Annotated in this window: 36 protein-coding genes and 6 pseudogenes (2 of these 42 cut by a window edge); 31 read left to right on the plus strand and 11 right to left on the minus strand. The window is 60.1% G+C overall.

The window, feature by feature from the left end:
* On the plus strand, nucleotides 1–169 hold the 3' end of the coding sequence (locus tag SJY08_RS21380) for an alpha/beta fold hydrolase (protein WP_377278174.1). The gene continues 761 nt to the left of window position 1, outside the view; the window shows 169 of its 930 coding nt (coding positions 762–930); its start codon lies off the left edge, out of view; it ends in the stop codon at nucleotides 167–169.
* 173 nt (nucleotides 170–342) lie between these two features.
* On the opposite strand, the pseudogene SJY08_RS21385 reads toward SJY08_RS21380, so the two are convergent.
* Nucleotides 343–621: pseudogene (locus SJY08_RS21385) on the minus strand (recombinase family protein); the annotation flags it as partial.
* A 304-nt stretch (nucleotides 622–925) separates the two neighbouring features.
* On the opposite strand from SJY08_RS21385, the pseudogene SJY08_RS21390 reads away from it, so the two are divergent.
* The 3 pseudogenes from SJY08_RS21390 to SJY08_RS21400 all read left to right on the plus strand — a co-directional run.
* Nucleotides 926–1,645: pseudogene (locus SJY08_RS21390) on the plus strand (BID domain-containing protein); the annotation flags it as partial.
* Nucleotides 1,645–2,370 (plus strand): annotated as a pseudogene (locus SJY08_RS21395) (ATP-binding cassette domain-containing protein). The pseudogenes SJY08_RS21390 and SJY08_RS21395, both read left to right, overlap by 1 nt.
* Nucleotides 2,367–3,126, plus strand: a pseudogene (locus SJY08_RS21400) (ABC transporter ATP-binding protein). The pseudogenes SJY08_RS21395 and SJY08_RS21400 overlap by 4 nt, the downstream one beginning before the upstream one ends.
* Nucleotides 3,127–3,251: 125 nt before the next feature.
* On the opposite strand, the gene SJY08_RS21405 reads toward SJY08_RS21400, so the two are convergent.
* On the minus strand, nucleotides 3,252–3,686 hold the full coding sequence (locus SJY08_RS21405) for an Lrp/AsnC family transcriptional regulator (protein ID WP_069042963.1): 435 nt from the start codon (nucleotides 3,684–3,686) through the stop codon (nucleotides 3,252–3,254).
* Between the two features lie 126 nt (nucleotides 3,687–3,812).
* On the opposite strand from SJY08_RS21405, the gene SJY08_RS21410 reads away from it, so the two are divergent.
* The 16 genes from SJY08_RS21410 to SJY08_RS21485 all read left to right on the plus strand — a co-directional run bounded on the left by SJY08_RS21410 (nucleotide 3,813) and on the right by SJY08_RS21485 (nucleotide 24,954).
* The gene (locus SJY08_RS21410) at nucleotides 3,813–6,863 is read left to right on the plus strand and encodes an aminotransferase class III-fold pyridoxal phosphate-dependent enzyme (RefSeq protein WP_377278177.1); all 3,051 of its coding nucleotides are present in this window, start codon (nucleotides 3,813–3,815) and stop codon (nucleotides 6,861–6,863) included.
* Between the two features lie 96 nt (nucleotides 6,864–6,959).
* Nucleotides 6,960–7,967: an amino acid ABC transporter substrate-binding protein gene (locus tag SJY08_RS21415; protein WP_377278182.1), complete on the plus strand. Its 1,008-nt coding sequence runs from the start codon at nucleotides 6,960–6,962 to the stop codon at nucleotides 7,965–7,967.
* A 360-nt stretch (nucleotides 7,968–8,327) separates the two neighbouring features.
* The gene (locus tag SJY08_RS21420; protein WP_300890455.1) at nucleotides 8,328–8,765 is read left to right on the plus strand and encodes an IclR family transcriptional regulator C-terminal domain-containing protein; all 438 of its coding nucleotides are present in this window, start codon (nucleotides 8,328–8,330) and stop codon (nucleotides 8,763–8,765) included.
* Between the two features lie 1,086 nt (nucleotides 8,766–9,851).
* Nucleotides 9,852–11,024 (plus strand): ROK family protein, encoded by a 1,173-nt coding sequence (locus SJY08_RS21425; RefSeq protein WP_377278185.1) that lies wholly within the window; start codon nucleotides 9,852–9,854, stop codon nucleotides 11,022–11,024.
* Nucleotides 11,021–12,277 carry a M20 family metallopeptidase gene (locus SJY08_RS21430; protein WP_377278187.1) on the plus strand — a complete coding sequence of 419 codons (1,257 nt, stop codon included), beginning with the start codon at nucleotides 11,021–11,023 and terminating at the stop codon, nucleotides 12,275–12,277. Before SJY08_RS21425 ends, SJY08_RS21430 begins: the two co-directional genes overlap by 4 nt.
* A gap of 26 nt (nucleotides 12,278–12,303) precedes the next feature.
* Nucleotides 12,304–13,365 (plus strand): substrate-binding domain-containing protein, encoded by a 1,062-nt coding sequence (locus SJY08_RS21435; RefSeq protein ID WP_377278189.1) that lies wholly within the window; start codon nucleotides 12,304–12,306, stop codon nucleotides 13,363–13,365.
* Nucleotides 13,366–13,438: 73 nt separating this feature from the next.
* Entirely contained in the window at nucleotides 13,439–14,386 is a 948-nt protein-coding gene (locus SJY08_RS21440) for an ABC transporter permease (RefSeq protein ID WP_054149573.1), read from the plus strand.
* 13 nt (nucleotides 14,387–14,399) lie between these two features.
* Nucleotides 14,400–15,623, plus strand: a complete 1,224-nt coding sequence (locus SJY08_RS21445) for an alanine racemase (RefSeq protein WP_377278191.1) — start codon at nucleotides 14,400–14,402, stop codon at nucleotides 15,621–15,623.
* On the plus strand, nucleotides 15,620–16,354 hold the full coding sequence (locus tag SJY08_RS21450; protein WP_300890451.1) for an ATP-binding cassette domain-containing protein: 735 nt from the start codon (nucleotides 15,620–15,622) through the stop codon (nucleotides 16,352–16,354). Before SJY08_RS21445 ends, SJY08_RS21450 begins: the two co-directional genes overlap by 4 nt.
* 738 nt (nucleotides 16,355–17,092) lie before the next feature.
* Complete coding sequence (locus SJY08_RS21455; protein ID WP_377278194.1) at nucleotides 17,093–18,169, plus strand: transporter substrate-binding protein; 1,077 nt, start codon at nucleotides 17,093–17,095, stop codon at nucleotides 18,167–18,169.
* Nucleotides 18,166–18,777 carry an ANTAR domain-containing response regulator gene (locus SJY08_RS21460; RefSeq protein ID WP_069042979.1) on the plus strand — a complete coding sequence of 204 codons (612 nt, stop codon included), beginning with the start codon at nucleotides 18,166–18,168 and terminating at the stop codon, nucleotides 18,775–18,777. The genes SJY08_RS21455 and SJY08_RS21460 overlap by 4 nt, the downstream gene beginning before the upstream one ends.
* Nucleotides 18,752–19,651: an ABC transporter permease gene (locus SJY08_RS21465; protein WP_377278196.1), complete on the plus strand. Its 900-nt coding sequence runs from the start codon at nucleotides 18,752–18,754 to the stop codon at nucleotides 19,649–19,651. Before SJY08_RS21460 ends, SJY08_RS21465 begins: the two co-directional genes overlap by 26 nt.
* A complete protein-coding gene (locus tag SJY08_RS21470; RefSeq protein ID WP_054149568.1) occupies nucleotides 19,651–20,571 on the plus strand; it encodes an ABC transporter permease in 921 nt (306 codons plus the stop codon). The genes SJY08_RS21465 and SJY08_RS21470 overlap by 1 nt, the downstream gene beginning before the upstream one ends.
* 27 nt (nucleotides 20,572–20,598) lie before the next feature.
* On the plus strand, nucleotides 20,599–22,215 hold the full coding sequence (locus SJY08_RS21475; RefSeq protein ID WP_377278199.1) for an ABC transporter substrate-binding protein: 1,617 nt from the start codon (nucleotides 20,599–20,601) through the stop codon (nucleotides 22,213–22,215).
* Nucleotides 22,216–22,222: 7 nt separating this feature from the next.
* On the plus strand, nucleotides 22,223–23,182 hold the full coding sequence (locus tag SJY08_RS21480) for an acetamidase/formamidase family protein (protein ID WP_377278201.1): 960 nt from the start codon (nucleotides 22,223–22,225) through the stop codon (nucleotides 23,180–23,182).
* The gene (locus SJY08_RS21485; RefSeq protein ID WP_377278203.1) at nucleotides 23,179–24,954 is read left to right on the plus strand and encodes an ABC transporter ATP-binding protein; all 1,776 of its coding nucleotides are present in this window, start codon (nucleotides 23,179–23,181) and stop codon (nucleotides 24,952–24,954) included. The genes SJY08_RS21480 and SJY08_RS21485 overlap by 4 nt, the downstream gene beginning before the upstream one ends.
* 441 nt (nucleotides 24,955–25,395) lie before the next feature.
* Here the strand turns inward: SJY08_RS21485 and SJY08_RS21490 are convergent, their stop codons facing one another.
* Nucleotides 25,396–28,626: a PAS domain S-box protein gene (locus tag SJY08_RS21490; RefSeq protein WP_377278205.1), complete on the minus strand. Its 3,231-nt coding sequence runs from the start codon at nucleotides 28,624–28,626 to the stop codon at nucleotides 25,396–25,398.
* Nucleotides 28,627–29,230: 604 nt separating this feature from the next.
* On the opposite strand from SJY08_RS21490, the gene SJY08_RS21495 reads away from it, so the two are divergent.
* Nucleotides 29,231–29,734, plus strand: a complete 504-nt coding sequence (locus SJY08_RS21495) for a ferritin-like domain-containing protein (protein WP_054149565.1) — start codon at nucleotides 29,231–29,233, stop codon at nucleotides 29,732–29,734.
* A 100-nt stretch (nucleotides 29,735–29,834) separates the two neighbouring features.
* A complete protein-coding gene (gene catE / locus SJY08_RS21500) occupies nucleotides 29,835–31,979 on the plus strand; it encodes a catalase C (RefSeq protein ID WP_377278207.1) in 2,145 nt (714 codons plus the stop codon).
* 44 nt (nucleotides 31,980–32,023) lie between these two features.
* Here the strand turns inward: catE and SJY08_RS21505 are convergent, their stop codons facing one another.
* The 3 genes and pseudogenes from SJY08_RS21505 to SJY08_RS21515 form a co-directional block, all read right to left on the minus strand.
* Nucleotides 32,024–32,416 carry a response regulator gene (locus tag SJY08_RS21505; RefSeq protein WP_377278209.1) on the minus strand — a complete coding sequence of 131 codons (393 nt, stop codon included), beginning with the start codon at nucleotides 32,414–32,416 and terminating at the stop codon, nucleotides 32,024–32,026.
* A gap of 67 nt (nucleotides 32,417–32,483) precedes the next feature.
* Nucleotides 32,484–33,537: pseudogene (locus tag SJY08_RS21510) on the minus strand (sensor histidine kinase).
* Between the two features lie 335 nt (nucleotides 33,538–33,872).
* Nucleotides 33,873–34,874 carry a sensor histidine kinase gene (locus tag SJY08_RS21515; protein ID WP_377278211.1) on the minus strand — a complete coding sequence of 334 codons (1,002 nt, stop codon included), beginning with the start codon at nucleotides 34,872–34,874 and terminating at the stop codon, nucleotides 33,873–33,875.
* A gap of 249 nt (nucleotides 34,875–35,123) precedes the next feature.
* Between SJY08_RS21515 and SJY08_RS21520 the strand changes: the two genes are divergently transcribed.
* The 3 genes from SJY08_RS21520 to SJY08_RS21530 all read left to right on the plus strand — a co-directional run bounded on the left by SJY08_RS21520 (nucleotide 35,124) and on the right by SJY08_RS21530 (nucleotide 37,276).
* The gene (locus SJY08_RS21520; RefSeq protein WP_069042987.1) at nucleotides 35,124–35,441 is read left to right on the plus strand and encodes a PepSY domain-containing protein; all 318 of its coding nucleotides are present in this window, start codon (nucleotides 35,124–35,126) and stop codon (nucleotides 35,439–35,441) included.
* Between the two features lie 31 nt (nucleotides 35,442–35,472).
* A complete protein-coding gene (locus SJY08_RS21525) occupies nucleotides 35,473–36,084 on the plus strand; it encodes a general stress protein (RefSeq protein ID WP_377278213.1) in 612 nt (203 codons plus the stop codon).
* A gap of 106 nt (nucleotides 36,085–36,190) precedes the next feature.
* The gene (locus SJY08_RS21530) at nucleotides 36,191–37,276 is read left to right on the plus strand and encodes an alpha/beta hydrolase family esterase (protein WP_377278215.1); all 1,086 of its coding nucleotides are present in this window, start codon (nucleotides 36,191–36,193) and stop codon (nucleotides 37,274–37,276) included.
* A 1,100-nt stretch (nucleotides 37,277–38,376) separates the two neighbouring features.
* Here SJY08_RS21530 and SJY08_RS21535 read toward each other — a convergent pair.
* Nucleotides 38,377–40,293, minus strand: coding sequence for a putative bifunctional diguanylate cyclase/phosphodiesterase (locus SJY08_RS21535; protein ID WP_377278217.1), 1,917 nt, complete (start codon nucleotides 40,291–40,293; stop codon nucleotides 38,377–38,379).
* 219 nt (nucleotides 40,294–40,512) lie between these two features.
* Here SJY08_RS21535 and SJY08_RS21540 point away from each other — a divergent pair, with 219 nt between their 5' ends.
* The 6 genes and pseudogenes from SJY08_RS21540 to SJY08_RS21565 all read left to right on the plus strand — a co-directional run bounded on the left by SJY08_RS21540 (nucleotide 40,513) and on the right by SJY08_RS21565 (nucleotide 48,009).
* Nucleotides 40,513–41,145 carry an ATP-binding cassette domain-containing protein gene (locus SJY08_RS21540; protein WP_377278705.1) on the plus strand — a complete coding sequence of 211 codons (633 nt, stop codon included), beginning with the start codon at nucleotides 40,513–40,515 and terminating at the stop codon, nucleotides 41,143–41,145.
* A 243-nt stretch (nucleotides 41,146–41,388) separates the two neighbouring features.
* Nucleotides 41,389–42,089: pseudogene (locus tag SJY08_RS21545) on the plus strand (IS3 family transposase); the annotation flags it as partial.
* 362 nt (nucleotides 42,090–42,451) lie between these two features.
* Complete coding sequence (locus SJY08_RS21550) at nucleotides 42,452–44,650, plus strand: TonB-dependent hemoglobin/transferrin/lactoferrin family receptor (protein WP_377278219.1); 2,199 nt, start codon at nucleotides 42,452–42,454, stop codon at nucleotides 44,648–44,650.
* A gap of 53 nt (nucleotides 44,651–44,703) precedes the next feature.
* Nucleotides 44,704–46,410, plus strand: a complete 1,707-nt coding sequence (locus SJY08_RS21555; protein WP_377278221.1) for an ABC transporter ATP-binding protein/permease — start codon at nucleotides 44,704–44,706, stop codon at nucleotides 46,408–46,410.
* A gap of 34 nt (nucleotides 46,411–46,444) precedes the next feature.
* Entirely contained in the window at nucleotides 46,445–47,167 is a 723-nt protein-coding gene (locus tag SJY08_RS21560) for a hypothetical protein (RefSeq protein WP_377278223.1), read from the plus strand.
* Nucleotides 47,168–47,181: 14 nt separating this feature from the next.
* Nucleotides 47,182–48,009, plus strand: a complete 828-nt coding sequence (locus tag SJY08_RS21565) for a ChaN family lipoprotein (RefSeq protein ID WP_377278225.1) — start codon at nucleotides 47,182–47,184, stop codon at nucleotides 48,007–48,009.
* 430 nt (nucleotides 48,010–48,439) lie between these two features.
* Here SJY08_RS21565 and SJY08_RS21570 read toward each other — a convergent pair whose 3' ends face one another.
* The 4 genes from SJY08_RS21570 to SJY08_RS21585 all read right to left on the minus strand — a co-directional run.
* Complete coding sequence (locus SJY08_RS21570; RefSeq protein WP_054149550.1) at nucleotides 48,440–49,744, minus strand: HlyD family type I secretion periplasmic adaptor subunit; 1,305 nt, start codon at nucleotides 49,742–49,744, stop codon at nucleotides 48,440–48,442.
* Between the two features lie 62 nt (nucleotides 49,745–49,806).
* Nucleotides 49,807–51,900, minus strand: coding sequence for a calcium-binding protein (locus tag SJY08_RS21575; protein ID WP_377278227.1), 2,094 nt, complete (start codon nucleotides 51,898–51,900; stop codon nucleotides 49,807–49,809).
* Nucleotides 51,901–51,906: 6 nt separating this feature from the next.
* Entirely contained in the window at nucleotides 51,907–53,625 is a 1,719-nt protein-coding gene (locus tag SJY08_RS21580; RefSeq protein ID WP_054149548.1) for a type I secretion system permease/ATPase, read from the minus strand.
* A gap of 63 nt (nucleotides 53,626–53,688) precedes the next feature.
* Nucleotides 53,689–57,671, minus strand: partial view of a peroxidase family protein gene (locus tag SJY08_RS21585; protein ID WP_377278230.1) — the final stretch only. 4,813 nt of this gene lie beyond the right edge of the window; the window shows 3,983 of its 8,796 coding nt (coding positions 4,814–8,796); its start codon lies off the right edge, out of view; its stop codon occupies nucleotides 53,689–53,691.

Raw genomic sequence — 57,671 nt, forward strand, 5'->3', positions numbered from 1 at the left:
GGGTGAGAAAGACGGCATGATCCCGATCAGCAATGCGGATGATTATCTGCAAGACCTGCCAAATGCCACGCTGGTGCGCCTACCGGGACTCGGTCATTTGCCCTTTGCGGAAGATCCGGTTCAGTCGCTTCTCCCGTTGGAGCAATTCTTGTCAGGCAAGGCGCCATAGGGCCTCCATTAAGGCAGGGGTACAAACTCTGGATGACGTAGGGACACAACCCCACAATTTGGCCGTTTCAAGGACGCTTCACATCTGTGGTCGGCGGGTGGTTTCAGTGATCGAGCAGAGAAGCTGGGGTATTTGAACCGTTTGCAGGCCGCCGAGCTGGTGTCGATCGGCTATTCCGTCGCCTTCAGCGTTACCCCTTTTTGCTTGAGCAGCCGTACGATTTCCTGCAGATCCCCAACTGACCGCGCAAGCCGATCGACCCGCGTCACGACCAGGTTGTCGCCGTCGCGCATGAATTCCAGAAGCGTGTTAAGCTCCTTCCTATCCTGCTTGGTCGATCCGGATTTCTTTTCCTCCCGGATGACCGTGCACCCCGCCGCTTTCAGAGCCGCCTCTTGAATCGCCAGATACTGATCGATGGTGCTGACCCGCGCATACCCGTAAATCGCCATGAAGCGTCTCATTAGCTTCTAGACCTTCTTTGGGTAGCGTCTCATAACTGCAGAATCAAACCAAACGATACACTGATTTACGTCTCACGGAGATTGTCTCAGCAGGTATACCCCAAACGAAGCTGTGGCTTCATTTTGCGGAGGGTTCGGTCGTTGACCACCGATGCGCGTAGAATAGAGGGGACAGAGACGTGCCCAATCGAAAAGCTGCGTGATACGTGCACGGTGCGAGAGAGAATGTGTTGCGAAGCTTATAAACTTAGCGTCATCTCTTCATGAGATGAAGCGGGTTGATTGGTGGGGGGATTACCACCTGACCTATGTCGCGATGACGCGCCAAAGGGAGGATCTGTATCTCTATTTCGGGTGCCGCTCCTTCGAGATGAGTGGTGGGCTGACGAAGATCCTGTCGCGGCAAAACGCGAAGGAGACAACCCTCGACTACGAGCGCGGCACGCTCTACCGCGACGCGCTTCACTTTGCCGAAAACCGAGGCCTACACATCGTTCACGTGGAGCGAACGCTGCTGCGAGACCGCCTCGACTGGACGCTGCGCCAGAAGAAAAAGCTCACGGATCTCGCCAACCGCCTTCGCGCGCTCGGCGAATGGCTCGGCTTGCGGCAATCCCCGCTAGCCCAATCAGCCAAGGAGTCGGAACCCATGGTCGCCGGCGTAACCCGGTTCGAGAATTCCGTCGCAGATACGGTCAGCGAGAGGCTCGACGCTGATCCGGCCTTGAAGAAGCAATGGGAGGAGGTTTCGATCCGGTTCCGCTATGTGTTCGCCGATCCCGAAACCGCCTTCCGGGCGATGAACTTTGACGCCGTGCTGGCGGATAAGGACATGGCGCGGCAGTTACTTCTGAAGCCTAAGACCGAACCGGCATCGATCGGGCCGCTCAAGGGTAAGACCGGCATTCTTGCCAGCGAAACGGAGCGCGACGCGCGACGCGTCGCCGAGGTCAGTGTGCCCGCCCTGAAGCGTGACCTCGAACGCTATCTGCAGATGCGAGAGAGCGTTACCTGCGCATCGGCTTTACCGGCGAGGGCGGCCGCGTGCTGGAGGCGGTCAAGGGCGTCGCCTTCCGCGTCGGCCGGGAAAAACTCGGCATCGTCGGGGAGAGCGGTTCGGGCAAGAGCCTGTCCAGCCGGGCGCTGATGGGCGTTCTGCCCCCTCACGCGCGGGTTTCGGCCGATGCCATGTCCTTTGCCGGCATCGATCTTCTCTCGGCTTCGCCGGCAATTGCGCGGCGGCCGCATGGGCATGATCCTACAGGACCCGAAATTCTCGCTGAACCCGGTCTTGCGTGTCGGCCAGCAGATCGCCGAGGCGATCCGGCTCGGCGACTGCACGATGCCCCGCGCCGCCGTGCGTCGGAATGTTTTGGAGGTGCTGGAGGCGGTGCATATCCGTTCTCCCGAGCGCGTCTTCGATCTCTATCCGCACGAACTTTCCGGCGACATGGGCCAGCGCGTGATGATCGCCATGATGGTGATGCGCGAGCCGGAGCTGCTGATCGCCGACGAGCCGACCTCCGCCCTCGACGTCGCCCTGCAGGCGCAGGTTCTGGAGATCATGGACGAACTGGTGCGCAGGCGTGGCATGGGGCTCATCCTCATTAGCCACGATCTCAACCTCGCCTCGCGCTTACGCGCGGGTTGCTGGCCTGCCTTCCCGCCATTGACGGGCCGCTGACGCCGCAGCCGACCTTTGTGCGCGAAGCGAGCTGGAGCGAGGCCGGCATATGATCCGCATCGAAAACCTCACCGTGTGCTTCGGCAGCGCCATCGCCGTCCGCTACCTTAGTCTCTCGGTGGCGCCGGGCGAGAGTTTTGGCCTCGTCGGCGAAAGCGGCTCGGGACAATCCACCGTGCTGCGCACCCTCATGGGCCTTAACCGCGGCTGGACGGGCACAGTCAGCCTCGGCGGCATCGGCCTGCGAAAGGGGCGGCGAGCGGAGCTGGTCCGCCTTGCGCAGATGGTGTTCCAAAACCCTTATGCCTCGCTCCACCCGCGCTATACGATCGGCTAGGCTCATCGCTGAGCCGATGCGCATCAACCGCCTGCCGGATCCCGACGGCCGCACGGTCGAACTGCTAGAGATGATCGGTCTGACGGCGGCGCACCGCTTCCGCTTGACGCACGAGATTTCCGGCGGCCAGAGCCAGCGTGTGGCGATTGCCCGCGCGCCTTCGCTGTCGCCGCGCCTTCTCCTGCTCGATGGGACGACTTCGGCGCTCGATGTTTCCGTACAGGCGAAAATCCTCAACCTGCTCAATCGGTTGCGACGGGAACTAGACCTTACCTTCGTTATCGTCAGCCACGATCTCGCGGTAATTTCCTATATGTGCGACCGGCTGATGGTGATGCAGAACGCCTCGTCCGTGGAAACACTGACCGGCGAACAGTTGCGCGCCGGGGACATGCAAGCCGACTATACCCGTACGCTCTTCCTGGCGAGCCATCGTCGATTGAAGGTCGCTCAACTGGGCGATGAGTTCTGAACCCCAAGCTCAAGCGCCGGACGCTGGAGTTTCTGAGCCGTGATCACGATGACTTGCTGGTTCCGCGCCTCGATCGTCTCACGGCCATCAGCACTAGCGGATGGCACTCAAACGTATAGCCTATTTTAGCTCCGTTCTATCTCTCGCCGTAGTACAATCAAGCTCGTCAAGTCATCTACACTATCCATCGCTGAGACTTCGTTCCGCAGTTCGTTCAGTGCGTTGATGGATCCGACCTCAACCTCCACGACGAGGTCGAGCTGGCCGCTGACCGAAGACACCTTGCGCACGGCCGCGTAGCCGGCTAGCCGGTCCAGCACGCCGAGCGAGGGCGTGCGCTTCAGCGTCACCAGCAGGAAGGCCTGGATCTGGCCGTCGTCGAGCTGGCCGATATCGGCGCGGTAGCCCCGAATTATACCCGCCTTTTCCAGTCGCGTGACGCGCTCCGTCGTCGCACTGCGGGACAGCCCTATGCGACCGGCAAGCGACTTCATGGGGATGCGCGCTTCCTTGGTGAGGATGCTGAGGATCATCCGGTCGATGCTGTCCGTGCCCTGCATAATGCTCCTCTCCGCCACGCCGACAAGATGACGGTTATTGCATACACAGTGCTGGCGCAACCGGCATAATGCCGGGTGCGCCAAAGGGCCGTCCATGCAAATCTTCGTATCGAGAAGAGGATTGCCATGAACGACATACTGAAGACGACCCCGGATTTTTCCCTCGACGCCGCAGCCGGCCTGCTCAAGGAACATTATGGTCTTGCCGGCAAGCTCTCGCCGCTCGCCAGCGAGCGCGACCAGAATTTCAAGGTGGAATCGGCCGAGGGGACCTTCATCCTGAAGATCGTCAATGCCGCCGAGCCGGCGGTGGAGAGCGATTTCCAGACAGCACTCCTCGCCCATATCGGCACCCACGCCGGCGATCTGCCGGTGCCGCATATCCGCCCGACGCTGTCAGGCGAAAGCTTGGCCTTCATCACCAACACTCACGGCGCCGCGCACCGCCTCCGCCTCGTCAGCTGGGTCGAGGGCGTGCCGCTCGCCGAGACGGGCCGCAGCGAAGCCGCGCTCGAATCCCTCGGCCGCATGCTCGGTCGCTTAGACGCCGCCCTGAAGGGCTTCATGCATCCCGGCGCGTTGCGCGATCTCGACTGGGACATCCGCACTGCCGCCCGCTCGGCGGGCCGCCTTTCGCATGTAGCAAATGCCGAAGACCGCGCCCTTGTCGAACGCTTCCTCAAGCGCTTCGCCACCGTCGCGCCGCGCCTTTCGACGTTGCGGGCCGCCGTCATCCACAATGACGCCAACGATTGGAACGTGCTGGTCGATGCCGCCAACCACGACCGCATCTCCGGCCTGATCGATTTCGGCGATGCGCTGCACACGCCCGTTATCGTGGAAATGGCGATCGCCGCCGCCTATGCCGGTCTCGATCATGCCGACCCGATCGGCGCCACCGCCGCCATCATCAGGGGCTTCCACGCCGAGTATCCGCTGCTTGAAGAGGAAGTCGATCTCCTCTTCGACCTCATCTCGATGCGCCTCGTCACATCGGTGGCCATCTCCGCCTCGCGCCGTGTCCACGCCGAGGACAATCCGTATCTCACGATCAGCGAGCGCCCGGCGTGGACGCTGCTGCGCAAGCTCGACCGCATGAACCCGCGCTTCGCCACCGCCATCCTGCGCAAGGCCTGCGGCTTCGAGGCCGTGCCCGGCGCCCGCGCGGTCATCGACTGGATCGAGACGAACCGCAAGTCGCTCGCGCCCCTCCTCGAAAAGCCCGCGGCGACCTATCCCGCCGCGCTCGTGCCCTATGCGGACCCCGCCCATCCGATGACGATCGCCTCCGCCGCCGAGCGGCCGGACGAGGCGCAAGCGATCTGGGAAGCCTATTGCCGCGAGACCGGCGTCGAGCTCGGCATTGGCCCCTTCGCCGAGGAACGTACCGTCTATGCCGGCGAGATGTTCGTCTCCCGCTTCATCGAAGGCGCGCGCCGCACGCACCATCTCGGCTTCGATCTCTTCCAGGCCGCCGGCACTAGGGTCTTCACGCCGCTTGCCGCGACCGTCGTCAGCGTCGAGGTCGAGAGGGATCCACTCGGTTATGGCTGCCTGATCGCACTGCGCCACGAGCCCGAGGGCTGCCCGCCCTTCCTCTCGCTGTGGGGCCATCTCGCCCATGAAGCCGTCAACCGCCTGAAGGCCGGCGACCGGTTGGAAGCTGGCGCGCTGGTCGGCGAAATGGGCGCGCCGAAGGAAAACGGCGGTTGGGCGCCTCATCTCCACCTGCAGATCTCCACCGACACTACGCTCTCGGCCACCGAAATCCTTGGCGTCGGCGAGCCGCGCTATCTCGACGTCTGGACGGAACTCTTCCCCGATGCCCGCACCTTCGCCGGCATCGCGAAGGAATTGTTCAAACGCCAGGGCCGCTCGCATGAGGAGATCGTCAAGATGCGGCGCGATCTGCTCCTGCCGAACCTCTCGATCTCCTACGACAAGCCAATCAAGTTCGTGCGCGGCGAAGGCGTCTGGCTGATCGATGACAGCGGCCGGGCCTATCTCGACTGCTTCAACAATGTCTGCCACATCGGCCATGCCCATCCGGCCGTAGTGGAGGCGATGGCCAGGCAGGCGGCGACGCTCAACACCAACACGCGCTACCTGCACGATAACATTGTCGCCTATGCCGAGCGACTCACGGCGACGCTGCCGAAGGAGCTGACGGTCGCCGGCTTCGTCAACAGCGGCTCGGAAGCCAACAGCCTGGCGTTGCGCATGATGCGCGCCCATACCGGCCGCGAAAACGCCATCACGCTCGACTGGTCCTATCACGGCACGACGCAGGAGCTGATCGACATCAGCCCCTACAAGTTCCGCCGCAAGGGCGGCAAGGGCCCCAAGCCGCATGTCCATATCGCTGCCGTGCCGGACAGTTATCGTGCTCCGTCGGACTGGCCGATCGAGGAGCACGGCAAGCGCTTTGCCGAAAGCGTCGCCGAACAAATCGCCGTCATGAAGGCCAAGGGCGAGGGGCCGGGCTTCTTTCTCGCCGAATCCATCCCGAGCGTCGCGGGCCAGGTCTTCCTGCCGGAGGGTTATCTCAAAGAGGTTTACCGGCTGGTGCGCGAGGCGGGCGGCGTCTGCATCGCCGATGAAGTTCAGGTCGGCTTCGGCCGCGTCGGGAGCCATTGGTGGGCTTTCGAAACGCAGGGCGTCGTGCCCGACATCGTCACCATGGGCAAGCCGATCGGCGACGGCCATCCGCTCGCCGCCGTCGTCACGACCCGCGAAGTCACCGACAGCTTCAACAACGGCATGGAATATTTCAATACCTTCGGCGGCAACCCGGTCTCCTGCGCCGTCGGCCTTGCCGTGCTCGATGTCATCGAGGGCCAGGACCTGCGCGGCAATGCGCTTGCCGTCGGCAATTACCTGATGGACGCCTTCCGCGACATGCAGAAGCGCTACCAGGCAATCGGTGACGTGCGCGGCCTCGGCCTCTTCATCGGCATCGAGCTTGTCACGGACCGCAAGACCAAGGCGCCCGCCACCGTATTCGCCCGCGCCGTATCCAACGGTGCGCGCTGCCGCGGCGTCTTGATGGGCACCGAAGGGCCGCATGACAACGTGCTGAAGATGCGCCCGCCGATGATCTTCTCCAGGCGCGACGCCGATCATCTGATAGCCGTGCTTGAGGAAACCTTCGCCGGCGTAGAGAAGACGCTCGGCTAACGCCCAGACATCATTCTTTCAAAACCTGTCAGCTGGGGCGCTTTCCCCGGGCCGGGAAGACGCATGCCAAAAGGATCAATCAAGGAGGAGAACACCATGAAGACTACAATACTGGCCCTCGCGGCCGCAGCCTTTGCCGCCGGCACGGCCTATGCCGGCACGGTCGATGTCATCAAGGAGCGCGGCGAGGTGCGCTGCGGCGTCAGCCAGGGCGTGCTCGGCTTTTCCGGGCCGGACAAGAAGGGCGTCTGGGGCGGTTTCGACGTCGATTTCTGCCGGGCGGTCGCTGCGGTCACACTCGGTAACCCGGACAAGGTGGCCTATGTGCCGCTTTCCACAAAGGACCGCTTCACGGCGCTGCAATCGGGCGAAGTTGACCTTCTCTCGCGCCAGACGACCTGGACGCTCTCGCGCGACACCGATCTCGGCATGAGCTTCGTCGGCGTCAACTACTATGACGGCCAGGCCTTCATGGTGAACAAGGAGGTCGGCGTGAAGAGCGTCAAGGAGCTCTCCGGCGCCTCCGTCTGCACGGAAACCGGCACGACGACCGAGCAGAACATGGCCGACTATTTCAGCGCCAACAAGATGGAGTACGAGGTCATCGCCTTCGAAAAGCCGGACCAGACGATCCAGGCCTTCAACACCGGCCGATGCGACGTCTATTCGACGGATGCTTCCGCGCTCTACGCCCAGCGCCTGACGCTCAACGATCCCGACCGTTTCGTGGTGCTGCCCGAGGTCATCTCCAAGGAGCCGCTCGGCCCGGCCGTGCGCCAGGGCGACGACCAGTGGTTCAAGATCGTACGCTGGACGCTGTTTGCGCTGATCGAAGCCGAGGAAATGGGCATCACCAAGGAGAATGCGGCTTCCCTCGCCGAGAGCGGCACCATCGCGCAGAAGCGTTTCCTCAGCATCGAGAGCGAGGCCGGCAAGACGTTGGGGCTTGGTTCGAAATGGGCCTATCAGGCGATTTCTGCCGTCGGCAATTACGGCGAAATCTTCGAACGCCACCTCGGCAAGGACAGCCTGCTCAAGATTGATCGCGGCCTCAATCGCCTGTGGAATGACGGAGGCCTGATGTACGCCCCGCCCGCTCGCTGACGTAGACTGGCCAGCTACCGCGGGATGTTTACCGCGGTAGCTGGCTATGTCTCGCAGGCAACCTTGCAGGTTCAAAATTACCTTTTGGATATTCCGACCCGACACCCGTCGAAGACACGAGTGGGCTAGGGAATGATTGTGAGGGAGTGGCCCCGCTGAGGCAGCGCATCGACTACGCCATGCGCGCCACCGGTCTGAGTCATCGCAATGAGCCTTGTCTCCTCCGCGGAAGGCGATCCAGCTCGCCTCACGAGCAGATTCGAAATAATTTAGGCCTATCGAGAACTTAGCTCAATTGAGATGCGCCGGCTTTGTGAGGAAACGGGCGAAACGGTGCAACTGTGTTCGCGCGACGAAGGTATGATGACTGTGATTGCAATGGTGGAAGGCGAAGGGCACTTCCGCGTGACGTCGGACGTGGGGACTCGGGTCCCGCTGAACTGGACAGCATCGGGCCGCCTTCTGCTTGGGCATCTCGAAGAAGGCGAGCGTATCGCAGCTTTTGCAAGGTCGGCGCGGTCATCACCAACGGGTAGAGCTGAAACCGATCCGCTGGTTCTTGCCCGGCAGTCGTCAGAGGACTTTCAGCGCAGACTTGCCATCCAGATGGGGCAATCCGAATATGCGGTTGCTTGCATAGCCGCTCCTATCCGCGATGAGCAAGGAGCTTGCGCCGCTACCATCTCGATTGTCTTGGCGGATAGTCAAGCTGATGCTCGTGCGGATGAACTCGCGACAGCGGTCAAGAATGCTGCGCGTCGCATTGAACTTTCGATTGGCTTTGACCAACCGTCTTGAGCCTGCCGCCAATGATGTGACATCGCCCCCACAGTCTTTAAGAAGGCCGTGGTCACGGCCCGGATGTGACTCCGGGCATTTAGCCTGTCTGACGCCGAGCGGCTGACAGATGCCGTGCCACGAATTCTCGCCGGATTCTCACCCAATCTTCAGATTGAGTGACGCCTTACGGGCCGTCCGAGAGGTCCAGAAAGAGCTTCACCAACGCCGCGTTGATGAAGTAGTCACTCTCGCCCGAGCAACGGTCGTGGCGGAAGTCTCAGCCACGGCTTCGAGCATATAGATGACCGAAGCCGCCCAGTCCCCTGTGTCCCGAACGGCCTGAAGGTGCCGATAATAGTCGGCCTTGTCGCGGGTGATGAAGCGCGGCAAGTACAGCACTTGGAAAGCCGTCCAGACGGTATTTCTTAACTCTCATCAGGTGTGGGCAGATATTGCGGGAAGGGGTTCTGTGGTGACCAGCAGCATGGGGGGCTTTGAGCAAGCCATCTTAGCAGGGCGAGGGAAGACATGTTTTGCAACGGCCCCCGATCATTCCGGTCGCCAGTGCCATCCCTTCGACCAACAATCACCTAAGCCTGTTCGGTTTCAATCGTGCAACCCGCGTCAGTCCGGGCCGTGTTGGCTGCCTTCAGCGTACTGAAGTCCAAATCACCCAAGGCGGCCTTAAGATCACCACCTCACCCTTGCTATCTCGCGTCCCGGACTCTCGGACGGTCGCGTGATGCGCGACGAAAACGACTATCCAGGCATGGACGCCGAAAGGTACCGCATCACCTGCTTTAGAGGTGTCGGCAAGGCAACAGCAGAGTACTGCGAAAAGGGAATGTCCTCGGTCATCGTCGCATCCACTATATTAAGTGGACCGACGCAACCGTACCGACCGCTGTGACGAATTCCCGTTTTGAAAGGAAGGGATTCCCCTAAGGCCCGGCGGAGACGCCCGCCGGTGCATTGGTGCCTTCGGATCAGATTCTGCTTGACTAAATCACAGCGCCATAGTTAGTTCGTCAACAGAACGAATTAATAAGGTGCTAAATGGAACCCGCCCAGTCCCACTCGTTTTCCCGGCAGGTTTCGCTTTGCATGACGATGCAGTCGATCATCCATTGCGGACCAATCTCGCGCGCTTCGATCTCGAAACAGACCGGGCTTTCAAAGCAAACGGTCTCGGAACTCGTGCGCATCCTCGAAGAGGAAGGCTGGGTCAGCGAAACGGGCCGGACTTCTGGCCACGTCGGTCGTACGGCCACGACCTATGAACTGATCCCAGACAGTGCTTTCATGGCTGCCGTCGATCTGGGTGGCACAAAACTTCGTGTGGCCATCGTTGATCTGGCCGGTTCTATCGTCGCAGAAGTTGTCGCTCCGACCCATCCCGATGGTGGCCGGGCCGTTGCGGTCCAAATAGGTGAGCTGGTCGAGGCCGCGGTCATGCAAGGCAATGTCGACCGGACGCGGGTTCGGCAGACGGTTGTCGGTTGTCCGGGTGTCCCGGATCAGGCCACTGGATATGTGCGCTTCGCGCCAAACATTACAGGAATCGATAGTTTTGATTTCCGGGGTGCCGTGTCTAAGGAAACCGGCACGCAAGTCATGCTGGAGAATGACGTCAACCTTGCCGTTCTGGGCGAGCAATGGCTTGGGGCAGGGCGCGGGATCGACCATCTCGCTTTCATTGCCCTGGGAACCGGCATTGGTGCAGGCCTGATCGTGAATGGTAACTTGTTGCGTGGGGCGTCCGGCGCAGCAGGGGAACTTGGCTATTTGCCCTTTGGCGCCGATCCGTTCGAAGCCGAGTCACTGCGGGTTGGTGCTTTTGAACGAGTGACAGCCACTCAGAGTATCCGTTCGGCTTATCAGTCGGCGACTGGGCGCGCCATCGAAGTGCCAGCGATATTCTCAGCTGCCGCAGAAGGCGATGCAGCAGCACAGGCTGTCCTTGACGGCGTAGCCCGGCAGCTTGCCCGCGCGGTGGCCACACTAGGCGCTGTGATCGCGCCCGAGGTCGTTATCCTTGGTGGCTCGATTGGCGCGCGCCCGGAGATCATCGCGGCGACCGAAGCCGAGCTGGCGCGCTGTTTTCCCTTCCCAATCCGTGTCGTTCCAAGCCTGCTTGGAAACCACGCTGCTCTCAGCGGTGCCGTGGCGATCGGCCTTACCGAACTGCATACGGCGCTCTTTGCTCAGTCCGCCCCGGGTGCAGTCGTAACGCTCCCGGCGCCTAAGCCTGGCTTGATCCCGAGGGCAGCAGAATGACCGGCCGCGACACCTTGATCACCCGACTGCGCGCCCGTCTGGACACGGTCGCAGCGACCGATCTGCTGGCACGGGCAGTGCAAGCGGCCTCGGTCACCGGTGACGAGGCCAACATGGTTGCGATGCTGCGGCCCGAGATGGAGCGCCTCCGCCTTTCACCACGTGTCGACGAATTCCTCGCGGGCCGCCCCAACATAAGCGGGCGACGACCCGGCGCAGGAACAGGTCCGGACCTGCTGTTCATTGGGCATACCGATGTGGTCCACCCTCGCGACTGGAGGGATTATTGGGCTGGTCACGCCCAGCAAGACCCGTTTGGTGCGGCAGTCGTCGATGGCGAACTTTGGGGGCGTGGTGCTGCCGATCTTAAAGCAGGCATATGCACTGCGCTGGCCGCGTTGGACTTGATTGACCGGTCGGGCATCCGTCTCGCAGGCAGCGTCTCATATGCTTTCGTCGGCGACGAAGAGAGCGGCGAGACTGGAACGGGCATCAGCGCGGGCGTGCGGCAATGGGCCAATTCCGTCACCTCTGGCAAACTTCCCCGCCCTGACCTTGCTGTCTATGTCGAGCCGACACGATTGCAGGTGCTGCCTACGCAGATAGGGTTTTACATCGCGGACGTGAAGCTAACCGGACAAGCGGCCTACTTTGGTCGCCCCGATCTTGGCCGGGACGCATTGCGGGCCGCGCACAGAGTTTTGCAGGCGATTTGGGATCATTCCGACCAGCTTTCAACAGCCCGCGAGCATCCGCTACTGGGTCGGGCCTTCACATTGGTTACAGGGCTTGAGGCCGGCGGCCTGATCGCAGTACCTGGCGAATGCCGTTTCTCTATGATCGGCAAGCTGCTGCCGGGTGATAGCCTTGATCGCGCGACCGCCGAACTCGAAGCGGTGATCCGCGCAGCGACCCCGGCGGATATCGGCATCGAGATCGTCTTTCCAGCTGGGCGTGACCATCCACGCGGCGGATCGCCTGCCGGCATTGCGGTTGATCATGACTTGGTCAGGACCTTGTCCAACTGCATTGCATCTGTCCGCCCGGATCGCGGCGGCATCGAAGGGGCACCGTTCTGGTCGGAAATGCCCTTCCTCACACAGACGATCGGCATCCCGGCTGTCTACTGCGCGCCCGGTGACATCTCGATCTGCCACACCAACTTCGAGCGGGTGCCGCTGAAGGACTACCACGACGGCATTCTGGCCTTCGCGGCTTTCATCGCCACCACTTGCGGAATCCTGCCCGAGTGATCGGGCCAACATCAGGGAGAACGACCGTGAAAATTGCGACGAGGAAACTTCTGGCATCGCTTTCGGTGCTCACGCTGCTGGCACTTCCCGCCAGCGCGCAGACCGTTGGGCCATCGGGCGAGGCAGCTACGCCCGCGTCCGAAATCACCTTGGACGAAGCGCAGGCGGCTGAACTTAAAGTCAAAGGTCTCAAGGCGGCCCTGCTCTGGCACGACCAGGCCGACTTCGTGAACGCGGTAACGGCAGGTGCGACGGATGAGTTCACCCGCCTGGGGATCGAAGTTGTCGCTACCACCTCGGCTGGGTTTGATAGCGCCAAGCAGTTGGCCGATGTCGAAACCACGATGGCACTGAAACCGAATATCATTCTGTCGCTGCCTTTGGATCCGGTGGCTTCAGCTGCAGCGTTCAAGAAGGCCAGCGAAGCCGGCATAAAGCTGGTGTTCCTGTCGAACCTGCCTGCTAACTACAAGCACCCCACGGATTATGGCGCCATTGTAACAGATGATCTGTTCCAGATGGGCAAACAGGCGGCAGATGTTCTGGCGACTTCGATGGGTGGCAAGGGCAAGGTCGGTTGGATTTTCCATGATGCTGCCTATTACGTCACCAACCAACGCGACAACGCCTTCAAGACCACGATCCAGAATGACTACCCCGACATGCAGATTGTGGCCGAAGCCGGGATCAGCGACCCGGCACGCGCCGAAGAAATCGCCAATGCGATGCTGCTGCAAAACCCTGATCTTGGTGGCATCTACGTCACTTGGGCGGGCCCGGCCGAAGGTGTGCTGGCAGCTCTTCGCGCGACTAGCAACACCACAACCAAGATCGTGACGCTGGACCTGTCGGAACCCATCGCGCTTGACATGGTCAAAGGTGGCAACGTGGCCGGGATCGTCGCTGACGAGGCTTACGAGCTGGGTCGTGCCATGGCGGCCGTTGGTGCCCGCGCCGTCTTGGGGGTCGAAAACCCGCCCTTCATCGTCGCCCCCGCATTGGCCGTCACCAAGGATAACGTCGTCGAGGGCTGGCGGAAGTCCCTGCACAAAGACGCGCCGCAGTCAGTGCTCGACGCCTTGAAGTGATGCGACCTGCTGCGCCCGGTCGTCGCCTGGCGCAGCACCACTTCTCGCCCTTCTCTCTGTTTGGACGCATGTTATGAACTTTACACTCCCCTCGCGCGCCGCCTTGCAGGGACTGATCGTCTATGCCGGCTTTGTTCTGATCTTCCTTTTCTTCTCGGTTATGCTTTGGGATCGCGGGTTTCTGTCGGCCCAGAACCTTACCAACATCGTCTTGCAGACGGCGCCCGCGACGGTGCTGGCCGTCGGGCTTGTTTTTGTGCTGGCAGCTGGGGAAATCGACCTGTCCTTTGGCGCTGCCGTTGCATTGGCCGCGATCGTCGCGGCCATGGTGATGCGGGTCTATCCTTGGCCTATTGGCGTGCTGGCTGGAATGGCAACCGGCATGGCCGTTGGGCTGGTGAACGGTGCTATTGTCGCCTATGCGCGGCTGCCCTCCTTTCTGGTCACACTGGCCACTATGGGCGTCGTCGCCGGACTGGCGCGTGAGTTGTCGAACCTGCAATCCATTCCTGTCACCGCAGAGCCATTCATCGCTGTCTTCGGCGGCGGCCGCGTTTTCGGCATCCCTTCGCTGGTTCTCTGGACCATGGCAGCGCTGGTAATCGGCCATCTGATCTTTCGGGAAACCCGTTATGGCGCACATGTTCTGGCCACAGGCGACAACCCGAGGGCGGCCCTGGTATCTGGTATACGCGTCGTGCGCCTGCGGCTTTCGGTCATGGTGCTGTCTGGGGCCTGCGCGGGTCTGGCTGGGCTCCTCTATGCAGGCCGCCTACAGGCCGCCCGCTATACCTTGGGTGAGAGCGATCTGATGACGGTGATCGCAGCTGTCATCGTCGGTGGCACAGCTTTGAGCGGCGGTCGGGGGACTATTCCGGGCGCGCTGGTCGGCAGTCTGATGATGGGCATGTTGTCAAATGGGCTGATCCTGATGGGCCTGTCCGTCTCTTGGCAGATGATCATCAAGGGCCTGATCGTACTGGTTGCCGTTGCCGTTTCGTTGCGCGAACCCAACCGCTAACAGGAGGCTCCTCATGTTCCTTGACGTCCTGCGCCGCCGCAATCCTGATTTCATCCGGACTGCACAGTCCCTGCATCAGGCCGGAATGATCCCCGCGAATTCTTATGTTCTCGATCTGGATGCTGTTACCGAAAACGCTCGCCTTATGCGCGCCGAGGGCGACCGACTGGGCCTGAAGGTCTATGCGATGACCAAACAGGTCAGCCGCAATACTGGGTTTTCCCGCGCTGTGATGGCGGGTGGAATTGACCGGGCGGTGGCCGTAGACATGGCCTGTGCCATCGCATGCCAAAACGCGGGCCTGCGGATCGGCCATCTTGGTCATCTGGTGCAAGTGCCCCGCGCCGAAGCCGCCATGGCCGCGCGTGACCTTGCACCCGACTATTGGACGGTGTTTTCAGACGATAAGGCCGCCGAGGCGGCCACTGCTGCAAAGGCGTCGGGCCGCGAACAAGCCCTTCTTGCCCGCGTCCAAACCCAAGGTGATACGTTTTACCGGGGTCACGAAGGCGGATTTGCAGCTGAAGCTGCGGTTGAGGCCGCGCGCCGGATCGACGCGCTGGATGGCGCGTGCTTCGCCGGGATTACCACCTTCCCAGCGCAGCTTTACGATCATACCAGCCGTAGAGTGCGCCATACCCCGAACTTGGCCACCCTGCAGCGCACCGCAGATGCGCTACGCCGGGCTGGCTTTTCAGACCTTGAAATCAACGCCCCCGGCACGACATCGCTGGTCACCTTGCAGGCACTGGCCGAAGCAGGCGCGACGCAGGTGGAGCCGGGCAATGGTCTGCATGGCACGACGCCGCTGCATGCAGTGGATGACCTGCCAGAACGTCCCGCCGTTCTTTATCTGACCGAAGTCAGCCACCTGCACGCTGGTCGCGCCTATTGCTTTGGCGGCGGGCTCTACATTGATCCGGTGTTCCCGGAATATGATGTGCAGGCTTTGGTTGGCCCTGAACCGACCGTTGATGCCGCATCCTTGCGGTCGGTTGAAATCCCGCCCCCTGCTGCGATTGACTACTACGGCATGATCGACGCCACCGGGCCAACGCCAACGCCACCGCGCACCGGCGACACCGTTGTTTTCGGCTTCCGCGGCCAGGCCTTCGTCACTCGCGCCTATTCCGTGGGGATCGCCGGAATCTCGACTGGCAACCCGCAGGTCATATCCATTGAGAATATTTTTGGTCAGCCAGAGCCCTGGCCCCGTTTGCGTAAGGCAATATCATGACCCCAGTTCTGCAACTCAAGAATATCCGCAAGTCATTCGGTGGTGTCACCGCGATTCAGGACTTCTCGCTTGACCTTAATGCGGGGGAAGTGGTGGCTCTGGTAGGAGACAATGGCGCCGGCAAATCCACACTGATCAAGATGATCTCGGGCGTTTACCCCCCATCCTCGGGCGAGATCCTGCTGGATGGTGAACTCGCCAGCTTTGCCGATGCCTCAGTTGCGCGCGAGCGTGGGATCGAAGTGGTCTATCAGGACCTTGCCCTTGCCGACCAACAGACGGTCTACATGAACCTCTTTCTGGGCCGCGAACCCGTGAAAGGCCCACTTCGCCTGCTGGATCGTAAACGGATGATCGCGGAAACCGAGGCTCTGGTGAAGGAACTTGATGTGCGCATCCCTTCGGCCTCCGCTACCATCCGCGACCTGTCGGGTGGTCAAAGGCAGGGTGTCGCCATTGCGCGCGCCACACATTGGGCCAAAAAGCTCGTCCTTCTCGATGAACCCACAGCAGCACTTGGGGTTGCCGAAACCGCACGGGTTGAGGCGACAATTGAGGCGCTGAAGCTACGTAAACTTGCTATTTTCATCATCTCGCATAGCCTTGATCAGGTATTCCGCCTGTCTGATCGCATCTGTGTCCTGCGCCGGGGTCAGCAGATTGGCATCAGGGAAACGGCCAAGACCGACAAGAACGAAATCATCGCCATGATCACAGGGGTTGCGGCATGAACGGCCCGGGACACATGATGGTCGCTGAAGGTACAGAAATTCCTGCAGCGATCGAAGAGGGCTGATGGAGTGGATGCCCCCTCCCGACGGCATCGCAATGTGCACCTCAAGGCATCGCGAACCTAGCCCTGTTGGCGAAGACTATTGAAGATCACGAAGCCGGCCTCGAGCTTATCGTTGTAGAGACCGGCCGACTGTATCTGGACCAAATCGAGGCGCTGTCCTCGCGCATCGCGTCGCTGGTGGCCTGAACCCTAATATCCCTCCAGTGTTAGGGAGCAGAGCAATCAGAGCAATCAGAGCAGTGATCTTCTTGCCTCAAAGCTAGGAAAGAAGGTGTCTAGAAATCTCGGGGCTATTCAAACGAACGTCCGACGAGCCAATATCCCGGACGATGCGTGATCCGTTTCCAGCGGGCGATGATCTCGCCGGCAACAAGCGAGACGGCTCAAGTTTGCCTGACGAGCTTTGCTTTCGATGATCCATCAGTTCATCGCTGGACGGACGTGGAAAACGCGGGGATTTTCGGCAATTGCAGAGGCAGAAATCAGCAAGTGCACAAATGTTGCGCGCCGCAGCATCTGTGCGATGGATTCATGCAGTTTCAGTGGCTGATTTTGAAATTATGCTTTCAATCTCAGGTTTGCGAGACTAAACTGGAAGAAATAGCGGCACCTGAGCCCCGTTTCGATCGCGTCCATGACGCGCATCGGCGGGGCTTTTTGCATTGGGAATCGGATGAAGCGAATCGTAGACATTGGTGTGCTTTTGTCACGCAGCGGCATGTATGCCGCCTTGTCGCGGGCTAGCCGCGACGGCGTGTTTCGTGGCGTCGAGGAGGTCAATGCCGATCCGGGGCTCGATGTATCCTTCCGCGTCACCGAACGCGACCCTGACGGACGGCTTGACCGTTATGCGCCTCTCTGCCGCGAAATCCTGCGTGGCTCCGGCGTGCGCCATATCTTCGGCTGCATCACATCCGCAAGTCGCAAGGAGGTCATTCCTGAACTCGAGCGCTTCGACGGAATCTTGTGGTACCCAGTGCCTTATGAGGGATTTGAGGCGTCCGAGCGGGTCGCCTACATGCATGCCTGCCCGAACCAGCATCTGCTGCCGCTTTTGGACTGGGCGCTGCCCACGCTGGGAAAGCGCGCCTATCTCGTCGGCTCCAATTATATCTGGGGCTGGGAGATGGCGCAGATCGCGCGCGAGAAGATCGCAGCTGCGGGCGGACAGGTCCTGGGCGATCGCTACCTTCCCATCGGTGACACCGAACTCGACCACATCATCAGTGATATAAGGGCATTGAAGCCGAGCTTCATACTGAACTCGCTCGTCGGCGACAGCGCTTACGCCTTTCTGGCGCGGCTCGCCCAGTTAAAGCAAGAGGCCGAATTCGTCGATGGCTTGACCGTGCTGTCGTGCAACTTCACCGAATGCGAGATCGAGGCGGCAGGCGAGGCGGCCGAAGGGCTGGTTTCGGCCGGTCCGTGGTTCGAGCCAGACGGTGGGAGGGGCGGATCGTTTTACGAGATGGCGCGCCAGTCCGTGCATGAACTGGCCCTGCTTCTGCATGGTCGCCCCGAGGCAGAAGAGCTTCCCCTGGCGGAACTCCTGCACACGGCGCTCAAGGCGGGCCGCACGACGCGCCTTGATCCCGTGCACCTGCATGCGCGCCAGCCGGCGATTGTCGCGCGTCTGGAAAATGGTCGGTTTCAGGAGATCAGGCGACTGCCTGTGATGCGTGCTGATCCATACCTCACGCAAAGGGCGCAGCCCGCCTATTCGGGCTCCCACTTGAAAGTGGTGTCATGACCCGCATCAGGACAGAAAATCTGGGTGGAGCAACCGCGTGGATCCTGCACCGACCTCACCCTTCTGTAAATGGGCTTGTCCGCCAACTCGGGGTCATTGGCCTTGAGGTCCACGAGGTCTGGCCCGAGCTTCCGGTCGAGACGATCGAGGCAGACTTCATCTTCTACGATGCAGACATGGGCCACGACGAGCAGTTCCCCTGGACGCCCGGACAGTCACCCATGCCGATGATCGCGCTTATCGGATCGGAAGCGCCGGGCCGCTTGCGCTGGGCTATGGAAATGGGCGCGCACGCCCAGCTCCTGAAGCCGATGAGCGACAAGGGCGTCTATGCCGCTCTTCTCGTCGCGCGCAGCAATTTCGATCGGGCCAAGGCCTCCGAAGCCCTGATCGCCGATCTGCAGAGCCGCCTTTCGGCACGTCAGACGATCGTGCGCGCCGTCATGCTCTTCGTGATGAAGGGCAAGACGGAAGCCGAGGCCTATGACCTTCTGCGTCAGACCGCGATGGCTTGGCGCGTGACGATCGAGATTGCCGCCGAGCGGCTGGTGGCTAATCACTCGCATGAAAGGGGTGCCGACGATGGCAGACGCATCGATCCCGCCTGAATCCTTGGCTGTACCTGAAAGCGGGCCATCCGTGTGGCGGCAACTGGCTGAACGCAAGCTGGCGCTATTGGGGCTCCTGATCACCTTTGTCTGCGTCGGTGGCGCGATCTTCGCCCCGTTGCTTGCACCCTTCGATCCTTACGAGCAGTTCTTTGACGGCCTCACCATCGAAGGCGCGCCCTTGCCGCCGAACACGATGTTCTGGTTCGGCACGGATCTTCTGGGCAGAGACCTGTTCTCGCGCATCCTGTATGGCGCGCAGACCTCGCTCGTGATCGGGCTGGTTGCCAACGGAACCGCCTTGCTGATCGGCACGCTGGTCGGCGTGACCGCGGGTTACTTCCGCGGCATCATCGGTGCGGTGCTGATGCGCTTCACCGATCTGATGATGGCCTTTCCGGCATTGCTCCTGGCGATCTGTCTGGCTGCGATCTTTTCCCCGTCCCTCTGGATCGTTGCGATGGTGATTGCCTTTGTGAACTGGGTCCAGACGGCACGCGTGATCTTCACGCAGACCTCCTCGCTCGCCGAATGCGACTATATCGCGGCGGAAAAGACGCTTGGCGCCGGCCATGGGCGCATCCTGTTCAAGCACATCCTGCCACATCTGATCCCGACTTTGATCGTCTGGGGGACGCTTGGAATCTCCACCACCGTCCTCTTGGAGGCGACTTTGTCGTTCCTCGGCATCGGTGTTCAACCGCCAATTCCGTCCTGGGGCAACATCATCTTCGAGAACCAGACCTACTTCCAGTCTGCACCTTGGCTGGTCTTCATTCCCGGGGCGGCGATCCTGTTGCTGGCGCTTGCGTTCAACCTCGTCGGCGACGCGCTACGCGACATTCTCGATCCGACACAACAGGGGCGTGACTGATGGCGGCCTATATCCTCAGACGCCTGGTTCAGTCGGCGCTTATCCTGCTCGGCGTGTCCTTCATCACCTTCGTCCTTCTTTACGTCCTGCCGGCAGACCCTGTCCGTCAGATCGCCGGTCGCTCCGCAACAGCTGCAACTGTCGAGAGCATTCGCCAGCAGCTCGGGCTGGATCAGCCGTTTCTCGTGCAGTACGGCAACTATCTCTTGAACCTCGTCCAGGGCGATTTCGGACGCTCCTATCTTCAGAAGACGGAAGTCGCCGAGCTCCTGTTCTCGCGCCTGCCGGCAACCTTGCTCCTGCTCGTTGCAGCGATCGGTTGCGAGCTCCTGATTGGCCTGCCGCTCGGCATCGTGGCTGCGCTCAATCGCGGCAAGGCGATCGACAACGGGCTGATGCTAACGAGCTTCCTGACGGTCTCTGCGCCGCAATTCGTCGTGGCGCTGTTGTTGCTGTTCGTCTTTGCGGTGAAGCTCGGCTGGTTCCCGATCGGCGGATACGGCACCTTCGCCCATCTCGTTTTGCCGGCCGTGACACTCGGTATTCTCGGCTCGGGCTGGTACTCGCGCATCATGCGATCCTCGATGGTCGACGTATTGCGGGCCGACTTCATCCGTACCGCCCGCGCCAAGGGCCTCGGCCGCAGCAGGGTCATTCTTGGACATGCCCTGCCCAACGCGATCCTGCCGATCATAGCGATGATAGGCATCGATATCGGCCTCTTCATGTCGGGCATTGTCGTTGTCGAAAGTGTCTTTGGCTGGCCCGGTATCGGTCAGCTGGCCTGGCAGGCGATCCAGCGCGTCGACATTCCGATCATCATGGGCGTCACGCTCGTCTCTGCCTGCGGCATCGTCATCGGCAACCTGATCGCCGACCTGATTTCGCCGCTCATCGATCCGCGCATCAAGCTGCGCTGAAACCGTCAACCCACAGGAGTAAGGCCTATGAAGAAGCTTATCCTCTCAACTGCGCTCGCAACCCTCATGGCCCTGCCGGCCTTTGCGCCGGCCAAGGCCCAGGAACCGAAGCATGGTGGCAATATGGTCGTTACGTATAAGGACGATGTCGCGACGCTCGATCCGGCGATCGGTTATGACTGGCAGAACTGGTCGATGATCAAGTCGGTCTTCGACGGTCTCATGGACTACGAACCCGGCACCACCAACCTGCGTCCGGGTCTTGCCGAAAGCCATGAGATTTCCGAGGACGGCTTGACCTATACATTCAAGCTGCGCCCCGGCGTCAAGTTTCACAATGGCCGCGAACTCGTGGCTGACGACGTCGTCTACTCGATCAACCGCGTGATCAACCCGGCCACGCAGTCACCCGGCCAGGGCTTCTTTGCGATGATCGACGGCTATGACGCCGCTGCTGAGGGCAAGGGCGAGACCGTCTCGGGCGTGTCTGCGCCCGATGCCAGCACTGTCGTCTTCAAGCTGTCGCGTCCGGACGCAACTTTCCTGCACGTCATGGCGCTCAACTTCTCGTTTGTCGTTCCGAAGGAAGCGGTCGAGGAAGCCGGAGCAGATTTCGGCAAGAAGCCGGTCGGCACAGGGGCATTCAAGTTGACCGAATGGACGCTCGGGCAGCGCCTCGTCTTCGAGAAGAACGCCGATTATTGGATCTCGGGCGTTCCCTATCTCGACAGCTTCACGGTTGAAGTCGGTCAGGAGCCGGTCGTCGCCTTGCTGCGGGCACAGAACGGTGAGGTCGATATCCCAGGTGACGGCATTCCGCCGGCCAAGTTCGTCGAAGTGATGCAGGATGAGGCGCAGAAAAGCCTCGTGGTCGAAGGCGGCCAGTTGCATACCGGCTACATCACCATGAATGTCACGAAGGCGCCGTTCGACAAGGTCGAGGTACGCCGTGCCGTGAACATGGCGATCAACAAGGATCGCATTGTTCAGGTTATCAATGGACGTGCCGTTCCGGCAACCCAGCCGCTTCCGCCATCCATGCCGGGCTACACTCAAGCTTACGAGGGCTACAAGTTCGACCAGGAAGGCGCAAAGAAGCTCCTGGCCGAGGCCGGTTACGCAGAGGGGTTTGAGACCGAACTCTTCGTCATGAACACCGATCCGAACCCGCGTATCGCCCAGGCGATCCAGCAGGATCTGAAGGCAATCGGCATCAACGCCTCGATCAAGTCCTTGGCGCAAGCCAATGTGATCGAGGCAGGCGGTGCCGGCAATGCGCCGATGATCTGGTCCGGCGGTATGGCCTGGATCGCCGACTTCCCGGATCCGGCAAACTTCTACGGGCCGATCCTTGGATGCGGCGGTGCCGGCGAAGGTGGCTGGAACTGGTCGAAATACTGCAACGCGGACCTCGACAAGATGGCCGCAGACGCCGATTCCATCGTCGATCCTGCCAAGGTGGACGAACGCCTCGCCAAATGGTCCGACATCTACATGAAGGTGATGGAAGACGCGCCCTGGGCGCCGGTGTTCAACGAGCAGCGCTATACGATGAAGTCTGCCCGCATGGGGGGGGATAACGCCCTGTATGTCGATCCGGTGTCCATCCCGGTCAACTACGACTACGTCTTCATCAAGGAGTGATGCAGCCATGTGCAAGCACTGCAATCACACGATCCACGCCCATCAGCACCATTTCGGCTGGGACAATTCCTTTGCTCCGGCACTCAATGCTGCACCGGGCGAGACGATCCTGTTCCAGTGCCTTGACAGTTCTGGGGGCCAACTTGGCCCCCAGTCCACCGTCGAGGATGTGCAGGCGCTCGATTTCGCCAAGATCAACCCGGTGTCGGGTCCGATCTATGTCGATGGTGCGAAGCCCGGTGACGTGCTGAAGGTGACCATCGAGAGCTTCACGCCGCAGCTTCGTGACGGCGCCGGCTTCGGCTGGACAGCGAACATCCCGGGCTTCGGGCTGCTGGCCGACCAGTTCACCGTGCCTGCGCTCAATGTCTGGAAGTTTGACGCGACGAGCATGGAGCCCGCGCTGTTTGGCAAGACCGCGCGCGTGCCTCTCAAGCCCTTTGCGGGAACGATCGGCAATGCGCTTGCCGAAAACGGTCATCATACGGTTGTGCCGCCGCGGCGTGTGGGCGGCAATCTTGATATCCGCGATCTTTCCGCTGGAACGACGCTTTATCTGCCGGTCGAGGTCGAGGGTGCGCTGTTTTCCGTTGGCGATACCCACGCCGCTCAGGGCGATGGTGAGGTTTGCGGCACGGCCATCGAAAGTCCCTTCGATGTCGTTTTGACACTTGACCTGATCAAGGATCAGCCACTGAAGATGCCGCGTTTCACGACGCCAGGGCCGGTCACGCGTCATCTCGATTCCAAGGGCTATGAGGTGACGACCGGCATCGGTCCGGACCTATGGGCTGCGGCGAGGGATGCCGTCTCCGGCATGGTCGATCTTCTCGCAACGACGCAGAAGTTGGATCCTGTCGACGCCTATATGCTCGTCTCGACCTGCGGTGATCTTCGGATTTCCGAAATCGTCGACATGCCGAATGTCGTGGTGAGCTTCTACTTCCCGAGGGCCGTCTTCGAATGACCGCATCCATGCTTTCTCCCGTGGCCGAGCCAATGGCTGACGTCGTCTTGTCGGTTCGCGACCTGCAGGTGTCTGCCCGCTCGGACCAGGGACTTGTCCCGCTGGTCGATGGGCTGAGCTTTGACCTGCATCGAGGTGAGACCCTTGCGATCGCGGGAGAAAGCGGTTCGGGCAAGTCGATAACCTCGCTGGCCTGCATGGGCCTTTTGCCCGAACCCGGGGTGCGGGTGACAGGCGGTTCAATCCGCTTCGAGGACACCGAACTGACGACCCTGCCGGAAAAGCGGATGCAGGCGATGCGCGGCGCACGCATCGCCATGATCTTCCAGGAGCCAATGACCGCGCTCAATCCGGTCATGAGCATTGGCCGTCAATTGATCGAAGCGATCCGCGCGCACGAGCAACTGTCGGTGTCGCAGGCGCGAGCCCGCGCGCTCGAAGCGGTCAAGGCGGTGCGTCTCTCGCAACCGGAGAAGCGGCTTGAGCAATATCCGCATGAACTCTCTGGCGGCATGCGGCAACGCGTCATGATCGCCATGGCAATTGCGCTGCGACCCGCCGTTCTCATTGCCGACGAGCCGACAACGGCGCTCGATGTCACGGTTCAGCGTGAGGTTCTCGATCTTCTGCGCGACCTGCAGAAGGAGCTGGGGACCGCCGTCATCCTGATTACCCATGACATGGGCGTTGTTGCCGAAATGGCCGATCGCGTGATTGTCATGCGCAAGGGGCAGATGGTCGAGGCCGCGGGCACGGTCGATCTCTTCGATGCGCCGAAAGACCAATACACGCGCGATTTGCTTGCGGCGGTGCCGCGCATCGGGGGCGGGGCTGAGCGTCCCGCTCTTGAGACCCGCGATGTGCTCGTGCGTTATGACGATGTATCGGTGAATTTCCCAATACGTGCGGGGCTTCTTGGACGGGTTGCGGCGCGTGTGCATGCGGTCGAGCATGTTTCGCTGGAGATATACCGCGGCGAAACCCTGTCGCTCGTCGGCGAATCCGGCTGCGGGAAGTCGACAATGGCAAAGGCGCTGGTCGGACTGGTGCCCCACGAAGGCCGCATCGAGATCAACGGTCAGGCCATGGGGGAACTTCGCGCTGCCGGCCGCAAGGCGATCCGGCGCGATTTACAGATCGTCTTCCAGGACCCCATGGCAGCGCTTGATGCTCGCATGACCGTCGGCGAGCTTATCCGCGAACCGCTTGTTATCCACGGGATTGGAACGCCGGCCGAGCAGAAGGCACGCGTGCGCGAGCTCCTGGAGCGCGTGGAGATGTCGCCGAGCGTCTACAATCGCTATCCGCACCAGTTTTCCGGTGGTCAGCGTCAGCGCATTTGCATCGCGCGCGCCTTGGCTCTGAAACCGAAGCTGATCGTCTGTGATGAAAGCGTCGCTGCCTTGGACGTGTCGATCCAGGCAAAGGTGCTTGACCTTCTGCGCGACCTGCAGAAGGAAAGCGGCGTGACTTATCTCTTTATCAGTCACGACATGGCAGTGGTGGAGAATATCTCCGATCGTGTCGCGGTCATGTATCTTGGCCAGATCGTGGAAATGGGGACGCGCGCGCAGCTTTTCGGCAATCCGCAGCATCCATACACCAGGCGCCTCTTGGAAGCCGTCCCGGTTCCGGACCCGCGCCGAAAGAGATTGGCCGCTCCCCGCCTGGCGGGTGAGATCCCGAGCCCGGTGTGGAAGGTCGGCGTACAGCCAGAGCGGGTCACGTTGGTCGATATCGGCCATGGCCACCTCGTGGGAGATCTCGGCTAGATCACGGGCGCCCGCACCGCGGATTTCGATCACTCTGCTTGTGTGACCAAAACTGGCTTGTCGTCAGAGCAGGACTTTGACCGAACTTCGTTCTTTACCCTCAATGGTGGCGACTTACCTGCCTTGTCCTCGCGCTTGTACAGCATGATGTGCGGGAACGGGATTTCTACGCCTCGGCGGTCGAAGACCTGCTTGATCAGCTCGTTGTAAGCGCGGCCGGTTGCCCAGTGGCCGCCGGGAACGGTCTTGATGCGCGCGCACCTTGACGGGGCTGTCGCCGAAAGCGGTTACGCCATGCATCTCGAGCCGGTCGATGATCATCTCCCGCCATTCGGTCTGCACCAAAAGGTCGAACGCCTCGTGTATCGCCTCCTTCACCTCGGCGATGTCCTCTCGCCAGGCGACGCCGATCTCGGCGCAGAACAGCCCGCCGCGCTACCCTCAATCCAAGACCTGCCTGAGATCCTCGACGTCATAGGGCTTAGCAAGCCACTTCACCTGCGTACCAAGTTGCGCACCATCTTTCAGATCAGAGGCGGACAGGCCCGACGCGATGATGATGCGAATGGCCGGCCATCGCGTCTGTACCTCTTGAGCCAAAGATGTTCCTGACACATCCGGCAGCCCGATGTCCGTTATCATCACGTCAATCGCATTATCCTGCAGAATTGCCATGGCTTTGGCTGCCGTTCCCGCCTCGAAGACGGTATGACCAAAGTCCGAAACCATATCACTCGCGGCCATAAGGATGAGTGGTTCGTCTTCAACCAGAAGAACACTGAGCGTGCGTGCTTCATCTTGTTTTTGGGCTGAGCCTATATCCAGCTTTGACGCGCGCCTGCTGTCACGATCCAGGCAGGCTCTTACACGATGAGCCAATTCGTCTCGGGTATAGGGTTTGCTTAAGAGCTCGACGCTTTCGTCCAGACGGCCGCCGTGGACGATCGAGTTTTCGGTGTATCCGGATGTGAACAGAACCGCCAATCCGGGAATGAGCTCTTGAGCGCGTTTGGCCATTTCGTGGCTCTTCAACGGACCCGGCATAACGACATCTGTAAACAAGAGATCGATTGGCATCCCGCTCTCGACGATTGCCAGGCCGCTTGTCGCGTCTCTTGCGCGCAACACTTTGTATTCGAGATCGACCAGCAGTTCGACGACAGTCGCACGCACATCGTCGTCATCCTCGACCACGAGGATGGTTTCGCTGCCACCGCGAGCCGGACCTGTCCAGGTAACCGAGGCGATGGCCTCCTGTTGCCGTATCCGCGGCAGATAAATGCGGAATGTCGTGCCTTCCCCCAATTCACTATAGACTTTGATGTGTCCGTTGGACTGCTTCACCAGACCGTAGACCATGCTCAGTCCAAGACCGGTTCCCTGTCCTGGCGGCTTGGTGGTGAAGAAAGGTTCGAAGACCTGGTCAATGATGTCTTGCGACATGCCGGATCCCGTGTCGGTGACAGCTATAAGGACATACTGTCCGGGCTCGATGTCTGGGTGTTGGCGCGCATACCTGTCGTCCAAATAGGCGTTGCCCGCTTCAATTGTGAGCTTGCCGTGTCCGTTCATGGCGTCACGGGCGTTTATTGCCAGGTTGAGAATCGCATTTTCGACCTGTGTTTCATCGACCAGTGCATTCCACAGGCCACCCGCAATGATTGTCTCAACTTCGACCCCCTCGCCGAGGGCTCGTCGAAGAAGATCATCCATGCCTCGCACCAGCCTGCCCAGGTTGATGACTTTTGGTGCCAGGGGCTGCCTGCGCCCGAACGCAAGCAACTGTGCTGCTAGCTTTGCACCACGAGACACCCCGGCGATTGCGTTCTGCACCCGCTGCTCGGCGCGGATATTTCCGGCGACATCCTGGGTCAGAAGTTGCAGATTGCCGCCGATGACCTGGAGCAGGTTGTTGAAGTCGTGCGCAATTCCACCCGTGAGTTTACCGACGGCTTCCATCTTCTGGGCTTGCCGTAGCTGACCCTCAATGGCCTCTCTTTCAGCGACCGTTTCATCGACCCGTTTCTGAAGGGCTGCATTGAAATTCTCAAGTGCGGCGCGCGCTTCGATCTCGGCGGTGATGTTACGGGCTTCAATGACCGTCCCGATCGCGACTCCATTGGCGTCGAGGATCGGGCTTGCAGTGAAGCCCACGGGATAGAAGCTGCCATCCTTATGGATAAACGTCTCCTCACCCTGCACCCGATGCTCTTCCGGGAACGCCCGGTCGATTGCACACTCATGCAGCGGGAACGGCCGTCCGTCCGGATAGGTGTGATGAATGACGTCATGAAGCGGACGTCCCTTTGTCTCTTCGAACGTGTATCCCGTCAGTCGTTCCGCTGCCGGGTTCATGTAGACGCATTCCTGGCGATGATCCATTAGGAACACCGCCATGGTGGTGTTATCGAGGACAGTATCCAGACGCTGCGAGACTTGTTCCAGTGCGCGAAGTGCTGCGTCACGCTCCGTCGTATCCTCAATCGCCGCAAAGAAAACGGGGCGATTCTCGTCCTGCAGGAGCTGTAGCGATACCGAGACGTTGTAATCGCTACCATTCTTGCGCCGGTGCACAGTGTTAAACTGTTGGATCAGCTTTTCACCTGAGCGAAGCGGGGCAAGCAACGCGTCGAATTGTTCCGGCGACACCTCCGGCTTGATGTCGATTGGGGTGATCTCTCGCAACTCGTCCATGGTGTAGCCGAGATTTTTTCGGGCCCCCCGATTAACCAGGACGAAGTTGAGAGAATGCGCGTCAAAGACGAAGATTTCGCTGGCTGCATCCTCGACGATCCGGCCGAGCCGCTCGCTGGCCGAAGATGACGTCAAGCGGTGCAATTCGGCAGAGGCGCGTCCTGCATAGAATAACAGCGTTTCCTGCGGCTGCCGCGTAGGATCAAGTGGTTCGTCGTTGACAAGTGCGAGCAGTCCGATGCTGCGCCCGTCCGTCCCTTTCAGTGGTACCCCGAGATAGCTCTCAGCGCCGATCTCTGCCAGAAGCGGATCTTTGGGGAACAGCCTGGATACATCGGCAGGGTAGTGGCACATTTCATCGCCAAGTACCTTTGCGCAGGGTGTGCCATCCAAATCGTACTCAAAGTAGTTCTGTCGACGGCCATCACCCCAGGCAGACAGAACCCTTGCCCGTAAAGGATTGTTCGGGTGAAGGTCGCATAGCAGAACCCACCGTGCGCCCAGCGCCTCAGCCAACCCCTCGACAAGCCCATCCAGGAACGGCCTCCCGATCAACTGCGAGCATTCAATCAGTCTCTGTCTGGCAGCATCGGCGCGTTTGCGAGCAGTCATGTCACGCGCAATCTGCGAAGCGCCTAGCACCTTGCCGTCCTGATCTTTGATCGGCGAGACGGTGAGCGAGATGTCCAGCAACTCGCCATCCTTGCGCAGCCGTTGTGTTTCTAGATGATTCACGCTCTCAGAACGGCCAACCAGAGCAAGGATCTCATCTTCCTCTGCATGGCGCTCGGCAGGGATGACCTGGCTGACGTGGTGCCCGATCATTTCGTCGGAGCAATAGCCGAACAATTTGGTGGCGCCCAAATTCCAACTTGTGACGATGCCGTTGAGCGAAATGCTGATAATCGCATCATCGCAATGCGCCACGATCGCCTCGAAGCTAGTTTCGTCGGATGCGTTCTCAAAGGTCTCAGTCAATGGTCTGTCTCATTGTAAGGCCCAGAGGCTTCAGCATCTGAGGAAAGTTGGCGGCACTTAAGGAGAGTAATGCTCCGATACTGACAACCTAGTTATGACAGAAAGAGCAGATGGTACAACGATTTGTCGGACCTACCTCGGTCGGACCAGCGCCGAGCTTGCCGCACCGCAGAGCCCCTGGCTGCGGAGGCGGTAGCAATGGCAGCGTGGCTAGGCTGGGCATGACGCAGCACGAGCCCCTCCTTCGCTGCAAATGACATGAATGTGGTTGGGACCGAGTGCCCGAACGATGTCTGCCTGGGTTTTCGGGCGTGTTTAACGCTAACGGCCGCTTTCGGAAATGATTTCCGCCTAGCGCCTTTATGTAAGTCGTGCAGCTTGTCGTCACACGCAACTAGAAGCGGACATTCGTCCGAGCAAGCCGATCGCCTCCGGAAGGCTGGCGGAGGGTGAATTCCTAGCAGTCATCTCGTTCTGCTCTAGAGATCGAATGCTGACTCGCCATCGATCGCGAACAAGCATCCGTCGGCTGTCGCAACTTGGGAACCATTGAGACATTGAAAGGTTGGGCACCCGATACTTCACAGTTTTGGATGGTTCCCCAATGCCCAGCGAAAAGACGTTGTCCGACCTGTTCCTTGATACGCTCAAGGACATCTATTTTGCCGAAAAGCAGATCCTGAAGGCGTTGCCGAAGATGGCGCGGGCAGCCCAGTCCGAAGAGGGCAAGGCCGGCTTCCTGCAGCACCGCGACGAAACCCAGGGCCAGATCGAGCGCCTGGAACAGGTGTTCGAATTGCTCGGCAAGTCGCCGCGCGGCAAGACCTGCGAAGCCATACAGGGCATCCTCGCCGAGGGCGAAGAGATCATGGAAGACTACAAGGGGACTGCTGCCCTTGATGCGGGTATCATCTCATCGGCGCAGGCTGTCGAGCATTATGAGATCGCCCGCTACGGCACGCTCAAGTCCTGGGCGAAGCAGCTCGGTCTGAAGGAAGCGATCCCGTTGCTGGATGCCAATCTCCAGGAAGAGATTGCGACCGATCAGAAACTGACGGCACTCGGCGAGGCGTCGGCAAACGTCAAGAGCATGAAGAAGGCCAGCTAAGCTGCCTCCAATGACTGAAAGACCGCCCGTTTGAGGCGGTCTTTTGCTTTCCAAGCGGCTTTCCTCACCACCATCAGAGCGCGTGCTCCAGGAGTTCTCCATGGCCAAGACATCAACCCGTGGGTCCGTTGGGTCCAAAACTGCGACTGCCAAGATCCACGACCAGACGATGCAGCGCGGCGAAGGCGGCGAACTGCATCAGATCGCCGAGGATGACGCGCCCCTGCTGACGACAGCTCAGGGCGGCCCGGTTTCCGACGACCAGAATTCTCTGCGCGTTGGGCCACGTGGTCCTCTGGTGATGGATGATTTCCATTTCCGCGAGAAGATCTTCCACTTCGACCACGAGCGCATTCCCGAGCGGGTGGTGCATGCCCGTGGCTATGGCGCGCACGGCTATTTCGAAACCTACGAGTCTCTTGCGGACTATACAAAGGCCGATCTCTTTCAGCGTCCCGGAGAGAAGACCGAAGCCTTCGTTCGTTTCTCGACCGTTGCCGGCAACAAGGGCTCCGCCGACCTTGCCCGCGATGTCCGTGGCTTCGCGGTCAAGCTCTATACCCAGGAGGGCAACTGGGATCTGGTCGGCAACAACATCCCGGTCTTCTTCATTCAGGATGCCATCAAGTTCCCGGATCTGATCCATGCCGCCAAGCAGGAGCCGGACCGGGCCTTCCCGCAGGCGCAGACCGCCCATGACACCTTCTGGGATTTCATCAGCCTGACGCCGGAAAGCATGAACATGGTCATGTGGATCATGTCGGACCGGACGATCCCGCGCTCCTTCCGCTTCATGGAAGGTTTCGGCGTTCACACCTTCCGCTTCGTCAACGAGAAGGACGAGTCCACCTTCGTCAAATTCCACTGGAAGCCGAAGCTGGGTCTCCAGTCGGTGGCCTGGAACGAGGCCGTGAAGATCAACGGCGCAGATCCGGATTTCCATCGCCGCGATCTCTGGCAATCCATTCAGTCCGGCAATTTCCCGGAATGGGAATTGCAGGTTCAGCTCTTCGATCAGGAGTTTGCCGACAGCTTCGACTTCGACGTGCTCGACCCGACCAAGATCATTCCCGAAGAAATCCTCCCGCCTGTGGCCATTGGCCGGCTAGTGCTCGATCGCATGCCCGACAACTTCTTTGCGGAGACCGAACAGGTTGCCTTCATGACGCAGAACGTTCCGCCGGGCATTGATTTCAGCAATGATCCACTGCTGCAGGGCCGAAACTTCTCCTATCTCGACACGCAGCTCAAGCGCTTGGGTGGGCCGAATTTCACCCATTTGCCGATCAATGCGCCCAAGTGTCCGTTTGCCACCTTCCAGCAGGACGGCCACATGGCGATGCGAAATCCCGTAGGCAGAGCGAATTACCAGCCGAACTCTTTTGGCGAAGGGCCGAGGGAATCGCCGACGCGTGGCTATCGCCATTTCCCGGCTGAAGAGCAGGGCACCAAGGCACGTCTGCGCCCCGAAAGCTTTGCCGACCACTATAGCCAGGCGCGGCAGTTCTACATCAGCCAGACGCCCTCGGAGCAGCGCCATATCGCGGCGGCCCTGACCTTCGAACTGAGCAAGGTGGAAACCGCCGTAATCCGTGAGCGCATGGTCTCCCATCTTCTCAACATCGATGAGACGCTGGCCAATACCGTGGCCCAGAAGCTCGGGTTCAAGTCGATGCCGAAAGCGGCGGATGCAGCGATGCCCACGCGTCAGGATCTGGAGCCGGCACCATCGCTCAGCATCGTGGAACGCGGCCCGAAACGTTTCGAAGGCCGCAAGCTCGGCATCCTGATCACCGATGGCGTCGATACAAAGCTGCTCAAAGGTCTGACCACGGCGATCACCAAGGAAAAGGCCGTCTTCGAGCTGATTGCGCCGAAGGTCGGCGGCGTCAAGGCGTCGGATGGGACCTGGATCGAGGTCCACCACATGATCGATGGCGGGCCATCGGTCCTCTTCGATGCCGTCGCGCTGCTGACATCGTCAGAGGCGATGGATGACCTCGTCAAGGAGGCAACCGCACGGGATTTTGTCGCGGATGCCTTCCAGCATTGCAAGTTCATCGGCTACGACCCATCGGCCATGCCGCTTCTCGAAAAGGCAGGCATTGCGGATGCTCTCGATGAAGGCATCCTCGTCTTGCCCGGCGAGGAAGGTCTTGAAAGCTTCGTGTCCTCCCTTGGCAAACTCAGGGTCTGGGGACGAGAGCCGTCCGTGAAGCTGGGCAAGGCTTCCGTACCGAAGTAACCGGTTCGGCCCCCAGTTGATGGGGGCCAGCCATCGTCTCTGCTTCAGAGCGACCGGGCCTTCGGGTCGTCGCTTGCAAGCAGGCGCGCCATCGCCTCGGTGATGGTGAGGTCGTCGTAAGGCTTGGAGAAGAAGCGGCTTCCGACCGGCAGCATGCTCTCTTCGACGATGGCTGCACCGGAAGCGACAATCAGTTTCAAGGGTGGCCACCGATCGCGGATGTAGTGGGACAGTTTGATACCGTCCATCGTCCCTGGCATCTGGACATCGGTGAATACGAGATCGATGTCTTCCCGTCCTTCGAGAATGCGGATCGCCTCGTCGGCGTCGCCAGCCTCCAGCGCTTCATAGCCCGCCGACAGGACCAGATCGACTGCGCTCATGCGGATTATCGTATTGTCTTCCACGATCAGGACGACGGGTCTGCCGTTCTTCATTGTTCACTCGCTGTATGAGAATGGCTGCAGTTCTGCAGCCTTGGGCGGCTCAGGAACCGATCTGTCCCTATGCCGCCGGCGAAAAGTCGGTCTGAAGTCCTGACCTTTCCGTATGCCTGATCGTCACAACTGTGCCTGGGGAAGCGTCGCTTACCGTCAATTCGCCTTCGAGATTCTTGACGAGCGCCTCGACGATACCGGTGCCTAACCCGGCCTTGGGCGCGTCGTTCCCGATAGGCATTCCAGTTCCGTCGTCGGATATGGAAAGGGTCCAGTCTTTGCCCGAAGACAGATAGTTGATCTCGATCGTTCCGTTCCGATCGTCGCTGAAGGCATGCTTCAGAGCGTTGATCACGAGTTCGGTAACGATCAGACCCAGACTGATAGAGATATCCGCCGGGACGGTGCTGTCATCGACCGTCACCTGGATCGACACCCGCTCGGGCTCCGCGATCATCGATGCGCCGAGACTTTGGCAAAGCTGCGTGAAATAGGCACGTAGCTCAACGCTGCCGCCGGCAGAGGTGGAGAGCTGACGCTGCAGGGCCGCAATCGACATGATGCGGTGACGGGCGTCATTGAGATGCCCACGGACCTCCTCCGACTGAACGCGGCGCGCACTCTGCATGAGGACGCTGGCAATGATCTGTAGGCTGTTGGCGACCCTGTGCTGAACTTCCTGCAGAAGGATGGCCTTGTCGCGAACCAGATCGTCTTTCAGGCGAGCCTCAGCGCGCATGTCGGTCACGTCGGTGATGGCGACAAGCAGGCGGATATGCTCGAGGTCGCCGTCGTCGAGCTTTCGCGCATTGATGATCAACTGTCGCGTTTTCTGGTCCGGACGCTTCAGGTCGATCTCGTAGGCATCGATGCTCACACTGCCGGTGACGGTCGCCGTCAACAAGGAGTTGAGCCTCGGCATTGCCCATTCCCCGTGCCCGAGTTCGCCGAGGCGCTTGCCTTTGACGGAGGCCGTGGCAATCTCGAATGCTCGGCAGAAGGATGCGCTCGCTGCGATGATCCTCAGATCATCGGACAGAAAAAGCAGCGGTTCGTTGGACGATTTCACCACGGCAAGTGTGCTTGCCGCATTCAAAATGCACTGTTGGTGTCTGTGGCATATAGGGGCCCTCAAGGGCCGAAGACTCACGGCGCAAGTCATCACTCGGCAGGAGTGTCGACAGAAACGATGAGGTCAATTCCGACTGGAGGAGGATAACACACCGGATGTGCCTGCCATGCATCATTTGTTTGATTGATTGGTGAAAACGAAGCTGGAGCGCCTGAAGCTTGCTGATTATCAAGCGAATGCGGCGTTCTGCCTCCGGGAGCGACTGAGGGCCTTGGAGTGTCTGTTGAAGGCCGCCTTAGGTCGAGGTGCAATCCGGTTTGTCATGCTCGATGATAACGCATCTAGCCTGAAGACCTTTCCCATCTGCAGTCGGCACAGGTCCGATCAATGTGTCAGATCACTCACCCGCATCCTCAAGGTCACAACGACCCCTCCGGCGGTCCATTCGTGCGCAATAGAGCCCCCGAGGTGACCACTGACGGTGCGGTGGAGAAGCTTGCTTCCATATCCTTCAGGTGAGCGGCTCGGTATGTCTGGCCCGCCCTGCTCGCTCCAGAGGATCTCGACATCCTCTTCGACGGTAGAGCCGGAGATATCGAGCAAACCTTGCTCGGACGACAGGGCGCCGTATTTCAAAGAATTCGTCGCCAACTCGTGGATCACGAGGGCAAGGCTTGTCGCCGCCTTTTCGCCGATCCCCATGCGAGGAACGGCGACACGGATCCGACCTGCGAAGGCGCCGATGTCATCATAAGGCGCCAGCAGAACGGAGAACAGGTCGCCAAGCAGGGCGGCACTTCCCTGACCATTGGGTAAAGGCCGTACCAGGTCATGGGCACGACCCAGCGCGGTCAGTCGCTGGGTCAACTGCTTCGCCATCTCCTCTTTCGTCTCGGTCGTCCGTGACGTGATTGTCGTCAGGCCAGACGCTAGAGCGAGAAGGTTCTTCACCCGATGGCTCATTTCACCGGCCAGCAACTCGTGGCCTTCCTCCGCCTGCTTGCGCCCCGTAACATCGAGAAAAATGCCCGACATCTTTCCAGCGGCGGCATCTCCGCTGCTTCCTTGACCCCGTGCCGAAATCCATCGCACATCCGATGCGCTCGTCAGGATTCTAAAGTCGATCTCGAACTGCCCTTCGATGACGCGGGTCGCCATGAAGGCCGTCCTCACGCGGTCGCGATCCGCAGGATGAACCTGCGCGGACAAGTGTTCAAAAGTCAGTACGGTGTCCGGAGAGATGTCCCAGAGTTCGAAGCCTCTGGCATCCATGACGAATTCGTCGTTTTGAACAATCCACGTCCAAAGAGCGACCCCGGCGGAGTCAATCGCGCTTCGCAGTGCTTGCACGTCCCAGTCTGTATGCGTTGGACCGTCGTCGTTCATGCAGGCTCTCCCGTTCGACGGTGCAGTGCATCGATCCACAATCCGTGGACGACCTTACAGGCAAAAGACTGCCAGTGACCAGTCTGTTCAGTTTCCGACGCAATTCCCTGATGCGCATCCGGAATGCGGAGACGAAAACTCGTCGCTGCAAGCGAAGAAGATGCAAAGCGAGCCAACGTCGGAACATTAATCACGCCGTCGTGTTCTTGCTACGAGACCTAGCAACCAGGTCTGCAAAGAGGAAAACTCATGAAAAAGATGATTTTCGCGGCGGCGCTCGTGTGCGCCTCGGCAGTGTCTGCCTATGCCCAGACCACGACGGTTCCGGCCATGGATGGCGACACGCCTGCCGTAGCGACACCGGATACGCCGAATGCTACTGCCCCTGTGGAGGGCGCAAATTCCTTCACCGAGGAACAGGCACGGCAGCGCATTGAAGAGGCAGGCTACACCGGCATTGCCGACCTCATGCTCGACGATCAGGGCGTCTGGCAGGCCACGGCGATGAAGGACGGCAAGTCCATGCCGGTCGCCATGGATTACCAGGGCAACGTCGTCTCGAAATAATTTTGCGGAAACGCAGAGAAAGGTCATTCGCATGAAAACCGTTACCGGACTTTTTGACAACTACAATGAGGCATCCGCCGCAGTCAGCGCACTGGAAGCGCGTGGCATCCCGTCCGAAGACATCAGCATTGTTTCGAACAATGCCGACAACCGCCACAGGCATGAAGACAACGACAACGGTGCCGCAGAAGGTGCGGGTGCCGGTGCCGGTATCGGCGCTGTCGTTGGTGGTGCCGGTGGTCTTCTGACCGGTCTCGGCATCATGGCCATTCCAGGCGTTGGCCCTGTCGTCGCCGCCGGTTGGCTTGCGGCCACTGCTGCAGGCGCCATTGCCGGTGCAGTTGCCGGTGGTGCAGCAGGCGGATTGATCGGTGCACTCACCGATTCCGGTGTCTCCGAAGATGAGGCCCATGTCTACGCGGAAGGTGTTCGCCGTGGCGGCACACTTGTCACAGCTCGCGTGGATGACGGTATGGAAGCCGAGGCGGAAGCGATCCTCAAGCAGTCCAATCGCGTCGATGCAATGGCGCGCCGCCAGGCCTATTCGGAACAGGGTTGGACGAAGTTCGATCATTCCGCTGATCCCTACGGCCCAGCCGAAATCGAAAAGGAGCGGGACCGCTATCGCGTTCGCACTCTCTAACCAATAACAATCGAGGATCGGCTCACGCCGGTCCTCGAACTCGTTCTGAAACATCATCTATCAACAGGGATGTCGGTTGGCTTTCCGGAACCCCAGAAGGTCACCCATGCGAAGCATTTCCGATACCATCGAGCGGCTCGCTCGTGCCCGAGCGAATGCGCAAGGCGGCACTTACCGGCCGAGCACGTTGACCAGACTGGACGGCCCGGTGCAAAACCCCGGCCAGCTAACGGGCTGGTATCAGTGCCCGGACAACCCGGCTTCGCCACCTGCTCTTGTGGTGGTCCTGCATGGTTGTACGCAGTCGGCGGCCGCTTACGATCATGGGTCCGGCTGGTCGCGGCTCGCCGAAGACTATGGTTTCGCGGTCCTCTTTCCGGAACAATCCCGCCAGAACAATGCCAATCTCTGCTTCAACTGGTTCCAGTGCAATGACGTCACGCGCGACAAGGGAGAGATCCTGTCGATCCGCGAGATGATCGCGAGCATGGTCGACCTTCACGGTATCGATCCGCGTCGTGTGTTCGTCACCGGCCTCTCGGCGGGTGGCGCCATGGCCAATGCGCTTCTCGCCTCTTATCCCGAGGTCTTTACCGGTGGTGCGATCATCGCAGGCCTTCCTTTCGGGGTCGCCTCGACGGTGCCGGAAGCATTTGATCGGATGCGGGGGTATGGCCTTCCATCCTCAACGATGCTCGATGCCAAGCTGAGGAACGCCTCAGCTCATGAAGGACCTTGGCCGACGGTATCCGTGTGGCACGGAACGAGCGACAACACCGTTTCAGACGCAAACTCCCGTGCGATCATCGATCAGTGGCTCGGTGTCCATGGGGCGGACGTGGGATCGAGCGAGGCTCAGCTTCTCGATGGCGGCCACGCGCTGGAAACCTGGAAAGACGCATCCGGCCGCGATGCCATCGAGCATTACCGGATTGTTGGAATGGGTCACGGAACGCCCGTCGATGCGGCTTCCGGATACGGTCGACCAGCTGCTCACATGCTCGATGTCGGGATATCCTCCACCGTGCACATAGCGCGCGCCTGGGGATTGACCCCGTCCTTTGAGCGGAGAGAAAAACCCGCAGCGTCAGATGCGCCAGGCGCTAAGTCGCAGCCTAGTCAACCACAGATGCCTGAGGGAGTTCAGCAGGTCATCGAAGACGCGTTTCGGGCGGCAGGACTGATAAAGTGAAGTCTCACGGACATCAGGCTTTGCTGCCGAGGCTGCCTGGCGATGTCTGCTTCGCATCGAAGCCGCGTGACCACTGCTGCGAGGCTCATGCCCAAGATCGTTAATCCCGGATTTCCGGAACTTCCTGGCTCCCCAGATGTTGCCAATCATAACCTGCTACGAAATCTGCCGCTGCCAAAGTGCGGATAGTCCGCGAATGAAGGACAAGTCCATGATTAGATTTTTTGCTTGGTCCATGTTCACCACGATGGCGCTAGTCTTAGCTTACTGAAGTATTGCCCGTGCCAAGCGGTGGGCCCGCTTCGAGCGGCGACTAGGTTACTTGCCACCTCTTTATGATGTGGACGGTGTCCAGACTCTTCTGAACAGCCTCGATTGCACTGCGATTGCCAAGATTGTTGACCCGTCTGCATAAATCAACGAAGGCGGCTACGACATCGAGCATGAGCACACCGGCACCAGCCTTCACGTGGCCGATCAGATCATCACCACTGTGGTGCGGAAAGCGCGCGCCCTCGCCACCACGGAGGGACCGGCCGATGCAGAATGAACCGATGATCGCGATTCACTCACTTGTTCGCTTCTCTAGACTGGCAGTCCTGGCCCAGGTCCTTCCAAATGTAAAACGCGTTCCAGACGCCCAGCCACGCGTCGAGCACGTAAACGCTCGACCGGTCCCCCCGGGGTGGGACCAAATTCTTCGCTACAAGACCGACCGAGGCGACTACCCCCAAGGTGATGATGATCAGCGGGCCGACGGGCCAATGAAAAAGACGATCGCCAGACATATGAGCAGGCAAGCGCGGTAGATGGTCAGGTTCGTCATGTGTTGCTTCTGATATTCTGCAGGCGGACGATATTGGGGAGCCAAGTTCAGCGCAAGAGTTCATACACCCCGTCGCGCCGACCGAGGGTGGCAGCCCATATCGGCTGCTTAGTGCCCCAATTCGGCCATTCGCGATGCTGGACCTAAATCCCGTAACCGGTCGCTCGCTGCGCCGCCGACGACAAGCCAATGTCTTTGTACAACCCTTGTCGTCCAAGTCTGACGCGAACAAACTACGCTGCTGAATCCAGTGAAGATTTCAAATCGTGATCGTTCAACCTGACTGGATATACAATGCTGTCTGATTTGTATTTGACTGCTGCTGACTTGCGATGAGTTGGGTGGCATCCGCTCCGCTCATGGGCCGTCCGAACAGGTATCCCTGGATGAGATCCGGCTTGAGGGCCGCAAGCACAGCCATCTCCTCACGGGTTTCGACGCCCTCGAGCACGCAGCGCAAGTTGAGCTTGGAGCACAGGGCAATGATCGCGGCGACGATTTCGCGCGATGTGAGGCTGTGGGCAACCTTGCGGATGAAGCTCCTGTCGATCTTGACCTTGTCGAGCGGAAGCTGATCGAGATACTGGAAGCTCGAATAGCCAGATCCGAAATCATCGAGTGCGACCCTGCAGCCGCTGCTTCTCAACCTGTCGAGAACAGCGCTCGATGTTGTGAGATCGGACATCACCGCTGTTTCGGTGATCTCGAATTCCAGACGACCCGGCGAAATCTCCTCCTTCATGATCTGACCTAGAAGCGAGAGGACAAAGGTCTGATCCGAAATGTCCCGTGCTGACAGGTTGAAGGACAGACTGATGTCGTCAGGCCATTTCTTCAGCTGCGCCAGGCCCTTGCGGAACAGGATGGCGGTGACCTTCTGAATGAAGCCGGAGCGTTCGGCGACACGGATGAAATCGTCAGGACGGACAAGCCCGAGCCTGGGATTTTGCCAGCGGGCCAGTGCTTCGAAACTGACGATACGCTGCCTGCTTGGCGAGTATTGCGGCTGAAACAGCAGGAACAGCTCCTGCTCGAGGTTGCCTTCGCGCAATTCCCGTTCGATGGCGATGGCGTTCTCCATCTCCTTGCTGTCGGTGGTGTCGAAAACGATGCACTGTCCGCGGAACCGGGCCTTGGCTTTGTAGAGAGCAAAGTCGGCCTGCTCGTAGAGCTGTGTGCTCGCCATTCCCATGTCCGGATAGTGCGAGAAACCCGCGGAAGCGCCGACCGAGAGCTCCTGGTTGTCAATGATATAGGGCGCAGTGATCGCCTTTAGCCAACTGCCGGCAAGCGCTCTGACCTGCGATTCTGTGACGTTGCCGGTCAGAACGACGGCAAACTCGTCACCACCGATCCGGCCAATCATGGCCCCCTCGAAATGCAGCTCCGTGGCCCGCGCGACGGAGGCGCGCAACAGGCGGTCGCCCATCGAGTGACCGTACACATCGTTGATGCCCTTGAAGCCGTCGAGATCGAATATGCCCAGCCAGAATGGCGTACGCTGCTCGATCAGCCGGTCGATCTTTTCGAAGATGGCGCGCCTGTTCGGGATCCCGGTCAGCATATCGGCATCCGCAATGGCCCGCGCCTTGACTGTCAGCTCATCGGCCAGCAATCGTGCGTCGATCTGGCGAATGATCGCATGCCTGAGCAGTCCCGTCATACTCACTGAAGCGAAGGCAGTCGCAACGACAATGGAAACATACTCTGCGTAGAGGTCCTCAGGGAGAGACGTGGAGAACCAGTAAAGGGTGGCCAATGTCAGTGGAACGCTGATCATGACCGTGCGCGTCGTGGCGCCGGTGATTGCAAAAATGAAGGCGAGCAACACGAAGTATATGTAACGCGTTTCCACATTGTAGACGAGCAGGTAGCTCAAGAGGTTGAGGTACATGAACAGATGCATGGCCAGATTATGCAATTCGAGCTTGGCCAGAGACATTGTCCGGTTGTTCGCTAGAAGCTTGTGAAACAGATAGAAGCCGAAAGCCGTCGTCGTACTGATGAGGGAGAACGCGACCAGCATAAGGCCGGTCTGCGTCTGCCAGTGCTCCCAGGTGACGAAGAGATAGTAGCCGCAGGCGGGGATCAGGATCGGTCGCAGGATCGGGATATAGGCATCCACCATTGCCTGCTGTCGTGCCGGGTCGGTCGATATCCTGAGCTGATTGAGCAGATTGGCAATTTTCATGGAGAGAGTTTTTTGTTTTCGCCTGATCCGGAAGTTTGGCGCTCTGATGGAGATAAACGCATAGATTTTCCCCGTTTATTGTCTGCCGTCAAAGCGTGTAGTCGCGGTCCAGCCCGACTTCGTGTGATTGTCGGGATATATATCAGTGAGATTTAAAACAGGTTTACGGCATGCCCATTTTGGAGCAGCGTGAAATTTTCCCAAGCCAATGCGTGCGCGATGATCGAAATCGTCAGTCTCAGCAAGGCCTATGGCGCCAGCACGGTTCTGGATGATGTCAGTCTGACGCTTGCCAAAGGCGGGTTGAGGGCGATCATCGGACCGAACGGCGCGGGCAAGTCCACCCTCCTGTCGATCATCGCGCGCCTGATGCTGCCTGACGCTGGCACGGTTCATCTCGAAGGGCTCGATGTCTTCCAGGCCAAGGGCGAGATACTCGCCCAGCGCCTTTCGATCCTCAGGCAGGATAACCACATGGCCGCGCGGCTGACCGTCAGCGATCTCGTTGCCTTTGGTCGCTATCCCTATTCGAAGGGACGGCTGACGGTTGCCGACAAGGCAAAGATCGACGAGGCGCTGACTCATCTGAAGCTGCGACCGCTTGCCGATCGATATCTTGATGAACTCTCGGGCGGCCAGCGGCAGCGCGCCTTCTTCGCGATGATCCTGTGTCAGGACAGCGATTACATGCTGTTCGATGAACCGCTCAACAATCTCGATATTCCGCATGGCGTCGCCATGATGGCGCCCTCAAGCAGCCGAGCCGGGATCTCTGCAAAACCCGCAAACGTTGGTGCGCACAAGCTCTTCCCGTTGATCCTCGAGCCTGTCGAACTCCTGGTCAAACCCTGAAATCCGACAGCGGCCTTCCGCCACCCTCTGTCATATCCGGGCGATGATGCTCCCTTGCAATCTCGCTGGTTCTGCTCAGGCTTTGTGATCGAGGAGAGCTTCAGCGAGACGAACTGATCCACCGAGCCCAACAGCCACACACACTGAGCCAGACAGAAGATGGGGGCAGGCAGAAGCATCTCGACACGGCTGCGAATGGTGTGGAGCATGGCTTCATGCCGATACCGATGAGTAGTGACCTCATACAAGTCGAGATCCAAATACGGGGTCCTCGATGCGTCGATGATCAGCCAGATGAAGGCTCTGGAGGATGAGAGCCATCGGTTGAGGAAGATGTATGCCGAGATGAGCGTGCAGGCCGAGCTTCTGAAGGAGGCTCTTGGGAAATAACGCGGCTATCTCGACGACGGGATATGGCTGGGCAAGCAGTGGTGGGGGCACGGGGTGAGCATTGCGGTTGCCTGCCGTTGCTTCTATGTCAGTAAGACCTGCTCTCTTTATAGCGCCAAGCTGAACGACGATAACGAGGAGGTCGCCGATCTCCCCGTCGGGCTGACGCGGGCGAAGAAGACCTGGGGCTTCGGCCTGTGCTTCCTTTACCTGCGCAATGTCCGGGGACATCGCTGGAACCACAGGCGTGTGTGCGGTATCTGTCGCAAGTTCGACTTGTATCTTAGGATCAAGCCACGCTGGCGTTTGAAGCAGGACAAGCCCGATGCGTTGACTGTGCCGGAAGCAACGAGCCTGGTCTGGTCCAGGGGTTTCATGGCGGATCGTTTGGAGGATGGTCGGCAATTCCGACTGCTGAAAGTCTTGGATAACATCAACCGCTGGGGCCTGGCATCCAAGTGAACTTTTCGACGCCTGCAGAACGCGTCATCCGCACACTGAGCCAGATCGTCGAATGGCGCGGTAAACCGACGATGATCCTCCGTGACAATGGCTTCGCGCGCCGTCGGCAATGTTAGAGCAAGATTGCCGATAACGAACGGCCGAATATGGGCATTGGCAGTTCGGAAAAAGTCGGCAATGAACTTGATGTCGGCGAATGCTGCGATCACTAAGGGTAGCCAAGCTTATTCAGGTCAAAGACAGCCTAGCTCGTCATGGAATTTCATCGGTAAAAAACATGATAATGAAGCTCATGTTTAAACTTGACTCCTTTGGTATCCTTTAATACGACCCGCTCCGTCCACTAGTTCTGAGGGGTTGAACCATGAAATTCCGGGCAATAGCGACGCCTTGCGCGTCCACGCGTCACCGTGTCCAATTTCTTGCTGCAAGTGTTGCAGTGATAGGCATTTGCTTGCCGAGTGCCGGTCAGGCCGACGATACGATCCTTGATCAGATCGTGGTTTCGTCGCGATCGGACAAGAAGCTCCTCGATGTGCCGCAAAACATCACGGTCGTGACCCAGGAGCAGTTGGACGATTACAACATCCGAGACATTCAGGATCTCGTGCGGCGGGAGCCCGGCGTGTCGGTCTCAAGACAGACTTCAAGCGTCAATCCCTGGGGGCAGCTGACTGGCTTTACGATCCGCGGCATGGGCGGTAACCGCGTGCTGACCATGGTCGACGGTTCGCGCGTTCAGGAACTCATCACCGACGGCAGCCGCGACTTCTTCGACATGAGCAATTTCAAGGCGGTCGAGATCGTCCGTGGGCCCAATTCGGTCCTGTGGGGTGCCGACGCAGTCGGTGGGTCCGTCATGTTCCGCACGCTCGATCCCTCGGATCTCCTTGCAGATAGCGACAAGCCCTGGGCGTTGGAGATGAAGACCAGCTATGACAGCTTCGACGATAGCTGGAACAAGCAGGTGACCGGCGCCTATGATTTCGGAGACCTGCAGATCCTCGGCAGCTACGGCCAGACCTCTTCGCATGAGGCCGAGTTCAGCAATGCGCGTGCCGACGGCGGGATCTGGGGCTGCAGCCGGCTCTATCTGGGATGCAACGAGCTCTTCCCCGCGGACACAGATGTCGACAACGCACTTCTCAAGATGGTCTGGGCGCCGGATGCCCAGAACACGGTGAAGCTGACGGGAGAGCTCTTCGGTCGCGCGACGGAAGTTCTCCAGCTCTACGACATGAGCGCATCGGGCACGGGCATCCCGTCCACCAGCGCCTATATCAACGACCCCTATGTCCGCGATCTCGACATGAGCCGCAAGCGGTTCGCGCTTGAACACGAGTGGCTGGCGGATCTGCCCTGGCTCGACAGCCTGAATTGGCGTCTGTCTTATTCGCCCCAGGAGCGCGTAACCGACAGCAATCAGCGCCGCGTCTATTCGAACCGCGTCGAACTGCGCAATCAGTATCGTGACTACAGCGAAACTTTCCTGGAAGGCGACATTCAGCTGAAGTCGAGCTTTGATCTCGGGCCAACCCGTCACAGCCTTACCTACGGCTTCGATGGCGATCATACCAAGGGTGATTACGCGGGTATCAACACCACCTACAACTCCCTGACCGGGACGACGACGGTGGCCACCAACCAGGGTTTCAGCTTCCCCCGCGTCGAGACACAGCGCGCCGACTTCTACATCCAGGACGAAATCGCGCTTCTTGATGATCGCCTGACCCTGACGCCGGGCTTCAGGCTCGCCACCTATTCGATCGACCCGACAGGGGATGCGACATATCCCGGGCTGCCCGGCTATGCGCCCGCGAAAAAGGAAAGCACCGAGCTGCTGAAGGCCTTCAGCGCAACCTACAAGCTCGACGAGACCTACTCTGTCTATGCGTCCTACGGAGAGGGCTTCAAGATGCCGACCTCGGCGCAGCTCTTCCAGTCGAGCACGGACATCTTCAGCGGCTCCTCCATCATCCCCAATCCCGACCTGCGACCAGAATCGGTTCAAAGCTACGAGATTGGACTTCGTGGTGAGTATGAGCGCGGCTTCTTCAGCGTGAACGGCTTCTATGCCGACTACAAGGACTTCATCCGCAGCCTCCAGGCAACAACGATCCTCAATGGCAGCGGCACGCCCGTCACGGCGTATACCTCGAATAATGTCGAGGATGTCATGCTCTGGGGCATCGAGTTCGGTGGCGAATACGAAGTTCTGGATTACACCACGCTCTCGGCCAATCTGAGCTGGAGCAAGGGGCGCCAGAAAGTCAGCGCATCCTCTGCCGAAACGGCCTTCGATGGTGCGGCACCGTTTACCGCGGTTCTCGGGGTGAAGCACGAACTGCCGGATTACCACCTGCAATTCGAGCTGTTCGGCACCTTCGCCGCCGGCCGAACCGAGGCAAGCAACACTGCCTATTACCTGCCCTCCGGCTACGCGGTCTTCGATGCCTATGCCAAGTGGACCCCGCGAGAAAACCTGGAAGTGACCTTCGGGATCGAGAACATCTTCGACCGCCGATACTTCCCGAACACGCTGACCGGCTACAACACCGTCGCCGGTTCGGCGGCGGTTGCCAATGTCAATCCGCTGGAACTGCAAACGGGGGCCGGTCGCACATTCAAGGTCGGCGCGACGGTCAAATTTTGAGCCATACCGGTGCCGGGCAAGCAACCGGCACCACCCTTTTCAGAGGGAGCATCATGTCGACCCTGTTTCAACAGTTCAAACGTCTGATCGTCATTTGCATCTCGGCTCCGGGAGGCAAGTTCAGCGTTGCGCTTTATGCCCTGGCCATCGCTCTCAACCTCGGCAGCGTCTACGCTGCAGTTCGTCTGGTCGAGTGGACGGGTCAATTCTATTCTGCCATCGAAAAGGTGGACGGACCCGAAGTGCTCCGGCAGATCGGTATCTTTGCCCTGATCATCGCTTTGAATTCCGTGCGCGGCTTGTCTTACGAATACCTGCGCAAGGTGCTGGAGATCCGCTGGCGGAAGGCTCTGACTGACCATGCGATCGCCTTGTGGACCCGCAACAAGGCCTTCTGGCACATGGCGGCTGACCCGGTCGATCGCATCGACAATCCGGACCAGCGAATTGCGGAAGACTGCCGCCTGTTTGCGCGCGGCCTGCTCGGCGAGACATTGGATTTGATCGGCGAGATCGTCGGCCTGTTTTCCTATCTGACAGTGCTATGGGGACTGTCCAACTTTGCCCTGTCGCTGGCTCCCCTCGGGCTGGACCTCGAGATCCCGCGCTACATGGTCTGGGCGGCCTTCCTCTATGTGGCGATCAGCAGCCTGATTACGCATCAGCTGGGTAAGCCGCTTAAAGGTCTGCTTGCCGAGCAACAGCACAAGGAGGCGAGCTTTCGGTTCGGCCTCGCTCGCTGGCGGACGGCTTTCGACGAGGTCGCACTTTCAAATGGCGAGGCGGCCGAACGGCGAAGCTTTTCTGCCCGCTTCGACGCGCTGGCTGCCAACTGGCGGCGACTGATCCGCGCCGAGCTCGTTCTGGGCAGCTTTACCTTCCCGTTTCGGCATTCCGTGCTGCGGATCCCGCTCTTCGTGGCGCTGCCGGGCTATCTGGCCGGTCATGTTGCCTTCGGTGGTTTGATGCAGCTCAGCATGGCCTTTTCCCAGGTAGTCACCACACTGTCCTGGTTCATCTTCTCCTATCGGGATCTCGCCGAACTTGTGGCCACGGCATCGCGCCTCGACGGCTTCCTTCAAGCCGCCGAGCGCCACGGATCGCATCCTTCGCCACTATCCAGGATAAGCCAATCACAGTCTCTCACGCTGCAGGACATTAGGGTTTGCTCGGCCCAAGGTGAGCTTCTCCTGAAACTGCCTGATATCTCGCTTGATCCCGGCTCTACCTTGCTTCTTCGTGGGCGATCTGGAATCGGCAAGACGACGATGGTCAAGCTTCTCGCCGGTTTCTGGCAGCATGGCTCCGGTTCAATCACGCTTCCTTCGGACAAGGTGCTTTTCCTGCCGCAGAAGGCCTATATGCCGCTCGGCTCACTGGCCGATGCCGCCGCCTATCCCCGCACAATCGGTGATTTTGGACAGGAGACTGTGGCAGCGGCCCTGCACGCCGTTGGTCTCGAACGAATGACGGAACGTGCCGCGATCGAAGCCGAACGCGACCTTGCCTCACTGTCGGGCGGTGAAATGCAGAGGCTCGCACTGGCCCGTATTCTGTTGCAACGACCGGATATTGCAATCCTCGACGAGGCAACCAGCGCGCTCGACCAGGCGGCCGAAACCGAGCTTCTGGCACGGATCCGCGAGCATTTGCCCGACATGATCCTGATCCTGATCTCGCATCGCGTCCCCCAGACGCCATCAGACATGCAGATCCACGATATCGACACCCATCCGAAAGTGCTGGCTGTCGCCAGCTGACGCCATCCTCCATCGAACCCATGACGGAACAGACATGACCATCAACGAACCCGTAACCCGACACCACCTGCAGGCAAAGGCAGAAGATATCATCCGGCGGCTCCCCGACATGGGCAAGTTGATGATTATCGGAAAGGGCAAGGGCGCCACCCACGAACGCATCGGCAAGGTCGAGATGGTAGGGGAAGTCTCTGGCCGCTTCGTCTGCGGTGGCGCCCATCACAAGTCCCGTATCGATCCGACCCTGGTCTGCGAGATCGTCTTCGATATCTCCAGCATCATGCAGAACCAGGTTTATCCGCGTCTGGAATTCAACAAGGCTGACGGCGGCACGCTTTTCGCAGTGGTCGGCTTCGAAGGGCTCGAACCTTTCGCAAATGTCTTGTCGGATCTGCAGAGGACTGTCGATCCGAAGAAGCGGGACCTCACCCGGCCCAACAGACCGGATCTGGACCCTGCCGATCCGGGACGTCTGCCACTGGATCTAGCCTTGGCCGAGGGCTCTGCGATCACCATTCGTTATGACGAGCCCGGCTTCAGCCAGAGCTGGACGGGACCGGTTACCAAAGTCAGCCCCGGCATGGGCTTCATCAACATCATGACCGAGGATTTTCATCTGCATCTGCTCGGCAGCACTGTCGCACGCTGGGAAGAGACAGAGGTGGCCGAGGGGCGGATGCGGCTTGCCGCCATCAATCACGAAGGGGAGCATGTCGGCTTGACCCTACTGGTTCCAGCATTTGAAGATGCAGTTTGACGGTGGAGAAGGGCATGGTGGAACATCAGCCGGGCAGTTGGCGGGACGGTCATACGGGCGAGATCCTGCAGCATCAGGCGCTAATGCAGACGCTTGCTGAAAAGCAGGCGGTCTTGCTGGGCGAGACCCATGACCGATATGATATACATCGTTGGCAGTTGCATGTCCTTGCAGCGTTGCATGCTTACAAGGCTGATATCGTCGTCGGTTTCGAGATGTTTCCGAGACGCGTTCAGCCGGCGCTGGATCGCTGGGTTGCTGGTGCGCTCACCGTTGAGCAGTTTCTCGAGGAAGCGGAATGGGCAACGGTTTGGGGCTTCCAGGCCGAACTTTACCTGCCGATCTTCCACTATTGCCGGCAGTTCCGTCTGCCGATGAAAGCGCTCAATTGCCACCGACAACTGGTGACGGAGGTTGGCAGGCTCGGGTGGGAGGCGATCCCGGAGGCGGAGCGGGACGGGTTGACGCCGGCACAGCCAGCGACGGCAGCCTATCGTCGCTTTCTCTTCGAGTATACGGGAGGTTCAAGGCCGGAACGTGCGGCTCAACATGCGGACGATCCTCAGTTCGATCGATTTGTTCGGGCCCAGCAGACCTGGGACCGTGCGTTTGCCTGCAATATCGCAACTGCGCTTGAGGCAGACCCGTCGGCTCTGGTCGTCGGCATCATCGGACGTGGGCATCTGGAATATGGTCACGGCACGCCAGCGCAGCTTGCCGATCTGGGGATTGAGCACGTTGCGGTTCTGTTGCCCGAGGACAGCTTGGAATTCGAGATTGAAAGAAAGCCCGGCATGGCCGATGCCCTCTTCATGCTTGCTCGACTCGACGCACCTGAATGAATCGCCAAATTCCACGGTGCTTCTTTGCGCAGCACTCGTCTCTTGGCGATGTTCATCTCAACTGGCGCTCATCCTTGGCTCTCTAGACAGAGATGGTCCGTAGAGGCGAGAGGTCGTTGTGGGGCCGAGCCGGCGACGTCTTATGTTGCTCAATCCTCAGTTGGACGACATGTTTACGTCGGTGCCACTTGGCACTCCCACCCAAGCGAGGGGACGGCCCCAATTTCCCAAGCGCATCCTGCCCTTCGATCTAGCTACTTCTCAATTCCAATCCGAACTGATGGTTCGCTCGGGTATCTTGGAATGCTATTGGCACTGCTTGTGGCTATACTGCAGGCACCGCCACGGCAAACAGCCTCACGATCGCAAACCGCAACATAAGCCCTTTCGAGGCTGTTGCGCTGAAGGTGATCAATTCCTTGTCCGCATGTTACTCTTCTCTAAACGCCCTGGTGATCTGGTCGGTAAAGGGCTTCGCGAGGAACGAGATGACAGTCCTTTCCTCGGTCTCGATATAAACCTCGACGGGCATGCCGGGTGTGAGCTTGGCCGCGAGGTCGCCGAGGTCATTTGGGGAGAAGGTCACGCTGGTCTTGTAGAAGGGCAGGTTTGTTGCCTTGTCGACGATGGTTGCGCCTGGGATCATGTCGACGGCACCAACGATTTCCGGCGTGGTCTGCCGATTGAAGGCCGTGAAGCGCATGCGCGCGGTCTGGCCCACGAAGACACGATCGATGTCGGTGGGGGCTACCTTGACATGGACGTTGAGGGCACTGTCCCTCGGTACGATGGCCATGATCACCTGGCCCGGTGCCACAACGCCGCCGACGGTATGCGCCTGCAGGTCGTAGATCGTGCCGCTTTCCGGCGCCTTGACCACCGTGCGGTCGAGCCGGTGGGTGAGCTGAAGGGCACGTTGCTCCAGTTCTGAAAGCCGGGCTTCGACCGAGACGATCTCCTTTTGTAGTTCCGTCCGGCTGGTCTGGTCGACCGACATCAGTCGGACCTTGAGTTCGCTGATCTGGCCTTCGGCCTCGGCAACACGGGCGAGAAGATCGCCGATCGTGCCCTCGATGCGAACCATCTGGCGGCGCAATCCGCGCAGTTCAGCCGCCTTGGCGAGGCCCTTCTGCACAAGACCTTCCTGCATGGCGAGTTCTTCGGCGAGCAGTTCGCTCTCGGAGTGGTTCGCCTTTTCCTGTTCTCTCAAGCCGTCGATCTGGTTGCCCAGCTGCGAGATCTGCATTTCGATCTGCTGCTTCTGGTTTGCCCGCATGTCCCGGTTCTCGGCAAACAGCTTGCTCTCCTCCCGCGTGATGTCCGGGGAAAGATCGAGACCGTCAAAGGACAGGACGTTTTTACCGTCGCGCTCGGCAACGAGGCGCGCGCGCATCGCCTTCAGCTGGGCGACCTGCGATGTGACTATACCGAGCTCGATGCGCAGCTGCGTGTCGTCGAGGCGCAAGACGACGTCGCCCTTGTCGACCAGAGAGCCTATCTTCACAGGGATCTCGACGATTGTACCACCATCGACATGCTGGACCTGTTTGGTCTCGCCGATGACGACGAGTTCGCCCTGCGAGATGACGGCGCCCGCGAGCTTCGCCTGGGCGGCCCAGCCGCCAATCCCGACCGTCAGGGCAAGACCGAGTACGGTCGCTGCGAGCATGCGTCCCTTCAGCCCCTTGCCGGAGAGCGAGACTTGCGTGTTCTTGTCATCAAGGCGCTGTGTCATGGTGTGTCCCCTTACGCAGTTTACAGTTTCGGCCCGAAGCGGTGCCGATGATGAGGTTCGGATCAGGCCACGAGGCCCTCGACCTGGCCCGGCAGATGGAAGGCCGTCAGGATCAGGTCGTCTTCATCGAGGTCGTGCGCACTGATGATGACGATCTCGTAGTCCTGATCACCGTCGATGTCCGTCACGAGCTGCAGCACCTGATGGCCCGCATCGTCGTCGTCGATCATCTTCTTGTAGAGTTTGACCAGGGTCTTGTGGTCGTGGCGGTCGAGTTCCAGCGAGTTCTCGCCATCGTCGAAGTAGAGCCGGCCCAACTCCCGTTCGAGCTTCGACAGGTCGACCTTGTCGCCGACGTCGAAGTCGCGGATCTCGTCATGCCCTGCACCGTAATTGCTGATTGAGGCGACGGAGCCGAAGACGAAACTGTCCTGACCGCCCCTGCCATAGAGAATGTTGACGGCAGAACTCGCTGTGATCGTGTCATTTCCGGCCCCACCGACGGCATTCTCGATCGAGGTTAAGCGGTCGTTGCCGATCTCTTCGCCCACTGCGAGGCCCGCCTCGAGATCGATCCCGACCGCCATGGTCGCGGACGATGCATCGTAGGTGTCCGCGCCTTCACCACCATGGATGACGTCGTCGCCATCATCTACGCCGGGTGTCGGCGCATCCAGCGGCATCTGGGCCCAGGTGCGCGCTTCAAGAACGGTCTGGACACCTGCGACGAACACATCGTCGCCCTCATCACCGACCATGACGTCATCGCCAGCACCGCCGGCAAGCGTGTCGTGGCCCGTGCCGCCGTCCAGCACGTCATTCCCTGCGTCTCCCGTCAGGACATCATCTCCAGCCTCGCCGAACAGCCGGTCGTCGCCGTCACCACCGGACAGAATATCCTGCCCGTCGCCCCCCATCAGTGTGTCGCGACCGGCCTCGCCGAACAGCATGTCGTTGCCGGCGTCGCCGAACAGGACATCGTCGCCCTCGCCGCCGAAGATGCGGTCATCGCCATCACCACCATGAATGACATCGCGGCCTTCGCCACCGATCAATACGTCGTCACCCAGGCCGCCGAGGATCAGGTCGTCGCCCTCGCGCCCATAGACCGTATCGTTGCCGGCTCCGGCGTCAATCAGATCCTTGCCCGGTGTGGCGAGGAGAATGTCGTCTCCATCGGTTCCGGTGATCTCGGTTTCGGCATGCGCACGCAGATCGAGAAAGCCCTGGCCCTGGACCGAGGCCTTGCCGTCGCTCAGCGTAAAGGTAAGGTTTACCAAGCCTTGGCTGTCGCGTTCGGGGACATAGATCCAGGCATCGTCGCCATAAGCGCGGATCTCGCCCGATGTCGCGCGGATGGCGGAGATCGTCAGCGGATCGCCGTCCGGATCTACGGCTGCGCGCGCAAGGTCGGCCCACATCAGGAGCATCGACAGGTTGACGAGGCCCGTTCCCAGATAGATCGGCCCACGGGACAAGGGGGCACGATTGGTCGGCGCCGGCGGGTTCCCGGAAGTGCCTCCACTCGAGGAGCCCCCGCCAGACGAGATATCGACCGGCAGACCGCCGTCATCAGGCGCATCGCTGTTGCCGTCTCCCGCCTGACCAGCGGCCGGGGCATCGTTTGCAGCACGCGGAAGCCCGAAGGCTGCAAGCTTCGGCTTGGCCACGCTTGCCGCGACGAAGCGGAAGTCGTTGGCCGCGACATCAATCGATACCCCCTGGAACGGGCGTCCGGCATAGCCGCCTTCGAGCGTAAAATCCTGAGCGTTGAAGCGGATCGAGGAGTAGAGCCGGCGCGGTGGCTCGATCTGCTCGACCACGTCCTCATAAGCCCGCTGGATCTCCTGCCAGAAGGCGGCGATGTCCAGCCCGGCCTCGGGCGCATCCAAAACCGGTGCTGTCGTGCCGTCGTCGAGAGCCACGGGCTTCTGTTCGTCCGGGGCTTGTGCATTGGGCGACGGATTGACGATCTCGCGCAGCCGCCCGAGATAGGCGCCGAGCCCCATGGAAAGCACGGCGAAGATGCCCGGCGACCAAAGCGTGCGATCAGGCGTATCGGGCAGAGCAAACCTGCGCGCCGGCGCCTTGGCCGATTGGGCATCGCCATGGCCGAGCTTCAGGGCCTCGTCATGATCGGTAATGGAGCTTGCCATGACCCCTTACTCCGCCGCGATCGGCATCAAGCGGGTCGGCCGCAGCGGCTTCTCCTGCGTGTTGGCCGGGACCTTGATGATCTCCTCCTTCGGACCGAAGGAGACGAGCTTGCCGCCCTGGACCACGCCGACCATGTCGACAGCCTGCAGCACGCTCGGGCGATGCGCAACTATGACGACGATGCCGCCGCGTTCGCGCACCTTGACGATCGCCTTCATTAGCGCCTCTTCGCCCTCGGCATCGAGATTGGAGTTCGGCTCGTCGAGCACCACCAGGAAGGGATCGCCATAAAGCGCGCGGGCAAGCGCCACGCGCTGCCGCTGGCCGGCCGAGAGCGACTGGCCACTCGGGCCGATCTGGGTCTGGTAGCCGTTCGGCAACCGCACGATCAGATCATGAATGCCGGCGGCGCGTGCGGCCCGGAAGATCATCTTGGAATCGGCATCCGGATCGAAACGGGCGATGTTGTCGGCGACCGTCCCGTCGAGAAGGGCCACTTCCTGGGGGAGATAGCCGACATTCTCGGTGAAGAAGCTGGTCGGCCACTGCTTGAGATCGGCGCCATCGACGCGAACCGAGCCGCGCAAAAGCGGCCAGATACCGAGGAGCGAGCGCGCGAGCGTGGTCTTGCCGCCGCCGGACGGACCGATCAGCGCCAAGGCCTGACCGGCCGAAAGCCTGAAGGAGACGTCGCTCAGAAGCACGGTACCGGTCGTGGGGGCGACCGTCGTCATGCCTTCGACGACAAGGTCCTCGCTCGGCGCCGGCAGGTCGAACTGTGTCGGCGGACGGTCGAGCACGGCGAGGGTGTCCTTGATCCGCGACCAGGAGCGGCGTGCCGAGATCACGCCCTTCCACTGGGCGATCGCCTGGTCGACCGGGGCAAGGGCACGGCCCGTGACGATCGACGAGGCGATAATGGCGCCGGCTGACATCTCGCCCTGGATGGTGAGATAGGCGCCAAGGCCAAGTGTTGCCGACTGCAGCATCATGCGCAGGACCTTGGAAATGCCGGCAAAGGTGCCGGCGATGTCGGAGGTCGCCGTCTGGGTATCGAGGTGACGGCGGTTGGCGCTTTCAAAGCGGTCGATCGCGCGGTCCGTCATGCCCATCGAATGGAGGATGTCACCGTTGCGGACATGATTGTCCGAGACGTTGTTGCGCTGGATCGCGGCCCGCGTCATCTCCTTGGCGTGGCGGCGCGAGAGAAGCTCTGCCGCGATTGTCAGGCATGCGAGGAAGAGCGCGCCGCCGAGTGTCATCATTCCGAGCACCGGATGCAGCATCCAAACGAAGACCAGGTAGACCGGGATCCAGGGCAGGTCGAACAGAGCGACCGGGCCTGCACCCGACAGGAAGGAGCGGACCGTATCGACGTCGCGGCCGCGCTCAGACGCTTCCGCCGAGGAATAGCCGAAGCGCGGCATGTCGATCACCACCCGGTGCACGAGCGGCGCGATCTGGCGATCGACATTCGAGCCGAAACGCACCAGCATCTGCGATCGCAGGATGTCGAACATACCCTGGAACAGGTAGAGGCCGACGGCGATCACCGAGAGCCAGATCAGGGTCGGCACGCTGCCGCTGGTCAGCGCCCGGTCGTAGATTTGCAGCATGTAGAAGGCGCCGGTCAGCGCCAGAATGTTGATAATGCCCGAAAGGCCGAAGACGAAGCCCGTCACGAGGCCGATACCGGACAGTTTGTAGCTTGACTGCTTGTTCATGGCTTCCCCCACTCAACGTCTGTCTGCCGGCCCGGGCGGGCCGGCAGTGCTGCCATGTCGTCCTCAGGATACGCCGAGGAAGTCGTTGATCGTCAGGTTGTGGCGGCCTTGCAGCGAGAGTTCGAAGTCCGCCGCATTGTCCCCTTGCGTATTGCCCCTGATCACCGTGAACTCTTCGCCGTCGCGCATCTCATGCGTGATGGTCACGTCGCCGATCGCATCGATGGTCTGGCCAGCCTCGAGCTTCATCGCACCCATGCCGGAGAAGTCGATCCGGTCGCCGGTCTGGAAGCCGTAGATCGTGTCGCCATTCGCATTGGCTGCCGAGGTGAACTTGAAGATATCGTCGCCAAGCCCACCATCGATGACGTTGACCGCAGAAGAGGCTGTGATCGTGTCGTGGCCGGAACCGCCGATGAAATTCTCGAAGCCGTAGAAGGTATCCGAGCCCGTTGTCCCGCCGCTCACCGAGCCACGCTGGTTGAAGCCATTGCCGAGATCGACCGTCAGGTTGGCGCTGGTCGCTGCATAGTCCAGCGTGTCGGTGCCGTCTTCGCCATAGTAGACGTCATTGCCGTCATTCAGCGTCGCAATCACCGTGTCGTCGCCGGCACCCGCCCAGACACGGTCGTCGCCTGCTCCACCCTCGATCACGTCATTGCCGGCATCGCCGAAGATGAGGTCTGCACCGGCCCCGCCGAAGACGATGTCGTTGCCACCGCCGGCATGCACCTCGTCATCGCCGAGCCCGGCATTGATGACGTCATTGCCGTCACCGCCCGAAACAACGTCGTCGCCGTCCTCGCCACGCAGAATGTCCGAGCCGCCCTGACCAACAAGAACATCCGTACCAGCACCACCAAGGATCGTGTCGTCTCCACCAGCGCCAAGCAATGCATCCGCAGCGCTTGTGCCGATGAGCGTCAGTGCTGCAATCGGAACCGGCGTTGGCGTCGTGCTGCCACCCGTACCAGCACCTCCACCCGTACCGGAACCGCTGCCAGAGCCGGCACCATCGCCATCTTCGTCACCGTTTCCTTCGCCTTCGCCGTCCGAAGAACCGTCTTCATCGCCGTCGCCGTCGTCTCCACCCTCGGTGTCGCCGTCGTCCTCGTCGTCACCGTCATTGCCAGTCTGGCCATCGTCATCGCCGTCCTCGTCGTCGTCACCCCCAGCGCCATTATCGCCGTCAGGACCGTCTTCGACGTCGGACGAGAAGATGTCCTCGGGGAGACCGGTCAGGCCGGTGTTGCGAGCGACGATGTCAGAGAAGCCCTGGCCATCGATGAAGTTCTCATAGAGGTCGAAATTGTCGAAGCGGTCCAGATAGTAGAAGCGGTCGGCTTCCTGGAGGCGATCGAACTGCTCATGCAGAACAACCCAGAAGGTATCGCCGGCCATGCCGCCATTGAAGTGCTTTTCAGCGAGACCACCAACCCAGAGGTCGACGCGATCGATACCCTTAACCAGACCCGTTCCGTCTCCTTGGATTGCAACGATGTTGCCGTTGATGGCCTTGAAGGCTTCGATCTGGCTCGCCTGCAGGATCAGATCCGGGTAGGCTGCCATGAACTGTGCGATGACGACATCGCTGATCCCGTTCCGCTGCTGGAAGTCCTGCCAGCTCGAATAGGGGTTCATTGAACCACCATTGGCTTCGAGATATTCAACAGCGAACTTGACATAGGGGTCAGTCGACGCCTTCAGCTCGGCCTTTACCTGGTTCATCGTGCCAAGACCGACATCCCAGCCGCGTGCCACGTTAAAGGCGAAGAGGTCGGCACGGATGCGCACCAGATCGTTGCGCACCGCATCCACGATATTGAAGTCGACCTCTTCAGCAGGCTGCTCGACAATGCCGGCGAGGATCGCTCCGGTGCCCAGCTGCTCGTATCCAGGCTGCGGATTGTAGCCCATGGCCTGCAGCTGAACGAGCTGTTCCGGCGTGAACACATCATTCGTGGGGTTGAGGAAGGCATCGAAGAGATTGACGGAGTAGTTCTCGCCGTCAGCCCCTTTCACAGTAATGGTGTCACCGATCAGCGAGTGGCCGATACGATAGACCGAGGCCGCAAATTCATGGCTGATGCTTGCATCCGCCTGCTCGTTGTAGCCAGCAAAGCCATGGCTGCCATTGCCCTGAATGCCACCGATCAGAACATCGGCGAATTCGGTGAACACGACGCGCTGATACTCGGCCTCGTTGACCATTTTCGCTGCCTGGAAGATCTCTTCCGGCGTACCCACGAACCCGGCATCCAAAAGCTTGTCGACATGGAAGTTGTGGTTACGGGCCCAAATCGTGTGCATCGACGTCAGCGTGACATTCTCGTTCGCACGCCCGTCACCTGCGACATAGTGATCGAGGAGATTGATGATCGGATTGGTGTCCAGGAGAAGTGCATGGCCTGAACCCATGAAATCTGCCGCCAACGCGCGAACTGTCGCTGCGTTATATGTGCCGGTGTCTTCATTCCACAGCGACGGATAGTAATCGTCGAGCGTGATGCCCGCAGCCGGCAGGTCTGCACCCCGGAAGATCGTCCCGGCGTCCCGATGGTGATCGAGCAGCTCGCGCAGCGTCGTCATCAGTTGGAAACCAGGCGCCGAGGGGTCCTCGCCTCCCATATGGAGCCGAGCGCCGCCCCCCTGATTTCCATCGCTCTCTCGCAGAAGCTGGCCGACGATCTCGTTCGAGCCATAGGCTTGGTTCTGATCCACATAAGGCGAGGTCTTGTTGACGTGCTGAGGGATATCGGACGGGGATTCCAGCGGATTGGCGAGCGCGGCACGCGTCAGATCCGTGAAATTCGAAGCGACCGGCCCAGGCACATCGACGCCGTCGATTACGATCTTCCCCGCCCCTCCCTTGGGCAGGAAATCAAGACCGTGGTCGAAATACTGACCAAAGGCCATGAAGAAGATGTTCGCACCATTTGACGCCTTCGGAAGGTCGGCCTCCTGTGTGCCCAGGATGTCGGAGATTTCGCGGGCATCAAGGCCATCGAAGATCGGGTTGATCGTCCGGTTGATGATCGCACCATTTCCGTCGAGAACAACGCCATCGCCATATCGAGCCTGCGTGAGGCGGATGAAGTTCTCGTCCGCAGCACCATAGGTCGGGTTGTCGATATTGTTGCCGAAGCCCGAAAGCGTACGGACACCGGTCGCTCCGGCAGTGTCATCGTCCCCTTCGAAGGCCGCAAGACCCTTGAGGAGATTGGTGATGCCCTGGATGTCGCGCGCCGTGTATTCGAATGCGCCCGCGGGGCCGGGAATTGTACCGGGGTTCTCGACCCCATGTTCGCTCGGGAGAGCAAGCTGTGGCACCTCGCCCGAGAAGGTGATCGAGTGCTGCCCATTCGAAAGCGTTTTCGTGCCGTCGCCGTTCTCTGTCAGCGCATAGTCTGTGGGATTCGCGCCTTCGGGGATCTCAACGACATCCTGTGCACGCAGGGTACCGATGATCGTGTCCTGGCCCCCGGCGCCTCGGAATAGAATTCGATGCGCGGACTCCAGGTCCGAAATGTTGACCGTGTCGTCTCCCTCGGAGCCTTCGATCGTGATCGTATTAAAGTTCAGGCTGGTGGGGTTGAAGTTACCGATCGGGATGACGAGATCGTTCCCTGGACCGGTGTTGATGATGATTTCCTCGATATTGTCGAGCTCGGCGATCACGTTGTTGTTGGCCGTACCATTGCGAGTGATAACGATCTCGGTGTTGGCATTGAGAGTCCGGCCAGGCAGCGCGAGCCAGTCGGCTCGGGCATAGATGCGATAGGTTTCTGCTGTATTGTTTCCGTTGACGATGAAGGTGTCATTGGTGCCTGCGCCACCATCGATGAAGTCGCGACCATCTGTGCGGGTAAAGACCGGTATCCCCAGTACCACGATCGGATTATCCACCGTCCAGCTAATGGTGTCATCGCCAGCGCCAGCGTTGATCGTGTCATTGCCACCATTACCTGCGATGACATCGGCCCCATTTGTGCCGTTGATGTTAGTGCCAAGAGCACTTCCGCCGATCGTGTCACCGACGGGAGTGG

The sequence above is a fragment of the Rhizobium sp. R86522 genome (assembly GCF_042466255.1).
GTDB lineage: Bacteria > Pseudomonadota > Alphaproteobacteria > Rhizobiales > Rhizobiaceae > Allorhizobium.

Coding starts and splice junctions, on each gene's coding strand:
- SJY08_RS21405 (WP_069042963.1), bottom strand. CDS start 3,686: ATGCAGGGCACGGACAGCATCGACCGGATGATCCTCAGCATCCTCACC.
- SJY08_RS21410 (WP_377278177.1), top strand. CDS start 3,813: ATGAACGACATACTGAAGACGACCCCGGATTTTTCCCTCGACGCCGCA.
- SJY08_RS21415 (WP_377278182.1), top strand. CDS start 6,960: ATGAAGACTACAATACTGGCCCTCGCGGCCGCAGCCTTTGCCGCCGGC.
- SJY08_RS21420 (WP_300890455.1), top strand. CDS start 8,328: ATGATGACTGTGATTGCAATGGTGGAAGGCGAAGGGCACTTCCGCGTG.
- SJY08_RS21425 (WP_377278185.1), top strand. CDS start 9,852: ATGACGATGCAGTCGATCATCCATTGCGGACCAATCTCGCGCGCTTCG.
- SJY08_RS21430 (WP_377278187.1), top strand. CDS start 11,021: ATGACCGGCCGCGACACCTTGATCACCCGACTGCGCGCCCGTCTGGAC.
- SJY08_RS21440 (WP_054149573.1), top strand. CDS start 13,439: ATGAACTTTACACTCCCCTCGCGCGCCGCCTTGCAGGGACTGATCGTC.
- SJY08_RS21445 (WP_377278191.1), top strand. CDS start 14,400: ATGTTCCTTGACGTCCTGCGCCGCCGCAATCCTGATTTCATCCGGACT.
- SJY08_RS21450 (WP_300890451.1), top strand. CDS start 15,620: ATGACCCCAGTTCTGCAACTCAAGAATATCCGCAAGTCATTCGGTGGT.
- SJY08_RS21455 (WP_377278194.1), top strand. CDS start 17,093: ATGAAGCGAATCGTAGACATTGGTGTGCTTTTGTCACGCAGCGGCATG.
- SJY08_RS21460 (WP_069042979.1), top strand. CDS start 18,166: ATGACCCGCATCAGGACAGAAAATCTGGGTGGAGCAACCGCGTGGATC.
- SJY08_RS21465 (WP_377278196.1), top strand. CDS start 18,752: ATGGCAGACGCATCGATCCCGCCTGAATCCTTGGCTGTACCTGAAAGC.
- SJY08_RS21470 (WP_054149568.1), top strand. CDS start 19,651: ATGGCGGCCTATATCCTCAGACGCCTGGTTCAGTCGGCGCTTATCCTG.
- SJY08_RS21475 (WP_377278199.1), top strand. CDS start 20,599: ATGAAGAAGCTTATCCTCTCAACTGCGCTCGCAACCCTCATGGCCCTG.
- SJY08_RS21480 (WP_377278201.1), top strand. CDS start 22,223: ATGTGCAAGCACTGCAATCACACGATCCACGCCCATCAGCACCATTTC.
- SJY08_RS21485 (WP_377278203.1), top strand. CDS start 23,179: ATGACCGCATCCATGCTTTCTCCCGTGGCCGAGCCAATGGCTGACGTC.
- SJY08_RS21495 (WP_054149565.1), top strand. CDS start 29,231: ATGCCCAGCGAAAAGACGTTGTCCGACCTGTTCCTTGATACGCTCAAG.
- catE (WP_377278207.1), top strand. CDS start 29,835: ATGGCCAAGACATCAACCCGTGGGTCCGTTGGGTCCAAAACTGCGACT.
- SJY08_RS21505 (WP_377278209.1), bottom strand. CDS start 32,416: ATGAAGAACGGCAGACCCGTCGTCCTGATCGTGGAAGACAATACGATA.
- SJY08_RS21515 (WP_377278211.1), bottom strand. CDS start 34,874: ATGAACGACGACGGTCCAACGCATACAGACTGGGACGTGCAAGCACTG.
- SJY08_RS21520 (WP_069042987.1), top strand. CDS start 35,124: ATGAAAAAGATGATTTTCGCGGCGGCGCTCGTGTGCGCCTCGGCAGTG.
- SJY08_RS21525 (WP_377278213.1), top strand. CDS start 35,473: ATGAAAACCGTTACCGGACTTTTTGACAACTACAATGAGGCATCCGCC.
- SJY08_RS21530 (WP_377278215.1), top strand. CDS start 36,191: ATGCGAAGCATTTCCGATACCATCGAGCGGCTCGCTCGTGCCCGAGCG.
- SJY08_RS21535 (WP_377278217.1), bottom strand. CDS start 40,293: ATGAAAATTGCCAATCTGCTCAATCAGCTCAGGATATCGACCGACCCG.
- SJY08_RS21540 (WP_377278705.1), top strand. CDS start 40,513: ATGATCGAAATCGTCAGTCTCAGCAAGGCCTATGGCGCCAGCACGGTT.
- SJY08_RS21555 (WP_377278221.1), top strand. CDS start 44,704: ATGTCGACCCTGTTTCAACAGTTCAAACGTCTGATCGTCATTTGCATC.
- SJY08_RS21560 (WP_377278223.1), top strand. CDS start 46,445: ATGACCATCAACGAACCCGTAACCCGACACCACCTGCAGGCAAAGGCA.
- SJY08_RS21565 (WP_377278225.1), top strand. CDS start 47,182: ATGGTGGAACATCAGCCGGGCAGTTGGCGGGACGGTCATACGGGCGAG.
- SJY08_RS21570 (WP_054149550.1), bottom strand. CDS start 49,744: ATGACACAGCGCCTTGATGACAAGAACACGCAAGTCTCGCTCTCCGGC.
- SJY08_RS21575 (WP_377278227.1), bottom strand. CDS start 51,900: ATGGCAAGCTCCATTACCGATCATGACGAGGCCCTGAAGCTCGGCCAT.
- SJY08_RS21580 (WP_054149548.1), bottom strand. CDS start 53,625: ATGAACAAGCAGTCAAGCTACAAACTGTCCGGTATCGGCCTCGTGACG.